Here is a 53,427-nt window from a genome sequence, read left to right as displayed (position 1 = left end):
GTGCCTGGACGAGTTCCTGGTCAACGACATCGGCGACGCGATGATCCTCTCGGGCCTGCTCGACGCGCTGTTCGCGCGCGGCGTGACCCTGGTCACCACCTCGAACACCGCGCCGGCCAACCTGTACAAGGGCGGCCTGCAGCGCGCCCGCTTCCTGCCCGCGATCGCGCTGATCGAGCAGCATTGCCACGTGGTCGAGATGGCCTCCGCGCACGACTGGCGCCTGCGCGCGCTGACCCAGGCGCCGGTCTACCTCACCCCGCCCGGCGCCGAGGCGCATCGCGCGCTGGAGCGCATCTTCGCCAGCCAGGCCCGCGGCGCCGTGCAGGAAAACGGCAACCTGCACGTCAACGGTCGCGACATTCCGTTCGTCAAGCGCGACGACGAGATCGTCTGGTTCGAGTTCGCCGCGCTGTGCGAAGGCCCGCGCGCGGTGGCCGACTACATCGCGCTGGCCAAGGCCGGGCCGACGGTGATCGTCGCCAACGTCCCGCAATTCACCGTCTACAGCGAGGACGCGGCGAAGCGCTTCGTGCAATTGGTCGACGAGTTCTACGACCGCCACGTCAAGCTGGTGCTCACCGCCGCCGCGTCGATCACCGAGCTGTACGACGGCGAACGCCTGCGCGCCGAGTTCGGCCGCACCGAATCGCGCCTGATCGAGATGCAGAGCGAGGCCTACCTGGCGCTGGAGCATCGGCCCGAGTGATCCGCCACCGGCGCATTGCTCCCCCGTCACCGCCGCAGTAGCCTGCAACCGCTGGCAGCACGCTGTCGCGCACGGGAGGGGACGATGAAGATGACGCAGGGATCGCTCGCGGGTTCCCGCGCGGGCGCCGGCATCGCGTGGCCGGCCGGCGACGCCGAACCGCATGCCCTGCCCGGTTTCGACGCCGTGGCGCGGCTGGCAGCCACCACGCTGGGCACGCCGCTGGTGGCGCTGCTGCTGGCCGACGGCAGTGCGTTCTGGTACACCCCGCCCGGCCACGGCGACCCGATCCGCCTGGACGGCATGCTGCTGGCCGCCTGCCGGCAGGCCACGCGCCGCGGCGTCGCCGAGGTGGTGCCCGACGCGCGCGGCGACGCGCGTTTCCTGCCGGCCGACGCCGACCCGGCGCACGCCACCATCGGCTTCTTCGCCTGCGAGCCGGTGTTCGCGCTGGACGGCCAGTTGCTGGGCGCGCTGTTTGCCGTGGACCGGCACCCGCATCCCCCGCTCCACGCCGGCGAACGCAACGCGCTGCGCGACGCCGCCTCGCTGGCCGGCACCGGCGCGGCGCTGCGCCACTACCTGGACCGCACCGACCCGGCGACCGGGCTGCCGCACCGCAATGCGTTCTTCGCCGACCTGCACACGCACCTGCCGGGCGCGGACGACACCGCCTGGCTGCTCGCCGTCGAGGTGGCGCCGGTGGCGCGCTTCAACGCCTTCGTGCGGGCCATGGGGCACAGCTACGCCGACGCGCTGATGCACGCGGTGGCGGCGCGGGTGCAGGCGTGGATGACGCCGGGCATGCAGCTCTACCAGGTCGGCACGGCGCGCCTGGCACTGCTGCCCGCGCACCCGCACGACGAACTGCTGCCGGCGCGCCTGGACGAATTCGTGGCCCTGCTGCGCGAACCGATCGACTGCCTCGGCGTGCCGCTCACCCTGCAGCCCGGCGTGGGCCTGCTCAAGGTCGAGGCGCACGAACTGCGCGGCGGCGACCCGCTGCGGCGCGTGATGAACGCCGCCCACGTCGCGCAGGACAGCGTGCGCGGCTGGGCCGTGTACGACCGCACGCAGGACGAACGGCAGCGACAGGATTTCTTCCTGGTCACCGAGCTGGCCGCCGCGCTGTCCGAGCGCGCCGAGCTGGAACTGCACTACCAGCCGCGCGTGCAGCTGGCCAGCGGCCGCTGCGTGGCGCTGGAGGCGCTGGCGCGCTGGCGCCACCCCACGCTCGGCGCGGTGCCGCCCGGCGTGTTCGTGCCGCTCGCCGAGCAGGCCGGGCTGATGCGTTCGCTGACCGACTGGGTGCTCGACCACGGCCTGGCGCAACTGGCCGCATGGTTGCGCGACGGGCTCGACGTGCAGCTGTCGCTGAACGTGTCCAGCGCCGACCTCGACGCCACCCTGGAGACGCGCCTGACCGCCGCGGCGCGGCGGCATGCGGTGCCGTTGGCGCGGCTGGAGCTGGAGTTCACCGAGAGCACCGCGATGCGCCACAGCGACGCCAACCGCTGCCACCTGGCCGCACTGCGCGAGGCCGGCGTGGGCATCGCCATCGACGATTTCGGCATCGGCTACAGCAACCTCGACGCGCTGCGCCAGATGCCGGCCAGCTGCGTGAAGATCGACAAGTCGCTGGTGTGCGGGCTCGACGCCAGCCGGCACGACGCGGCGGTGGTGCGCTCGATGGTGGCGCTGGCCCACGAACTGGGTTTCCGCGTGGTGATGGAAGGGGTGGAAACCGGGCGCGTACTGGAAGCCGTGCGCGGCATGGCTTGCGACGAAGTGCAGGGCTTCCACATCGCCCACCCGCTGCCGGCGGCGGACGTGGCCGGCTGGCTGCGCGAGCACGCGTCGCCGCCCCCGGCGGATCGCCTGCCCGGCTGAACGGCCGCGTCGCGGCAACCGCTCACGGCACGGCGTGGGCGCGCTGGAACCGGCGGTGATGGATCAGCAAACCGCTGAAGTAGGCGATGTAGTAGCCCACCAGCAGACCGACCACCAGCATGGTCAGCGGCGTGAGCGCATGGCCCATCGGCGGCATCGCGCCGGGGTCGGCTGGCACCTGCTGCATCGACGGCCACGCCACCAGCATCCGCCAGGCCAGCCGGCCCAGCAGCAGCGCGGTCAGCAGCGCGCCGATCCACGGGTTCGGCACGTAGCAGTCGCCCTTGACCGGATCGACCTCGAAGCGGGTCAGGCGCAGCCCGAGCAGGCCGATCGCGCCACCGATCAACACACCGCCGGCGAGGCCTTCGGCGAGTGCAAGCCGGTGCAGCCCGCTGAGCGCGAGCAGGCCGCCGATCAGCGCGAACATCACGATGCGGAACAGCATCCGCTTGCGCCGGATCGGCTGGCGGCCGAACTGCCGGCTGACCCGTCGCCACACCATCCAGGCGAGGATCGGCAACATGACGAGATAGTTGGTCAGATGTGCAGGCATGGCGCGGTCCATGGGAGAGCCGGTCGCCAGCTTAGTGCGGCCGCCCGGCGCGGGCGACTGACGTTTGTCACCCGTTGCCGCAGCGAATACCCGCAAGACAGACACCGTCCGCCGCCTCGGCCGCCACATGGCGGCGAACCGAAGGGCCGGCGCACACCGTCCGCCCCGCGTTGCCCCATGCCGCCCCGCACCGGTCGCTTGCTACTTCGCCTTGCCCTGGTTGGCCACCGCGGCCATCTTCGCCGCGATCGCCTCGGCGTCGCCGAGGTAGTAGTGCCTGAGCGGCTTGAGCTCGTCGTCGAACTCGTACACCAGCGGCACGCCGTTGGGAATGTTCAGCTCGACGATGGCCTGGTCGGAGATGCCGTCCAGGTACTTCACCAGCGCGCGCAGCGAATTGCCATGCGCGGCCACCAGCACGCGCTGGCCGGCCTTGATCGCCGGCGCCAGCACCTCATGCCAGTACGGCAACACGCGGGCCACGGTGTCCTTCAGGCACTCGGTGTCGGGAATGTCCTTCGGGTCGAGCGCCGCGTAGCGCGGGTCGTGCACCGATTCGTTCTTGTCGCGCTCCAGCGGCGGCGGCGGGATGTCGTAGCTGCGCCGCCAGATCTTCACCTGCGCCTCGCCGTATTTCGCCGCGGTCTCGGCCTTGTTCAGGCCGGTGAGGCCGCCGTAGTGGCGCTCGTTGAGGCGCCAGTCGGTGAGCACCGGGATCCACATCAGGTCCATCGCGTCCTGCACGCCCCACAGCGTGCGCACCGCGCGCTTGAGCACCGAGGTGTGCGCCACGTCAAAATGATAGCCGCCCTCGCGCAGCAGGCGGCCGGCCTCGCGCGCCTCGGCCATGCCCTGCTCGGTGAGGTCGACGTCGGCCCAGCCGCTGAAACGGTTGTCGAGGTTCCACTGCGATTGGCCGTGGCGGATCAGGACGAGCTTGTGCATGGGGGCGCCAACAATGAGATGTAAAGGCGAAATGGTGCCGGTCGACCCGGGCAGCGTCAAATGCGGCCCCTGCCACAGGTCATGCCCAACCCTTGGCCCGGTGGCTGCATCCTAGTGCGTATACCCACTCACTGAAGACTCAAGGAGACTGCCATGCGTCGCTTCCCGACGATCCTCATCCTCGCCGCGCTGGCGCTGGGCCTGGGCCTGCCGCCGCTGGCCAGCGCAGGCGACAACGACATCGACAAGGTCAACGGCTCGGTGCAGGTCGCGGCCGGCCAGCAGGTCGGCGACGTCAGCACGGTGAACGGTGCGGTGCACATCGCCGGCGGCGCCAGCGTGCACGAGGCCAGCACCGTCAACGGCGAGGTCGAGCTGGGCGACAAGGCGCAGGCGACCGAACTGGGCACGGTCAACGGCGCGATCAGCCTGGGTCGCGCCAGCCGGGTCAGCGGCAAGGTGAACGCGGTCAACGGCAGCATCCACCTGGCCCCGGGCGCCGAGATCGGCGGCCGGCTGGAGAACGTCAACGGCGCCATCGTGCTGGACGGCGCCCACGTCGCCGGCGGCGTCGGCACGGTCGGCGGCGACGTCACCATCGGCGCCGACTCGCGCGTCGAGGGCGGCATCCTGGTCGACAAGCCGAACAACGGCTGGTTCCACTGGGGCAGCGAGCGCAAGCCGGTGATCGTGATCGGCCCGCACGCGGTGGTGCAGGGCACCCTGGAGTTCCGCCGCGAGGTGGTGCTGAAAGTCAGCGACAGCGCGCAGATCGGCCCGGTGAAGGGCGCCACGCCGGAGCAGTTCAGCGGCGCCACGCCGTAACACCATACGTAGGAGCCCGCTGGCGGGCGATGCTCTTGCTCTGGATGCCCGACGCGAAAGCACAAGAGCATCGCCCGCCAGCGGGCTCCTACAACGGCGCCGCCAGCCAGTCGCGTGGTTGCAGGTACCCGGCCAGCCTCGCCTCGGCCGAACCAGGCTCGGGCTGATACGCGTACTCGAAGCGCACGCGCGGCGGCAGGCTCATCAGGATCGACTCGGTGCGCCCGCCGGACTGCAGGCCGAACAGCGTACCGCGGTCGTAGACCAGGTTGAACTCCACGTAGCGGCCGCGCCGGTACAGCTGGAACTCGCGCTCGCGCTCGCCGTACGGCGCGTCCCTGCGGCGCGCCACGATCGGCAGGTAGGCATCGAGGAAACCCCGGCCGACGTCGCGGGTGAACGCGAAGCAGCGCTCGAAGCCGCCCTCGTTCAGGTCGTCGTAGAACAGGCCGCCGACGCCGCGGGTCTCGTCGCGATGCTTCAGGTAGAAGTACTCGTCGCACCACTGCTTGTAGCGCGGATAGACGTCCGCGCCGTACGGCGCGCACAGCTCGTGCGCCACCGTGTGCCAATGCCGCACGTCATCGTCCACCGGATAGAACGGGGTGAGGTCGAAGCCGCCGCCGAACCACCACACCGGCTCCACGCCTTCCTTGCTGGCCTCGAAGTAGCGCACGTTGGCGTGGGTGGTCGGCACGTGCGGGTTGTTCGGGTGCAGCACCAGCGACACGCCGGTGGCGATGAAGCTGCCGCCGGCCAGCTCCGGCCGGTGCGCGGTGGCGCTGGGCGGCAGTTGATGACCGGACACGCGCGAGAAATTCACCCCGGCCTGCTCGAACACCGCGCCACCGCGCAGCACGCGGGTGCGCCCGCCGCCGCCCGCCTCGCGCGTCCACGCGTCCTCGGCGAAGCGCGCACCGCCGTCGGCCCGCTCGATCGCGCTGCAGATGCGGTCCTGCAGTTCGCGCAGGAAGGTTTCGGCCTGGTTGGCTTGCTCGCTCATCGTCTGGCTCATCGGTTCGGTGCGGCGAGCTTAGCAAGGCGACCGCGGCGGCGGCGCGACGGCGCGCGGAAACGACGACGGCCCCGCACGCAGGGCCGTCGTCGTCGCGGATGGCCGCGGCATCAGCCGCCCGGCGAAGCCATCGGCATCGATTCGGCGCCGGCGGAAATCAGCTGCAGATCCCGGCCGATGTCGCCACTGAGGTAGCGCATCCAGTTCATGTAGTTGGTATGGATCAGGCGCGTGCCGTCCTTCTTCACCTTGTACTTGAGGTTGGTGCTGTCGACGTAGCGGATCCTGACCTGGTGCGTGTCGAAGGCGACGTGGATCTTCGCCTGGTAATCGTTGCCGTTCAGCGCCGCGTCGATGCCGTCGGCATGCTCGGCGGTGACGACCCAGGTACGACCGATCAGCGCGCCCTTGACCGCCTTGCTCACCTGCACCGCGGTCAGGCCGGCGGGCACGTCGATCGGCGGCGGGTCGACCAGCGGCGTCTGGCGGAACGCCATGGTCAGCAACAGCATGGGCAGCAGCAACAGCAACAACAGTCGTGAACGCGACATCGTGTTTCCTCCCTGATAGGCCGGCAAGGCGCACGGCCCGTGCAGTCTGCCGGGCGGCAGCGCGGCGCACAAGGCGGCGCTCAGCTGATCCGCGCGCGCATCCGCCGGTGCCCGATCAGCCCCGCCCAGCGCAGCCCCAGGTCGATCCACATCAGGTAGCTGGCCTCGAGCAGCAGCAGGCCGAGGTAGCGACGCTGCCACGGCAGCGTCGGCTCGGCGGCGACCGGATTGCCGTCGAAACCGAGCCGGCGCGCCAGCAGCAGGCAGCGCGCCAGGTGGTAGCGACTGGTCACCAGCGCCACTGGCGGCAGGCCGGCATCGCCGGCCTCGGCCAACAGCAGGCGGCGCGCGTGGCGCAGGTTTTCCAGCGAGTCGACCGACTCCTGTTCCAGCTGCACCTGCACCTCGCCGGGCAGTCTGTGCAGCCGCAGCCAGGCGTGGCCGGCAGCGGCCTCGCTGCACTGGCCACCGCTGCAGCCGCCGAGCAGCAGCAGGTGACCGGTCTGCTGCTGCTCGGCCAGCGCCAGCGCACGGCGCAGTCGCTGCCGGTAGTCGTGTTCCGGCACATCGCGCTCGAGCCGGCGGCCGAACACCAGCGTCACCATCCGCCGCGGCGGTGCCAGCGGGCTGCGCATGGCGACACGGCAGACGTGGATCAGGTAGCCCAGCCAAACCAGGCCCGCGCTGAGCACCAGCGCCAGCGCGGTCACCAGCGCGGCATGCTGCACGTCGCGGTCGCGCAGGTAGCGCCAGGGGTTGCGTGGTGGGGACGGATTCGGCAACACGGGGAAGTGCGGAGCGGGGGTGCGTCAGCATAGCCGCAGCGCGCCGCCGGCGGCGGTTCGGCGGCTGAACGCCCGCCGCGCGCAGACTAGGCATTCACGGGGGTGCCGGCTACGCTTTCCCGATGCCTTCCCCGATGACACCGCTCGCGGTCACCGCGTACACCGCCACCTCCGCCATGGGCAGCGGCCTCGCGGCGCAGCTCGACGCGCTCGAGCACGCCCGCAGCGGCCTGCGCCCGAACGACATCGGCAGCGCGCCGCTGACCTGCTGGATCGGCCGCGTCGAGGGCGTGGAAGACACCGTGCTGCCCGCCGCGCTCGCCGCCTGGGATTGCCGCAACAATCGCCTGGCCTGGCTGGGGTTGAACCAGGATGGCTTCCTCGAACGCGTGCGGGCGGCGCGTGCACGCTACGGCGCCGACCGCGTCGCGCTGCTGCTGGGCACGTCCACCGCCAGCATCGGCGCCACCGAGGAAGCCTATCGCCGGCTCGATGCCGACGGCGGCTTCGCCGACGACCTGCTGCGCCCGGCGATCCACGCACCGCATTCGCTGGCCGCCTTCGTCGCCGCCGCGCTGGCGCTGGAAGGGCCGTGCCTGACCGTCTCCACCGCCTGCTCGTCCAGCGCCAAGGTGTTCGCCAGCGCCGAGCGGATGCTGCGCCTCGGCCTGGTCGACGCGGCGGTGGTCGGTGGCGTGGACACCCTGTGCGACAGCGTGCTGTTCGGCTTCAACGCGCTGGAGCTGGTGTCGCCCGAGCCGTGCCGCCCGTTCGACGCCACGCGCAGCGGCATCTCGATCGGCGAGGCGGCCGGCTTCGCCCTGCTGGAACGCGCGGAGGTGGCGCCCGCCGCACTGCGATTGCTCGGCTACGGCGAGGCCAGCGACGCGCACCACATGTCCACCCCACACCCGCAGGGCCTCGGTGCCGAGCTGGCCCTGCGCGACGCGCTGGCCCGCAGCGGCCTCGACGCGGCGCGGGTGGATTACATCAACCTGCACGGCACCGCCAGCCTGAAGAACGACGAAGTGGAGGCGGCGCTGGTGGCGCGCGTGTTCCCGGCCAGCACGCGGGCCAGTTCGACCAAGGGCTACACCGGCCACACGCTGGGCGCCGCCGGCATCGTCGAGGCCACCGTCGCGCTGCAGGCGATCGCGCACGGCCTGATCCCGGGCAACCTCGGCGGCAACACTCCCGATCCGATCTGCGGCGCGCAGTTCGCCTGGCGCAACGAGCGCCAGCGCGTCGACGTGGCGCTCAGCAACTCGTTCGGCTTCGGCGGCAACAACGCCTGCCTCGCGTTCGCCCGTGCGGGGTTCGCCGCATGAGCGCGCTGCGCCTTTGCGTGGAAGGCGTCGGCCTGTGGTCGCCGGCGCTGGCCGACTTCGCCGCGCTGCGCGCGCTGCTGGCCGGCACCACGCCACCCGCGACGCCGCCACGCCCGGCCGCCGCCACGCTGCCGCCGAACGAACGCCGGCGCGCGCCGGAGAGCGTGCTGCTGGCGATCGAGGCGGCGGGCCAGGCGCTGGCGATGAGCGGCCGCGACGCCGCCACGCTGGCCTGCGTGTTCGCCTCCTCGCACGGCGACCAGGCGATCACCGACTACATGTGCGCCACCCTGGCGCGCGCACCGGCGGAGTTGTCGCCGACCCGCTTCCACAATTCGGTGCACAACGCCGCGGTCGGCTACTGGACCATCGCCACCGGCTGCCACGCGCCGTCCACCGCGATCTGTGCCCAGCACGCCAGCTTCGGTGCCGGCCTGCTCGAAGCCGCCAGCCAGGTGCTGGCCGAGCAGCGCCCGGTGCTGCTGGTATGCAGCGATACCGCCGGCAGCGGCCCGCTGAACGAAGTCACCGCCTGCCACCAGCCATTCGGCTGCGCGCTGGTGCTGGCGCCGCACGCCGGCCCGGCCACGCTGGCCCGGCTCGACCTCACGCTGCAGTCGGGCACGGCCCCCGACCCGCCGCTGCCCGAGCCGCTGGCAAGCTGGCGCGCCGGCAACCCGTCGGCGGCGAGCCTGCCGCTGCTGGCCCTGCTCGCCGGTGGCGGCGGCCACTGCCAGCTGGCCGCCGCCGCTACACTGGGATTGCGCATCGACATGGAGCACGTCACTTGAACATGGCCACTGCACGCTGGTGCGTGCTGATTCCCTGCCTCAACGAGGAAGCCGCGATCCGCTCGGTGGTCGAGTCCGTGCTGGCGCTCGGCGCGCCGGTGATCGTGATCGACGACGGCTCGGACGACCGCACGCCCGAGATCGCCGCCACGCTGCCGGTGACCCTGCTGCGCCACGACACGCGCCGCGGCAAGGGCGAGGCGCTGCGCCACGGCTTCCGCGAGGCGCTGCGCCAGGGCTACGACGCCGTGCTGACCATGGATGGCGACGGCCAGCACCTGGCCAGCGACATCCCGCGCATCGTGGCCGCCGCGCAACGCCACCCGCAGCACATCGTGATCGGCGCGCGCCTGCTCGACCGCGAGCAGCAGCCGAAGGGTCGCCGCCGCGCCAACGCGGTGGCCGACTGGGGCATCTCCTGGGCCTGCGCGCAGCCGGTGGCCGACACCCAGAGCGGGCAGCGCTGGTACCCGCGCGCGGCGCTGGCGCTGGTCGACCTGCCGGCGGAGAACTTCGTGTTCGAGGCGGCGATCCTGATCGCCGCCTCGCGCGAACAGCGGCTTGGCGTGGTCTCGGTGCCGATCGCCTCGCGCTACCACGGCACGTTCCGCCCCAGCCACCTCAAGCCGGTGCGCGACGTCACCCGCATCACCACCTACACGATCGGCCGGGTGATCCACTACGGCCACGTGATCCGCAGCTATCGTCGCTCGCGTGGTGTGCCGCTCGTGGTCGACGAGTCCGCTGGCTGATCCGGCAGGCGGCCATCGCCCCATGCGGCGATGGCCAGGCCGAACGGTTACTCCAGATCGCCGAGCATGTCGTCCTTGCCGGGCCGGGCCAGCCAGCCGGCAATGTCTTCACCGAGCGCCTTGACCGTTCGCCCGAGCACCGAGCAGTTGCCCTTGAAGCCGCCGAACGCGCCGCCCATCGAATTGCGCCGCCCGATGAAATGGCCGACCTCGGTGCCGTCCTGGTAGAGCCGGCCCTTTACCGTGGTGTAGGTGTGGTGGCCGAGGAACGCGTTGCCGTCGGCCACCGAGTCGGTGATCTCCAGCACCAGCGCGCGGCCCGCCGAACCGGCGCCAACCGACGCCACCTGCGTCACCGCCACGCCCTTCTCCTGCCCGTACTTCTTGATGAAGCCGGACAGCTTCTCGCCGAGCTGGCACTCGCGCTTGACCGCACCCGCGATCACCGCATCCTGCGCGAAAGGAACCACCGCCGGCACGCTCACCGTGGCAGACGGCGCCGCGTTGTTGTCGGCGGCATGGGAAACGGAAAAGACACCGCACAACAAGGCGGCGGAAACAAGAGCGGTCTTGCGCATCGAACATCCTCCGTGATGGAACCCCCCTGGCTCCGTCCGTGCAGTATGCCGGTTCGCCGTCGCTCAGCCCATGCCGCCGTTGACGCCGATCAGCTGGCCGTTGACGTAGCCGGCCGCGTCGGAGCACAGGAACGCCACCAGCGCGGCCACTTCCTCCGGCCGGCCGGCGCGCTGCGCGGGCACCAGCTCACGGATACGTTCGGGCGGGAACGCCGCCTCGGCCATGCGCCCCTCGATCACGCCGGGCGCGACCACGTTGACGGTAATCCCGCGCGAGGCCATCTCGCGCGCCAGCGACTTGCTGGCGCCCACCAGCGCCGCCTTCGCCGCGGCGTAGTTGGTCTGGCCGCGATTGCCCAGCTGTGCCGCCGCCGAGCCGATCGAGACGATGCGGCCGAAGCGCGCGCGCGCCATCGGCAGCAGCAGCGGCCGGGTGACGTGGAAGAAGCCGTGCAGCGAGACGTCGATCACCCGGTGCCACTGCTCGTCACTCATGCCGGCCATCGGCGCGTCGTCGTGGATGCCGGCATTGTTGACCAGCGCGTGGATCGGCCCTTCGGCCAGCAGCGCGTCCAGCGCCGCGCGGGTCACCTCCGCATCGGTGACGTCGAACGCCAGCGCCTGCGCGCTGCCGCCGTCGGCGACGATCGCCACGGCGGTTTCCTCGGCCCGGGTCAGGCTGTGGTGGCCATGCACGATCACGTGCCAGCCGGCCGCGGCGAGCGCGTGGCAGATCGCGCCGCCGAGCTCGCCGCTGCCGCCGGTGACCAGGGCGCGGCGTGCGGGATGGGCTTCGGACATGGCAGGCCTCGCAGGCGGATCAGCGGGAAGGATGGATCACCGCGGCGCGCCCGCTGGCCAGCAGGCGGCCGCGATGCTCGACGCGGAACGCATACTGCGCGCCGCCGTCGTCGGCGTAAAGACACTCGGCGTGGACGTCCAGATGGCCGTCGAGCCGATCGACGTATTCCTCGAACAGCTGCACGTCGCGCAGGCTGACCAGCCTGCCGGGGCGCACCGTCTCGCTGCCGCGCGCACGCGCCAGCAGCGCGCCATGCACAGCCATCGCCTGCGCGCCGTACTCAGCCAGATGCACCGCATGCAGGCCGTGTTCGCCGCGCAGCGGGTTGTCGGTGCGCGCATGGCCCGCGCTGACCGCGTGGATCGTGCGCTCGTCCCACGCGAGCACCGCGTCGAGCAGGCACATCGTGCCCGCATGGGGGATCAGCTGGGCCCAGTCAGTCTTCGGCAGCATGCGGCGCCATCAGGATCGACAGGCAGAAATGGAACGCCACGCCCAGGCTCACGGTGAGCCCGATCGCGCGCAGCACGGGGATCGTCGCCCACGCCAGCATGCCGAACACCAAGAGCGCGGACAGCACACAGACCAAGGTGGCGTGCAGCGTGCGCCGCTGCTCGGCCGGATCGCCGGTGTCGCGCTCGAAGAACAGCGCGTAGTGCAGGCCCAGCCCGCCGGCGAGGATCAGCGCGACCAGGTGGAACAGCGAGATCTCGATGCCGGCCACGCGCTCCACCGCCAGCACCAGGAACGTCGCCAGGGTCATCGGCGCCAGCACGTGCCAGGTGCGGCGCACGCTGCGCAGCGCGAAGGTGATGGTCAACACCAGCAAAACCGCAGCGGCCAGCAAGGCCTGCAGGATGCGCGTGCGGTAGTCGACCACCAGCGACTCGGAAGCCGCTTTCAGATCCAGCAGGCGCACGGTGCCGTTCGTGTTCGTACCAAGCGCCTGCAACGCGGCCACGTCGTGCACGCCGCTGACCGTGCCCAGGCCCAGCCAGTGGCCGTCGCGCTCCACCAGCATCGCGGCGAGGCGCTGACCCAGCGGGGTCTGCGCGTAGCGCTGCGGCGTCAGTGGCGGCAGCGTGCGCGCGGCCTGCACGTCGTCGGCGAACGGCCGGAACAGGTCGGCGCGGAACGGCAGGCCCCGCGACGCCTCGTCCAGTGCGTGCTGCAGGGTGCCGCGATCGGGCAGCTTCGCCTGCCGCGCGCGCTGCACGGCCACGCTGGGCAGGTAACGCGACGGCAGCTCCAGCGCATCGACCGCGTGTCGTGCCAGCAGCGCATCGACGCGCGGCTGCAGTTGCTCCGACAACGCCAGCACGCCCTGTTCGGTCGGCGCCTCGAGCACCAGCAGGTAGCGCACGTCGGGCGCGCCGAGCGCCTCGCGCAGGCGCGCGTCGTGCTGCAGCAGGTCCGCCGGCAGCGGGGTCAGCGCGGCGAGGTTGTCCTGCCAGAACGGGCCGCGCGCCAGCGCCAGCATCGCCACGATCGCCACGGCGACCACGCCGGGAATCCAGCGCGGCCGCGGCAGCCGGTCGACGAAGCTGCGCGCCCTCATCAGCCAGCGCATGCCGGCCACGTCGCGCACGCGCCGTGGCAGCAGCTGCGGCAGCAGGTAGCGCGTGCTGAAGCCGGCCACCAGCAGGCCGACGATGGTGAACACCGCCAGCTGCTTCAGCCCGTTCACGCCCGACGCGTAGAACGCCAGGTAGGCGATGCAGGCCGAGGCGATCGCGGTCAGCAGCAGCGGCCACAGCGCACGCACGCTGGCCAGTGCGTCCTCGCCGGCACGACGGTGGCTGAGCACGCGGATCGGGTATTCCTGCGCCACGCCGAGCAGGGTGAAGCCGAACGCGAGGGTGATCCCGTGCACCGCAGGAAACGCGAGCGTCAACGCGGCGATGCCGGCCAGCGCGGCGCTGGCGATCGGCAGCGCCGACAGCAGCAGCGAACCGACGCTGCGGTACGCCAGCAGCAGCAGCGCGACGAAGCCCACGGTGGAGATGCGCCCGATCCAGTCGGCCTGGTGCCGCGTCTGCGCGCCGACCACCACGCTGAAATAGCCCGGGCCGCTCAACTCGAGCTTCGCGCCGGCGCTGCCGGGCAGCGCGGCGAAGGCGTGGCGGATGCCGTCGATCGCCTGCTGCTGCGCACCCGGATCGAAACCGGCGGCGACCGTCTGCACCAGCAGCAACGCCTCGCCCTGCGGCGAGAACCACACGCCCTCGCGCAGTTCCGGCGACTTCGCCGGCGCCCACAGCTCGGCCAGCTTCAGCACCTCCAGCGTGGGGTCGCGCGGCAGCAGGCCTTTCAGCAGACTGGCCGCCGGCGAGGAAAGATCGTCCAGTCGTTGCTGCAGCTGGTCGGCGAGGTACGCCTCGTCCAGCGGCTGCGTGTCCAGCGTGGGCGACAGCAGGTAGCGGTACGGCAGCAGGCCGCCGTCCAGCGCGCCGAGGTCGAAACTGCCGTTGAGCACCTGGCTGTAGCGTCGGTCGTTCTTCAGCGCCGCGGCGAGGCCCTGGCTCAGCGCGGCCAGTTGCGTGTCGGACTGGCCGCGGATGGAGAGCAGCAGCAAGCGCGAACCCGGCCCTTCGCCGACCTGTTCCATCAGCAGGCGCTGGTCCGGCGTGGTCGGCGCGGGCATGAAGCTGCGCAGGTCGGTGCTGACGTGCAGCCGCTGGCTGACCATCCAGCCGAGCCCGGCCAGGGCCAGCAACCAGGCCAGCAGCAGCGTCGCGCGGGCGCGCATGTTCAGGGTGCGCTCCGGCACAGCGCCTCGAGCGCCTCGCGGGTGGGCGCAGCCGGCATCTGCGCGGCGAGCGGGCCGAGCAGGTCGACCGCGAGGTCACCATCGGCTTCCTGCATGTGCATGCAGCGCGAGGCGTTCGCGTAACCGTCGATGCGGATGCTGGCGACGGTCTTCGCCACGCGGGCGTCGCGCGGCACCAGGGTCAGCGTCCACGCGCCGCCGGTGTCGCCGTGCTGGCGGATCTCGAACGCCTGCTGCAATCGCGCGGCGTCGCCGCTGAGCAGCGCCACGAAACTGTCCAGCAGCACCTGCAGCTGCGGCGCGCGCTTCAGCGAGAAGTGCCGCGGACTCCTGCCGTCGCGCTGCTGGGTCACCTCGCCGTCGGCGATGGTGGCGGTTTCCTTTTGCGGCTGTTCGACGCGCCGCTGCAGCCGGTCGCCGCCCAGCCACGACAGCTCGCCGGAGACCACCAGCGGCCGCTCCAGCACCTGCAGGAAGCGCGCCTCGGCGAAGGCGGTATGCGCGGGCGCCGGCTGGCCCAGCGCGGCCACCAGCGCCGCCGCCGACGCCGCCGGGGCCGGCTCAGACGCCGACGCGCTCGCCCACGGCAGCAGCAGGCTCAGCAGCAGGCTCGCTCGCAGCGGGCGCCTCTTGCCAGAAATCATAGAAGTTGAACCAGTTGTAGGGGGCGACGTGGATGTAGTGTTCCAGCCGTTGCGCATAGCGGGCAATCAGCACGTCCAGCACCGGGCCACGATCATGCCGCGGAATCTCCACCCGGTCGCTGAACGGCTCGAACACCAGCCGGTAGCGGTTGCCGCCCAGGTACAGACCGAAACACAGCACCACCGGCACCCGCAGCGTATGCGCCAGCAGCCACGGACTGACCGGGAACGGCGCCGGGGCACCGAGCAGGCCGGTACGCCGCAGCACCTCGTGGCCGCGACCGCGGTCGGCCAGCATCGCCACCACCGCGCCGTCAGCGCAGGCCTCGGCCATCGCCAGCGCGATCGTGGTGCCATCCTGCGCCGCATCGATCACGCAGGCGCCCACGTCCGGTGCCAGTGCTTCGAGCAGCTCGGTCATCGCCGGCGTCTTCTGCTTGTCCAGCACCACCCGCAGCGCCATCTGCGGACGGCGCGCGCCGATCGCGCGCAGCGCCTCGAAGCTGCCCTGGTGCGAGCCGAGCAAGAGGACGCCGCGGCCCTGCGCGATGCGCTCATCGAGCAGGTCCAGGCCCTCGGTCTCGATCTGGAACGGCCGCTCGCCATGCGCCAGCAGGAAGATCCGGTCGAGGATGGTGGCGGCGAAGCAGTGGATGTGTTTCAGCACCTGCCACGCCGTCGCCGGCCGGCCGAACGCCCGCCGCAGGTACTGCCGCGAGGCCCGCCGTTCCGGCCCGCGGCGCAGGAAGAAGTACAGCGTGATCGGGTACAGGCACAGCCGGCCCACACGGCGCCCGCCATGCAGCGCGATGGTGCGGATCAGCCACAGCGCGAAACGCCCACCGCCCTCGGGCCGGCTCTGCCAGTGTCCATGCATGTTCATGTCGCTCCCTCGACCAGGCCGCGTGCCAGCAGCATGCCGTCACGCCGTATCTCGAAACGGATGCGTGACGCGTCCGTCGCCGCCAGCTGCAGCTGCGCCGTCTCGCCCGGCAACAGCGGCGCGGCGAATTTCGCTTCCAGCACGCGGCCCAGCCGCTGGCCGCGCCAGGCGCGCAGGGCCAGCGCCACCTGCTCCAGCAACACCACCCCGGGCACCAGCGGCGCGCCGGGAAAATGGCCGGGCAACGCGGGATGCCCCGCGTCGACGCGCAGCGCCTGTTCGAAGCCGGTGCTCATGGCGCCACCACGCGCTTGCCGCGCAGCAGCTGCGGCCAATGCAGCGCCAGTTGCAGCAGCATGTCGTGCAGACCGGGGTGCGGCAGATGGCGCAGCCGCCAGCGGCGGCAGCCGTACTCCGCCAGAAACGCCACCCCCAGCAGCAGATAGCCACCCAGATGCAGCCACACCGCGGCCCAGCGTGCGGGCACGACCAGCGGTGCGGCGATGCCGGCGCGCGCCAGCAACCCATCATGGTCGGCGCACAGCAGCAGGACGGCCAGCAGCAGCGCCTGGCCGCCCAGCAGCACGGTCCAGAACCAGGTGACCTGGCGCGCGTAGGCGGCCACGCCCGGCTGGCGCAGCCGCTCGGCGCCCTCGATGGCAACGATGAAACGCTCCACCAGCGGCTCGGGTGTGCCCAACGTGCGGCCGAACCAGGCCGCCAGCAGCGCGTTGATCAGCACCGGCACCGCCTCCAGCAGCGCGCCGGCGAAGCCGCAGCGCCAGCTCAGCAGCAGGCCGAACAGCACGCCCGACCACAGCAGCCACGACGTGCCGCGGCGCGCCAGCAGCTGCGGCAGCATCAGCACGGTCAGCAGCAGGGCCAGCGCCAGCAGCGCGAACACCTGCCGCTGCGTCACGGCGCCGGCGATCGCCAGCAGCGGGTAGGCCGGCAACAGCAGCAGGCCATAGCGCCGCGTGGCGTGTTCGGGCGAAAGAGGAGAGGACGTCATGCCGGGTTCCGCATCGGCTCCACCGGAACCGCGAGCCTGCCACGGGCGAAGCAACGCAGCATGAAGGAAGCGGCGTGGACGGGCTCGGCACGCATCGCCGGCCTCAGCCGGCGCGGTTCTGCTCGACGTGCGTGGACAGCGTGCGCAGGCTGGTGAAGATCTGCCGGTTGTCCGGGTTGTCCGAGCGCAGCTGGAAGCCGTAGCGCCTGGACACGGCCAGGGCGATTTCCAGCGCGTCGATCGAATCCAGCCCCAACTCGCCACCGAACAGCGGTGCGTCGGGATCGATCTGCCCGGGGGTGACGTGCTCGAGGTTCAGGCATTCCACGACCAGGGTGGCCAATTCGTGCTGCGCCGATGTCTGTTCCGCCATGCTCGGTTCCGTACGCTGAATGCATTGCCTCCCCCCGGTGGCAGTGATCGCGGAGTGTAACATAGCGCCCTTGTCGTTCCCGGTTGTACGCCATGATGCAGGGCTGCGAAAACCCCCAGATGGACCCGCTGCCGCGCCGCGCGCCGCAGGTGTGCTATCGCACCAGCGAAGCAGCCGCGCTGCTCGCCGAACCCGGCACGCTGGCGCTGTTCGGCTTCGGTACCGGCACGCCGGCCAGTGCCGACCCGCGCTACCTGCAGGTGGCGCTGGAACCCTTCGATGCGGGCGCGCCGCTGGAGCTGTGGCGGGTCGACGCACCGGTCAGCTGCGGCAGCGACGGTGCCTTGCACTGGTCGGCCGGCGGCGGCTGGCTGTTCGTGGCGCTCGAGCTGGACGAACGCGAACACGGCGGGCCGACCGCCACCGCCCGGCTGGCGTACGAGCGGCTGCACCGCTTCGTCGCCACCCGCGCGGCGCAGCACGTGCTGCGCGTGTGGAACTACCTCGGCGCGATCAACCATGGCGATGGCGACGCCGAGCGCTACAAGCATTTCTGCGATGGCCGCGCCGCCGGCATGGGCGACTTCTTCGCCGAAGGCTTCCCCGCGGCCACCGCGATCGGCCACCACGGCGACGAGCACCGCCTGCAGGTTTATCTGCTGGCTGGCGACCAGGCCGGCCTGCGGGTGGAAAACCCGCGCCAGGTCAGCGCCTGGCGCTACCCGCGCCAGTACGGACGCACGCCGCCCAGCTTCGCCCGCGCGATGGCGTTGCCGGCGCAGGACGTACTGGCCATCTCCGGCACCGCCGCGGTGGTCGGCCACGCCTCGGCGCACCAGGACGACCTCGATGCCCAGCTGGAGGAAACCCTGCTCAACCTCGAGACGCTGCTGGCCAGCGCCGGTATGGCCGCCGGCTTCGACCCTCGCTCGCCGCTGAAGGTCTACGTGCGCCACGCGGCGGACGCTGCACGCGCGCGCGACTTCCTGCAACACCGCCTGCCCGGCGTACCGCTGCTGCTGCTGCACGGCGACATCTGCCGCCGCGAGTTGCTGGTGGAAATCGACGGCTGGCGTTACGCGTGGAGCGGGGAGTGAGCGAAGGCAACGGCGGAGCGCGCTTCGGCTTTTATCTCGCGCCTCACTCCCCTTCGCTCACTCCTGCTTCACCGGCCGCTTCCAGCCGGGAAACGTCTGCTGCTTGCCGCGCGCCACGGTGAGTTCGCCCGCGGGCGCATCGCGGGTGATCACCGAGCCGGCGCCGATGGTGGCCTGGGCGCCGATCGTCACCGGCGCGACCAGCGCACTGTTGGAACCGATGAAGGCGCCGTCGCCGATCTGCGTGGCGAACTTGTTCACGCCGTCGTAGTTGCAGGTGATGGTGCCGGCGCCGATGTTGACGCCGCGGCCCACCACGGTGTCGCCGAGGTAGCTCAGGTGGTTCGCCTTGCTGCCTTCGCCGAGATGCGTCTTCTTGGTTTCCACGAAGTTGCCGACGTGCACACCGGCCTCGAGTTCGGTGCCGGGGCGCAGTCGCGCGAACGGGCCGATCATGCACGGACCGTGGGTGACCACGCCGTCCAGGTCGCAATGCGGCTGCACCATCGTGCCGGCGGCCAGCCGCACGTCCTTCAGCCGGGTGAACGCGCCGATGCTCACGTCGTCGCCGAGCACCACGCGGCCTTCCAGGATCACGTCGACATCCAGCTCGACATCGCGGCCGCTGGCGACCGTGCCGCGCACGTCGACGCGCAGAGGATCGGCCAGGCGCACGCCATTTCGCATCAGCGCACGCGCCGCACGCTGGCGGTACTCGGCTTCCAGCCCGGCGAGCTGCAGCGCATCGTTCGCACCCGAGGCCTCCACCGGATCGGCGCACTCCACCCCGAGCGCCGGGCGCTTCTCCTCGCTCGCCATCGCGAAGATGTCGGTGAGGTAGTACTCGCCCTGCGCATTGTCGCGGTCGAGCCCGGCGATCCAGACGCGCAGCGCGGCGGCAGAGGCGACGAGGATGCCGGTGTTGACCAGGTTGACGGCACGCTGCTCCTGGTCGGCGTCCTTCTCCTCGATCACCGCCCGCACGTGGCCGTTGCCGTCGCACAGCACGCGGCCGTAGCCGCACGGATCGGCCAGGCGCATGGTGAGCAGGCTGAAGCCTCCCTCTGCTGCCGCCAGCTGTCGCAGGGTGTCGGCCCGGGTCAGCGGCACGTCGCCGTACAACACCAGCACGCGCGCGCCATCGGGGATCTCGCCCAGCGCCTGCTCCACCGCATGGCCGGTGCCCAGTCGCTCGGCCTGCAGCACCCAGCGCAGATCGGTCTGGTCGGCGAACGCGGCCCGTACCTGGTCACCACCGTGGCCATAGACGACATGGATGGCCGCCGGCTGCAGCGCCCGCGCGGTGTCGATCACGTGCGCCAACAGCGGTCGCCCCGCCAGCGGCATCAGCACTTTCGGGCGGCTGGATTTCATCCGCGTGCCGGCGCCGGCGGCGAGGATGACGACGTGGAGGGAAGCGTGGTTCATCGGTGTCGGCCCTGACAGGTTTCGATCAAAAAAGCATAGCAGCCGATTCGGCCTTGACGCGGGCAGGTGTGAGTCAACGCTGCGCCGCCGCGGACGAAACCGTGGACTTGCCGGCGTGACAGGCGAAACGGAACACATAGGCCAGACTGAACGGCTTCGCCTCGCTGTCGACCACATGGCTGTTGCCGTCGACGTCGGCAGCCCAGCGATTGATCGTCAGCGGGTTGAACTGCCATTGCAGCGCGGCCACGCGCACCGCGTCGACGAATACGTGCCGGCTCGCATCCGCCTGTGCCTCGCCCGTCACGCGCACCTCGTCGACCTTGCCCTGTTCGTCGACGACCAGCAACGCCGGCACTTCCTGAGGAGGAGGGCAATGGGCCAACACACTCGGTGGATATACCGGCGTCACGCGCTTGAATGGGGTGGCGCCGCTGGACACCTCGCCCAGCGCCAACTGGTAGCGCACCGTATCGGGCGGCACGACCACTCGCCATGACGCATCACCGCTGGCTGGCGGTAGTGACTGATGTGGCGACGTGGCGCAGCCGGCCAGCAGCAACGACAGCATGCAGCCGCATAAACGGAAGGTGGGAATCGCTCCTGCCATCGCAATCTTCCCTGCATTGCCAAAGCTGCATCGTGCCGACACGAAAACGCCGGCACAAGGCCGGCGCTCTTTTCCGTGGAGATCCATCGAAGCAACCGCTTCATCCACGGGTGCGGCCATGGATGGCCGCCTTTTGACTTTTGCTTTGCGCTCACGGACGAGCGCACCAACCTCAGTGCTTGAGGCTCTTGCGCAGGCGCTCCAGCGCCTGCAGCTGGGTAATCGCCTGGGCCAGCTTGACCTGGGCCTCGGCAATTTCCATCGCATCGGTGCGGTTGGCCAGCGCGTCCTCGGCTTCCTTCTTGGCGCGCTGCGCGGAGGCCTCGTCGAGGTCGGCGGCACGCGCGGCGGTGTCGGCCAGCACGGTGACCACCTGCGGCTGCACTTCCAGCATGCCGCCGGAAATCCAGAACTGCTGGCGCTCGCCGCTGGCCAGCAGCACGTCGACGTGGCCCGGCTTGAGGCGGGTGATCAGCGGCGCGTGGCGCGGCGTGATACCGAGCTCGCCGATTTCGCCGGTGGCAACGACCATCGTCGCGTCGCCGGAGAAGATCTCGGCTTCGGCACTGACGATGTCGACGCGAATGGTGTGGGTCATGACTCAGGTTCCAAATGCTTAAAGCGACGGGCGGGCACGCGGTCCGCCCGCGGGATCAGGCGGCCTTCTTGGCGCCCATCTCTTCCGCCTTCTTGATCGCCTCGTCGATGCCGCCGACCATGTAGAACGCCTGCTCCGGCAGATGGTCGACGTCGCCGTCGACGATCATCTTGAAGCCGCGGATGGTTTCCTTCAGCGACACGTACTTGCCCGGCGAGCCGGTGAACACCTCGGCCACGTGGAACGGCTGCGAGAAGAAGCGCTCGCACTTGCGCGCGCGCGCCACGGCCTGCTTGTCCTCTTCGCTCAGCTCGTCCATGCCGAGGATCGCGATGATGTCCTTCAGTTCCTTGTAGCGCTGCAGCGTGCCCTGCACCTTGCGGGCGACGTCGTAGTGCTCCTGGCCGATCACGTTCGGATCGAGCTGGCGGCTGGTCGAGTCGAGCGGATCCACCGCCGGGTAGATACCCAGGCTTGCGATGTTGCGCGAGAGCACCACGGTCGCGTCCAGATGGGCGAAGGTGGTGGCCGGCGACGGATCGGTCAGGTCGTCCGCGGGCACGTACACGGCCTGGATCGAGGTGATCGAGCCGGTCTTGGTCGAGGTGATGCGCTCCTGCAGCACGCCCATTTCCTCGGCCAGGGTCGGCTGGTAGCCCACCGCCGACGGCATGCGGCCGAGCAGCGCGGACACTTCGGTACCGGCCAGCGTGTAGCGGTAGATGTTGTCCACGAACAGCAGCACGTCCTTGCCCTTGCCGTGCTCGTCCTTCTCGTCGCGGAAGTACTCGGCCATGGTCAGGCCGGTCAGCGCCACGCGCAGGCGGTTGCCCGGCGGCTCGTTCATCTGGCCGTACACCATCGCGACCTTGTCCAGCACGTTGGAGTCCTTCATCTCGTGGTAGAAGTCGTTGCCCTCGCGGGTACGCTCGCCCACGCCGGCGAACACGGACAGGCCCGCGTGCGCCTTGGCGATGTTGTTGATCAGCTCCATCATGTTGACGGTCTTGCCCACGCCGGCGCCGCCGAACAGGCCGACCTTGCCGCCCTTGGCGAACGGGCAGACCAGGTCGATCACCTTGATGCCGGTTTCCAGCAGATCGTTCGCGGCGGCCTGGTCGGCGTAGCTCGGCGCTTCGCGGTGGATCACCCAGCGGTCCTGCTCGCCGATCGGACCAGCCTCGTCGATCGGGTTGCCGAGCACGTCCATGATGCGACCGAGCGTCTGCTTGCCGACCGGCACCTTGATGCCTTCGCCGGTATTGCGCGCCGCGAGGCCGCGCTTCAGGCCCTCGGTCGAACCGAGCGCGATGGTGCGCACGATGCCGTCGCCCAGCACCTGCTGCACTTCCAGCGTGATCTCGGTGCCGTCGATCTTCAGCGCGTCATACACCTGCGGCACCTGGTCACGCGGGAACTCCACGTCGATGACCGCGCCGATGATCTGAACAACTTTGCCCTGGCTCATGCTGATAGCTCCGGATGAATCTCTTTAAGATTTCGATTTGTACAAAGCGCCAATGAAACGTCGCTCTTACTAGGAGTGCGGCCATGGATGGCCGCCTTTTGATCTTGCTCTGCGATCAGGGACGATCGCATTCATACCCACTTACACCGCCGCTGCGCCGCCGACGATCTCGCTGATTTCCTGGGTGATCGCGGCCTGGCGGGCCTTGTTGTAGACCAGGGTCAGCTCGCCGATCACCTTGTTCGCGTTGTCCGACGCGCTCTTCATCGCGACCATGCGCGCGGCGTGCTCGCTGGCCAGATTCTCCAGCGCCGCCTGGTACACCACCGACTCGATGTAGCGGGTCAGCACGTGCTCCAGCACGGTCTGCGCGTCCGGCTCGTAGATGTAGTCCCAGTCGTGGCTCGCTTCCAGCTTCACGCCGGCATAGGCCGACTCGCCCGCTTCCTGGTGCGCTTCCATCTCCGCGGCCACCAGCGGCAGCGGCAGCAGCGCATCGATGGTCGGCTTCTGCGTCATGGTGTTGACGAAGTCGTTGTAGGCGAGGAACACCCGGTCCAGGCCGTTGGCCTGGTAGGCATCCATCATCACCTTGATCACGCCGACCAGTTGTTCGAGCTTGGGCTTCTCGCCGAGGTGGCTGACGCTGCCGACCAGGTTGACACCCTTGAGGCGGCGGAAGAACGCCACTGCCTTCTGCCCGATCGCGACCACGTCGACCTGCACGCCCTGCCGCTGCCATTCGGCGATCGCCGGCAGCAGGCGGCGGAACAGGTTGGAGTTGAGGCCGCCGCACAGGCCGCGGTCGGTCGACACCACGATGTAGCCGACCCGCGCCACGTTGTCGCGCTGGACCAGGAACGGATGGCTGAAATCGGTGCTGGCCTGGGCCACGTGCGCGATCACCTTGCGCATCGAGCGTGCGTACGGACGCGAGGCCTTCATCAGGTCCTGCGCCTTGCGGATCTTCGAGGCCGAGACCATCTCGAGCGCGCGCGTCACCTTGCGCATGTTCTGCGTGCTCTTGATCTTGGTTTTGATTTCGCGTCCGCTGGCCATGCTCTATTCCGCTCGTTGTGCTCGCTGGTGGGAAGGGGTCCCGTTACCGCCGAACCCTTCCGATTCGCTCTTGCCAGGTCTTACCAGCTACCGGTCTTCTTGTACTCGTCCAGCGAAGCTTTGAAGACGGCCTCGATGTCCTTGTCCCAGTTGCCGGTGGCGACGATGGTCTTCATCAGGTCGGCGTGGTTCTGGTGCATGAACGCGTGCAGGCCCTTCTCGAACGCCAGCACCTGGTTCACCGGCAGGTCGTCGAGGTAGCCCTGCTCGGCGGCGTACACCGACAGCGCCAGCTCGGCGATCGACAGCGGCGAATACTGCTTCTGCTTCATCAGCTCGGTGACGCGCTGGCCACGGTCCAACTGGGCGCGCGTGGCCGGGTCCAGGTCCGAGGCGAACTGCGCGAACGCGGCCAGCTCGCGGAACTGCGCCAGGGCCAGCTTCACGCCGCCGGACAGTTTCTTGACGATCTTGGTCTGCGCGGCGCCGCCGACGCGGGACACCGAGATGCCGGCGTTCACGGCCGGGCGGATGCCGGCGTTGAACAGATCGGTTTCCAGGAAGATCTGGCCGTCGGTGATCGAGATCACGTTGGTCGGCACGAACGCCGAAACGTCGCCGCCCTGGGTCTCGATGATCGGCAACGCGGTCAGCGAACCGGTCTTGCCCTTCACTTCACCGTTGGTGAACTTCTCGACGTATTCCTCGGACACGCGCGAGGCGCGCTCGAGCAGACGCGAGTGGAGATAGAACACGTCGCCCGGATACGCCTCGCGGCCCGGCGGGCGCTTCAGCAGCAGCGAGATCTGGCGGTAGGCCACGGCCTGCTTGGACAGGTCGTCGTACACGATCAGCGCGTCCTGGCCGCGGTCGCGGAAGTATTCGCCCATCGCGCAACCGGAGTACGGCGCGACGTACTGCAGCGCAGCCGACTCGGACGCCGAGGCGACCACGATGATGGTATTGGCCAGCGCGCCGTTCTCGTCGAGCTTGCGCACAACGTTGGCGATCGACGAGCGCTTCTGGCCGATCGCGACGTAGATGCACTTAATGCCGGAATCCTTCTGCGCGATGATCGCGTCGATCGCCAGCGCGGTCTTGCCGGTCTGGCGGTCGCCGATGATCAGCTCGCGCTGGCCGCGGCCGACCGGGATCATCGCGTCGACCGACTTGTAGCCGGTCTGCAGCGGCTGGTCGACCGACTTGCGCCAGATCACGCCCGGCGCGACCTTCTCGATCGGCGCGTTGAGCTTGGCATTGAGCGGGCCCTTGCCGTCGATCGGGTTGCCCAGCGCGTCGACGACGCGGCCGAGCAGCTCGGGGCCGACCGGCACTTCCAGGATGCGGCCGGTGGTCTTGGCGGTGTCGCCTTCGCGCAGGTGCTGGTATTCACCGAGCACCACCGCGCCGACCGAGTCGCGCTCGAGGTTCAGCGCCAGCGCATACGCGTTGCCCGGCAGCTCGATCATTTCGCCCTGCATCACATCGGCCAGGCCGTGGATGCGCACGATGCCGTCGGACACGCTGATGATCGTGCCCTCGTTGCGCGCTTCCGCGCCGAGCTTGAACTGCTCGATGCGGCTCTTGATCAGTTCGCTGATCTCGGACGGATTCAAAGTGGTGCTGGACATGGCAAGTTTTCCTGGGATTCGCGCCGCGTCAGCGGCACCCGATAGGTTTTGATTCTTTGGATCAGTGCGAAAGGGCGCTGGCCATCTGCGCCAGACGTCCGCGGGCGGAGCCGTCGATCACCTGTTCGCCGGTATCGATCACCACGCCGGCCAGCAGCGAGGCATCGACCCGGGTTTCCAGTTCGATCTCGCGCTTGAAGCGGCGCTTCAGCGATGCCTTGAGCTGCTCGGCCTGCGCGGCGTCCAGCGCCATCGCGCTGGCCACCTTGACCAGCAGCTGCGACTCGGACTCGCGCTTGAACGCCTCGAACAGTTCGGCCACTTCCGGCAGCAGGACCAGCCGGCGCTGCTCGGCCATCTCGCCGAGGAAGTGCCCGAACGGGCCGTCGGCGGCCGTGCTGGCGGGCAGATGCAGCGCCACCAGCTGTGCCGGCAGCACCCGCGGATCGTTGGCGAGGTCCGCCACGCGCGGGTCCTTCGCCACCGCGGCGGCGAACGCCAGCGCCTGCGACCATGCCTGCAGCGTACCGGCCGCGTGCGCCACTTCGAAGGCGGCGCGAGCGTACGGGCGGGCGAGGGTGATTGCCTGGGCCATGGATCAGATCTCGGCCGCGAGCTGGTCGAGCAAGGCCTTGTGCGTCGAGGCGTCGACCTCGCGCTGCACGATCTTGCTGGCGCCCTGCACGGCCAATGCACCGACCTGCTCGCGCAGCTGGTCGCGGGCGCGCTGCGCCATCGAGGCGATGTCGTCCTGCGCCGCGGCCTTCAACCGGTTGATCTCGGCGATCGCTTCGCCGCGGGCCTTCTCGATGATCTGGTTGGCCTGCTGCTGGGCCTTGTCGATGATCTCGGAGGCCTGCTGGCGGGCCTGCTTGATCTCGCCGGCAACCTTCACGTCGGCGCTCTTCAGCTCGGCGTGGGCGCGCTCGGCCGCATTCAGGCCTTCGGCGATCTTGACCTGGCGATCTTCGATGGCCTTGTTGATGTGCGGCCAGATGAAGTGGACGCTGAACCAGATGAGGATGGCGAAAGCAATCATTTCGCCGATCAAAGTGCCGTTGGGAAGCATCGCTGCGTTACCTGTAACGTGGATTTACGAGCACGGGGCCGAAGCTCCCGCACGAGGCAACGGCGCCGCCGGAACGGCGCCGTGAACCAAGGCGATCAGTGACCGGTCGCAACCGTCAAGTTCGCCAGCAACGGGTTCGCCACGGCGAAGTACATAGCCAGCGCCACGCCGATCAGGAACGCCGCGTCGATCAGACCGGCCAGCAGGAACATGCGGCCCTGCAGCAGCGGCACCAGCTCCGGCTGGCGAGCAGCGGCCTCAAGGAACTTCGAACCCATGACGCCGATGCCGATACAGGCACCCAGCGCACCGAGGCCGATGATCAGGCCGAGCGCGATGGCGGTGAAGGACTGGACTTGAGCAATGTGAGCGATGAGTTCCACGACGGTCTCCTGAGAAATTCAAACTGAAATAGATAAAACGGTTGAAACAGATGATTCGAAAACGTCGATCAGTGGTGATCGTGTGCCATCGAGATGTACACGATGGTCAGCACCATGAAGATGAAGGCCTGGATCGAGATGATCAGGATGTGGAAGATGCCCCACACCGTGTAACCGATGATGCCCGCGCCGTACAACGCCCAGCCAGCCAGGCCGGCCCCGGCGCTGAACAGGCCGGCGATCAGCATGAAGACCAGCTCGCCCGCATACATGTTGCCGAACAGTCGCATCGCCAGGCTCACCGGCTTGGACAGCAGCTCGACCAGATTCAACGCGAAATTGGGAATCCACAGCAGCGGGTGCTTGCCGAACGGCGCAGTGAACAGCTCGTGCATGAAGCCGTTAAAGCCCTTGGCCTTGAAGCTGTAGAAGATGATCAGCAGGAACACCGTGATCGACATGGCGAACGTCATGCTGGTGTCGGCGGTGGGCACGGCACGGAAGTGCTTGATACCGAACATCTCGGTGATCCAGGGCAGCAGATCAACCGGCAGCAGATCCATCGCATTCATCAGGAACACCCAGACGAACACGGTCAGCGCCAGCGGCCCGAGCACGCGGCGATCGCCGTGGAACACGTCCTTGACCTGGCCATCGACGAACTCGAGGATGATCTCGACGAAGGCCTGGCCCTTGCCCGGCACGCCGGCGGTGGCCTTGCGCGCCTTCAGCCAGAACCACAGGCAGAACAGCACGCCCAGCACCAGTGACACAGTGATCGAATCGATGTGCACCGCCCAGAACCCGCCTTTGCTGGCATGCGGAACCAGGTGCGTGAGGTGGTGCTGAATGTATTCGGTAAGACCGCCAGTCGGCTCGCTTGCCATGGATCAACCCTTGAATCTGAACGCCACCAGATAAACCGCGTAAGCCGCCGCCAACCCCGTGATGGCGGCCGGCGGTGGCAACTTGAATTGGAACAGGATCACGACCAGCCCCCCGACGATCACGCTCCACTTCAGGAGCATGCCCGTCAGCAGGCGACCCAGTGCCTGGCCTGCCCCGCCGACGTCGCCGAAAAACCGCACCGACATCAGCGCGGTACCCAGCGCCACCGTCGTCGCCCCTGCCGCCGCCGCCACCGCTTCGCGATGACCCAGCGCCAGGAAAACCAGGCCAGCCAGCAACGCCACAGCAAGCTGCAGCAGGATGATGCGCAAGGCGAGGCGTCGACCCGAGGCTAAACTGTTGAGCACGTAGCGTCTCCGCGCGGCCTGCACCAGGCGGCACCGATACAGCTGCGGGCCACGATCCAATCCATAAAAGTATATCAGCGCGGCAATTGCAGCGACAAGCCATGCGGCCTGCGGCATCGCGTCCGGCCGCCGGATTCCGTGACCCAATCGTCCCACCCGACTCACCGCCATGCATTGGCCGACGGCACACACAAACAGGGCCGAACACGAGGTTCGGCCCTGTTTCATCGCATGGAGGCGCGACGGTGCTGCGGGATTACTTCGCGGCAGCCTTCTTGGCGGCGGCGACCGGCGCGGCAACGGCATCGTTGGCGGCCTGGCGCTGCTCCTGCACGAGCGCATTCAGCGACTCGGCGGTCTTCTGGGTGACCGCGAGCACTTCCTGCGAAACCGCCACCGTGCGCTCGGCGTTGTCGCGGCTCAGGCTGGCACCCTTCTCCCACAGGCTGCGCAGGCCGTTGATGTCGCGGGCCTCCAGGGCCTCGGCGACGAATTCCGCGGAAGCCTTGGCCTGCTCCTCGAGGGCCTTGAGCTGCAGCTCGGCGACTGTCTCCAGACCCTTCAGGGCCAGCGACTGCGCCTTGAACGCGCTGTCGGTGAACTGCTTGGTGTAGGCGAAAAGCTGGTTGTTGAGCTGCTGCGTCATGGCGTAGTCCTCGTGGAGGATGGGGTAGTGGCAGGTACTCTAGCAGCGCTTTTTGTGCATTGCAATATATTTTTTGTAGATCGTTCGCGATGTCAGCAAATATTCATTTGAAAACGCCAATTTATGACGGAACCATGAAACATTGCGACGCGTCAAAAGCTGTCACGACTACAACTCGCCCCGGAGGTGCAGGTTTCGTGCACCACCACCTTGTCCAGCCCCGAAAGGCGCGGCTGCAATCGTTGCCAGATCCAGCGCGCCAGCATCTCGCTGGTCGGGTTCTCCAGCCCTTCGATCTCGTTGAGGTAGTGATGGTCGAGCTGGTCGAACAGCGGCGCGAAGGCCGCCTTCACGTCGGCAAAGTCCATCACCCAGCCCAGTTGCGGGTCCGGTTCACCCGCCAGATGGATCTCGATGCGGAACGAATGCCCGTGCAGCCGCGCGCACTTGTGCCCGGCCGGCACGTTCGGCAGCCGATGCGCCGCCTCGATCTGGAATACCTTGAAGATATGCATGGCGGACGCCCGCGTGTCGTGACGAGAGGGACCGACGGAAAGACACACGCCCGGTTCTTGGTGGCTATGGGGGGAGGGGTAGCATAGCCACCAGTCGAACCGAGAACCTAGTGTTTCTGCGGCTTCCCGCCGACGCGGATTGGTCGATTGTAACAGTTGGTGTAGCAGTTGCTGTAGCACTTTACGTAGCCACCCATCTAGGTAGCCGAGGTCCGCGGGCGGCTGTCTGACTTGCGCTCAAGGCGGAACATACCCGCCGCCCACCCTTATTCGGGGGTTAACAGCGGACTCGAACCATCGTCCATCGTGGTGCAGTTCGGGCAAGTCGTTCGTGCTTCCTCACAGCGCGCGGTCGGTTGCCCCACCTGACCTTCCCTTAGCGGCACCCCAAGAACCCCTTGTGAAACTCCTGCAGCAGCGTCAAGGCGCGCACAGGGTCTGCGCGGTCCATCTCGGCTGCCAGTCGAAGAGTGCCGGCCGGATCGACCTGCGGCTCCAGGATGCTGGTGATGGTGATGGTGATGGTGGTGATGGACCGCTCGTTACCGGGCTGGTCAAGGACAGATCTTGCATCTGCACCTAGCAACCACGCGCCGGTGTTGATGCACAGCCGATGCGTAGCTGCGCCGGGTGTTTTCGCGCTGCGCCGCTTGCGGATAGGTTCCAAGCGAGTGGCATGGCATGGTCGGAACCATTCGTCAGTGGCATGGACGGAGGCAGTGGAGAAACATTGACGTCAACCGCCGTGCAACGAGGCAATAAGGGGGCAGCTGATCGCGCCGCGATGCGAACCACACTGAGTCACCAGTCGGGACAGGGCGGTCTCCATGCGCTTGAGGTCTTTCAGGCGCGCGCGTACATCGGCCAGGTGCCGCGCGGCGAATTCCGCCGCCTCGCTGCAATGAGTGCCGTCCTCCAACGTGAGCAGTTGCGCGACTTCGTCGAGGCTAAAACCCAGTCGCTGCGCCGATTTGACGAACTTCACTCGGGCCACGTCCGCATGGCTATAGCGACGAATACCGCCAAGAGGGCGCTCTGGTTCGGGTAACAACCCTCTGCGCTGGTAGAAGCGGATCGTCTCGACACCAACTCCTGATGCCTTGGCGAAGGTGCCGATGGACAGGTTGTCTTGTGCCGAATTCATGGACTTGACTCCGTACTTGACTACGGAAATACATTACTGCCGCGACGACAAATTTGGAAGGAACATACACATGTCTGAACCCACCCACGGCAAGGGCGCTTTGGCCATCGGCGGCCTCGCGGCAATTCTTGCGTCCACTTGCTGCCTTGGTCCGTTAGTGCTGGTCATGCTGGGCTTTTCGGGAGCATGGATCGGCAATCTGACGATCTTGGAACCATATCGGCCGATCTTCATCGCGGCAGCCATAGTGCTGCTGTTCTTCGCTTACCGCCGCATCTTTCGTCCCGCCGCTGCCTGCCGGCCGGGCGAGGTGTGTGCCATCCCGCAAGTACGGGCAACCTACAAGATCGTCTTCTGGGTCGTCGTCGCGCTGGTGCTGGTCGCGCTGGCGTTTCCCTATGTTCTGCCACTGTTCTATTGAAGGAGACATTTCATGAAAATACTTTCTATGCTCATCGCCCTTGCCGCGGCCTTCAGTGCGCCTGCATGGGCGGCCACGCAGACCGCCACCCTGTCGGTGCCGGGCATGACGTGCTCCGCCTGTCCGGTCACAGTCAAGAAGGCGCTGTCCAAGGTGCCCGGTGTCGAAAAGACCCAGATCCTTCTCGAACAGCGCCAGGCCATCGTTACCTATGACGATGCCAAGACCAGCCTCGCCGATTTGACCAAGGCGACCACGGATGCCGGCTACCCATCGACGCAGGTGCGCTGATGGCCTTGGCGTGCGCGTGGCCGACAAGGCTGGCCTGGGCGGCAGCGTCGTTTTGGCGGCATCCTGCGTGAGCTGCTTTCCCGGTATTGGCAAGCTTGGGGGTGGCGGTGGGACTCGGTTCGCTGAGTCCGCACAAGGGGCTGTTCGTGCGCATCCTGCTACCGCTGTTCGCCGGCATCGCGCTGATAGCCGACGCTCGGCCGGCTCAGCCATCGCCAGTGTCGGCGCACCGCGGCGTGCCTGCTGGGTCCGGTCGCCGTGCCGGTCGCGATATTGCTGATGCGGGCGTCGGGCTACCGCTCCGGCTGGTTGCTGTATCCGGGGCTGGCGCTGATGGTGGCGTATCGATCTTCGTCCTCCTCGCGGCCAGGAAGAGTTTGCGTGGTACCCCTGGCCGGCAAGTGCTGATTTCCATGTGTGGCTCCCAAGTACGGGAGCGACTCACCAGGGCTGAATTTGCATGACTGAAACATACGGTTTGAACAAACAGGCGCTCGAGGTCACTGGCATGACCTGCCAGGCATGCGCTCGCCACGTGCAGGAGGCGCTGTCCAGCGTGGATGGCGTGACTAGCGCCAGCGTGGACTATCCGACGGCTACCGCCCAGGTGGTGGCCGGTGCGGCGCTGTCCGTCGCCGCGCTCAATGCCGCACTGCCGCCGCCCTATCGCGTACGAGCGCTGGCGCGGCCGCCGGCCGCGGATCACGCGGCAAGGCATGGCGGGCCCGTGGCCGGCCATGACGCCCGTCTGCGTGTGGCGGTGATCGGCACCGGCGGCGCAGCAATGGCTGCGGCGCTCCGGGCCGCCGAGCGCGGTGCGCAGGTGACGGTGATCGAACGCGGCATCGTCGGCGGCACCTGCGTCAACATCGGCTGTGTGCCTTCCAAGATCATGATCCGCGCTGCTCACGTCGCTCATACCCGCCGTCACAGCGCGTTTGACGGCGGCATCGACGCCCACGCACCGGCGATCCGTCGCGACGTGCTGCTGGCCCAGCAGCAGGCGCGGGTGGAGGAGCTGCGCCACGCCAAGTACGAGCGCATCCTCGATGGCAATCCGGACATCACGCTGCTGCGCGGCGAAGCGCGCTTCGTCGACGGCCACACGCTGCGCGTGCGCCTGGCCGAAGGCGGCGAGCGCACGGTGGCTTTCGACCGCTGCCTGATCGCGGTGGGCGCCCGGCCGGCGGTGCCGCCGATCCCCGGCTTGGCCGACACACCGTACTGGACGTCCACCGACGCGCTGGCCGCCGACCGCATTCCGAAGCGTCTGCTGGTACTCGGCTCGGCCGTGGTGGCCTGCGAGCTTGGCCAGGCCTATGCGCGGCTGGGCAGCCGGGTGACGATGATCGCCCGCAGCGAGTTGTTCTTCCACGAGGACCCGGCCATCGGCGAAGCCATCGGCCAGATCTTTGCCGACGAGGGCATCACCGTGCTGCGTCAGACCCAGACCCGCGCGGTGCGCCATGAAAACGGCGAGTTCATCCTCGACACCAGCGCCGGCCAGCTGCGCGGCGATGCGCTGCTGGTAGCCACCGGCCGCACCCCCAACGGTGACACGCTGGAGCTGGCCCAAGCCGGCGTGCGCACGGGCAAGGGCGGCGCCATCGAAGTCGATGCGCAGCTGCGTACCTCGGCCAGCCACATCTACGCCGCCGGCGACTGCACCGACCAGCCGCAGTTCGTCTATGTCGCCGCCGCCGGCGGCACCCGCGCCGCGATCAACATGACCGGCGGCGACGCCCAGCTCGATCTGTCGGCCATGCCGGCGGTAGTGTTCACCGAACCGCAGATCGCCACGGTGGGGCTGAGCGAGGCCGAGGCGCATCTGAAGGGTATCGAGACCGACAGCCGCACGCTCACCCTGGACAACGTGCCGCGCGCGCTCGCCAACTTCGACACGCGCGGCTTCATCAAGCTGGTGGTGGAGGCGGCCAGCGGCCGGCTGATCGGCGTGCAGGCGGTGGCCGACGGGGCCGGCGAGCTGATCCAGACCGCGGCCATCGCGCTACGCGCCGGGATGACCGCTGCCGAACTGGCCGACCAGCTGTTTCCGTACCTGACCATGGTCGAGGGGTTGAAGCTGGCCGCGCAGACGTTCAGCAAGGACGTCAAGCAACTTTCCTGCTGTGCAGGTTGAGGGAGACCATCGCATGAAAGATCTTCTCAAACAGCTGGGCAGCCTGCTCGGCGCGCTGTTGGCGGCGGCCTGCTGCCTGGGCCTGCCGCTGCTGCTCAGCGCGCTGTCGGCGGCCGGTCTGGGCTTTCTCATCCATGACGCGATCTTGATCCCGCTGCTGGCAGCCTTCGTGGCACTGAACCTGTGGCTGCTATGGCGGGCCACCGGCCGTCATGCCAGGCGGCAGCCGTTCGTGCTCGGTGTATTCGGCGGCGTACTGGCCGTGGTCGGCCTGTACATCCACCCGCTGGCGGCGACGCTGGGCCTGCTGCTGTTGGTGGCCGCCAGTTTTTGGGATTTTGCCAACGGCCGCCGCGCGAGGACCTGCGCGCACTGAATGCGCTTTGCCGCCGCTGCCCTCACCGCCAGGAGTCCTGCGTGAGCCAACAAAACTACGACCTCGTCGTCATCGGCAGCGGCACCGCCGCCAACGTCATCGCCTTCAATTGCCGCAAAGCCGGCTGGTCGGTGGCGATCATCGATCACCGGCCGTTCGGCGGTACTTGCGCGCTGCGCGGTTGCGACCCGAAGAAAATGCTGATCGCCGCCACCGAAGTGATCGACGGCTTTACGCGCATGGGCGCCATCGGCACCGTGCAAGGCGAGTTGCACATCGACTGGGCTGCACTACAGCGGCACAAGCGTTCGTTCACCGATCCGGTGCCGGGTCATCGCGAACAGGCCTACGCCAAACAGGGCATTGATGCGTATCACGGCCGCGCCCGTTTCAGTGGACGCAACACCATCACAGTGGGCGATCGGACGCTCCATGCCAAGCACATCGCCATCGCTGCTGGCGCGGAACCGGTTTGGCTGCCGATCGAGGGCGCCGAGCACCTGGTCTTGAGCGATGACTTTCTGAATCTTGAATCGCTGCCCAGGCGCATCGTGCTGGTCGGCGGCGGCTACATCGGTTTCGAGTTTGCCCATATCGCCGCGCGCGCCGGCGCCGAAGTTTCGATCTTCAACCGGGGCGCGCAGCCGCTGGCCGGCTTCGATCCGGATCTGGTCGGCCTGCTGGTCGAACGCACCCGCGCGCTCGGCGTGGCGGTACATCTCGGCTATGAAGTGAAAGCGCTGTGCAAGCGCGGTGACGGTTTCGAAGTCGAGGCGCAAGGCCCGGACGGGCGTTTGGTCGTGGACGCCGACATGGTGATCCACAGTGGCGGGCGCGCGCCCGCACTGGAAGCACTGGATCTGGATGCGGCCGGTATCGCGCACGACCACGGCCGGCTGACGCTGGACAAGACCTTCCGCAGCACCTCCCATCCTGCGGTCTATGCCGCAGGCGATGCGTCCGGCGGGCCGTTGCCGCTGACCCCGGTGGCCGCACTGGAGGCCCACGCGGTGGTCGACAACCTCTTGCACGACAAGCACGTCACGGTCGACTACACCGGTATTCCCAGTGCCGTGTTCACCCTGCCGGTGCTGGCCCGCGTCGGTCTGCTCGAAGCCGAAGCCAGGGCGCAGGGTCTGCGCTTCAAGCTCAGCCACGCCAACGTGCCGGGCTGGTTCACTGCACGCCGTGTCAACGAATCATGCTACGGCTACAAGGTGTTGGTGGAGGAGGGCAGCGATCGTATCCTTGGCGCCCATCTGATCGGTCCGGAGGCGGCCGAGGTGATCAACCTGTTCGGTTTCGCCATGCGCAGCGGACTCGGCGCCGCCGCGATCCGCCGCGCCACCTTTGCCTACCCCACCGCAGCGTCGGATATTGAATCCATGCTGCCGTGACTCAGGAGCCTCAGCGCCGGTCACCGTCCAGTGATTCGAGAATCGGACAACCGTCTTCGCTGCCGGCGCACAGGTTCAACAGGGTAGAACCCGTATCTGGCGGACGCAATCAGATCTGCTGAGTCGGGTATGGAACGCCGTGCCGACGTCGACTACGGCTTATACATACCGTCGGTGCGCTCTGGCCGGGCATTGATCGGATAGCTATGCACCGGCCCGCGGAATGGCTGCCAAAGCATGCGGTCCAACCGCAACTCGCACGGGTCGCGGAATTGATTGATGCCTATCGTCATGCCGATCTGGCCGTCCTGCGGCTGGGCGCAATAGGTGCCGAAGAGGCGATCCCACCAGGGCAGGTTGAAGCCGAAGTTGGAGTTGGTCTCGTGCGGATGCCAGGAATGGTGCACGCGGTGCATGTCCGGCGTGACGAGAAGCCAGCGCAGCACGCCGTCCAGCCGCTGCGGCAGGCGAACGTTGCCGTGGTTGAACATGGAGGTGGCATTGAGCAGCACTTCAAATGCCAGCACGGCTACTGCCGGCGCGCCCAGCGCCGCGATCACGCCTAGCTTGATGACCAAGGAAAGCACGATCTCGAACGGGTGGAAACGTGCGCCGGTGGTCAGGTCGAATTCGAGGTCGGTGTGGTGCACCCGGTGCAGTCGCCACAAGAGCGGCACTGCGTGAAACATCACGTGCTGCAGATAGACGGCCAGATCCAGCAGCAGTACGGACGAGACCAGAGCCAGCCCGTCGGATACTCCGATCGCCTGAAGCAACCCTCCGCCATGGGCGGCGGCGAACAAGGCGACACCGACCGCCGCGGTGGGGAAAATCAGCCGCACGAACACGCTGTCGAGCACGACGATGCCCAGATTGCCGGGCCAGCGCTTCCATCGGCCGATGGCTTGGCGTCGCCTTGGCGCCAGCGCTTCCCACAGCGCCATCACGGCGAAGATGCCGAAAAAGGCGCCGAGCCGGATCGCGGGTTCGTGGATGAGCAGAAATCGGGTCATGGTGGGGAGCTCCGATCAGAAGGTCCGGCGAATCGGTTTCGCCCCGATTGGCCCCGGCGTCTCGCCTGCCGGCTGGGCAGGGTGGATGGCATGTGCCGTGCGGCCAGCCCCGTGCATGTGGATCCCGATTTTCGCGACGAGGTCACCCGGCATCGTCGGATTCTGATCCGACCTGTCGAGAGACCAGACCGAGGTTGGCCACGGTAAACGGAGTCAATACATTCATGGCGATCTTGATCGCCAGCGGCAGATCCCAAGGCCCGGCCAGCAGCTGCCCACCGACATTGAAAGCGCTCAGCCAGATCCCCACGAGCAGAGCCACCATGCAGGTTCGTTTCAGATGGGGCGGATGCCGCACGATTGCCCGGGTTCGGCGCAGGGTGACCATGATCCTGTTCATCCGGCGGTCCGGCACGGAACGATGCGCGATGGCACGACGTGGCCGAGCGGCCATGGCGGCGGCGGAACCGGAAGGCGGTCGGACATCATGCAGTATTCCTCCGGATCGACATGTCGTTGGCGGAACATTTTCCGTGTTCCGGGCCACAGCCGCCAGCTCGGGGCGGGGCGTGCCGATCGGGGAACGGTGCGCCCTGCGGGGCATCAGGGGTCCGTACGCCGGCGGCGGGCGATGCTCTCATCTGGCGTAACCTGCAACCTCTTGCGCGTCGGCTTCGACACCCAGCCCCAACGCGATCCGGTTGACGAAATTGAAATAGGCGGTGACCAGGTTGATACGCAGTATTTCCGCGTCGGTCAGACCTTCGGCGCGCAACGCGCCTACCTGTTCCTCGTCCATCGTCGAGGGAGAGACGGTGAGCCTGCGCGCGTAAAGCAGCATCGCGCGCAGCCGCGGCGCAGCGAGCCGATCCGGCGCGTCGCGCACCGTAGCCAGCATCCCTTCGTCCTTCTCGTAGCATCGAAGCGCCTCCAGATGGTGCGCCACGCAGTAGGCGCAGCCGTTGGCGGCCGAAACCGTGACCGCGATGGCCTCACGCTCGCGCCGGCTCAACGGACCGGCCGAGAACATCAGGTGCATGTAGAGATCGAGATGGTGCTGCAGCCCACCCGGGTCGAGGCTGTGCACGCCGAGGATACGTGCCACCTTGCCGCGCCGCGCCTTCACGGCATCATAGGTCTGCCGCAGCGGGCCTTGCGCTTCGCTGTCGGGGATTTCGCTGATCCAGCCCATTCAGGCGTCCTTTTGTCCGGTGTTGCGGATGGCATCGACGGCGGTCGAGGCCTCGATACGTGCCAATGCCTGACCAAGGCCGGACACCGCCGGCACATCCATCCAGGGGTATTCCCGCGGCAGTCCGGCGCGGTTGATCCAGAGTGCGCGCCATCCGCACGATGCGGCACCGGCCGCATCCCAGCCGTTGGACGAATGGAATGCGATGGATGACGGGACTGCCCCGAACGCCTTCGCGGCTGCGGCGTAGGCCCGCGCATCGGGCTTGAACATCTCCAGTGCATGCACCGAGTAAACGATGTCGACCAGATCATCGAGACCGGCCGCAGTCAGCGCCGTGTTCAGCATGGCCGTGGTGGCATTGGAAAATACCGCCACGGGCAACCCCAGGCGACGACAGGCGCCGAGCGCCTCGCGCACGTCCGGATAAGCATCCAGCTTCCGGTAGGCGTCGAGCAAAGCTTGCCGAACCACGCTGTCGCGGCGACCGAACGAGGCCAATGCATAGTCGAGCGCCTCCTCGGTGACCTGCCAGAAATCGGCGTACCGCCCCATCAGGCTACGCGTCCAGCTGTATTCAAGCTGCCTCTGTCGCCACAACGTTGATATGCGTTCGGCGTCCGGGCCAACGATCCCGGCCAGGCGGGCCATGGCCGAATGCACGTCGAACAGGGTTCCGTAGGCGTCGAAGACCGCGATGGCCGGAGGTGCCGTGTCCACCCTCTGTACGTCAGGAATATCGTGGTCATGGATGGGCATGGCGGGCACCGTCGACGGTAAACCCATCGCTGTCGCGCAGCAGGTACAGCGCCACGCACGCTGCCAGCATGGGCCACGCCGTGAAGAACAGCAGGTTGGCGCCTTCGTGGGGATGCAGGTACTGGTGCCACGACGACAGCGTGGAGCCCGCGTGCAAGAGCATTACGGCGCCATAGGAGAAACGGCGCAAAACCCCGATGACGAAGGCCAGCAGGAGCAACAGTTCAAGCGCACCCAGGATGGTGAACGCCGAGGCGCCTGGTCCCGCCATGGCGTAGAAGCGCTCGAATACACCGGCGGCGTGCTCGGGGCGGATGAACTTGTCCAGGGCCCACATCAGCATCACCAGGAACACTGTCAGCCGCAACCCAAGCAGCGACAAGCTCAGACGATTCGTGGAGTTCACGGAATGGCTCCTCGGCAGGTGGATGTATCGGTGGAGTGCGGCGGAGCACGGCTTCGTTGCCGGGCACCTCGAATAGCCGCTTTTTGCGCGTCATGCCTGGTTCCATCGGGTGGAACGGCCCTCCTAGCCCCGCTCCACCAGGACTTCGCTGATCTGGATCACCGGAGCAATATCGGTGAAGTTGCGCAGGTCTTCCAGGAGTTCGGCGGCGTGCGGCCCGAAGCCGTTCTGGAACGCCTCCACCGAGTCGCAGAAGATGTGGCTCATGCCGAGATAGGTCGGTGCCGTATCGGGCGATCCGCCGGCCAGCCCCTTGTCGATCGAGTAGTACCTGCAGCTCTCGCCCATGCGGCGCTTCACGAGGGGCATGTGTGTCTCGCGGTAGTACGCATGGTCGAACCTGGCTCCAGGGGCGTACGGGTACATCACGCTTGCTTTGATCATTCGTGCTTCCCAGGAAGGGCGGGCAGTGCGGCACGTGTGGATGGCACTGCCCTGATCGGAGTGGTGGCGATCGGGTTGACCGACCCGTCCACATAACGTCGTTCGGGTACCGCGCTTACGCTGGGCGATGCCAGGCTTCGCCGGAGAATTCCTTGTTGGTCAAGGTCCCGGTCAGGTGGTTGGCGTAGTTGCTCAGCGTCTTCATGCTGACGCCCAGCACGACTTCGAGCGCCTGCTGATGGGTGAACCCGGCCTTGAGAAAGGCTTCCAGCGGCGCCCCCGCGACCCAGCCGCGCTCCTTCACCATGCTGCGGGTGAACGAGGACAGCGCCTGCAGCCGCGCGTCCGGCACCGTGGTGCGGTTTCGCAACGCATCGACGACGTCATCGGGAGCCTTGGCCATCTTGCGCGCGATCATCGAGTGGGCGGCGACGCAGAATTCACAGCCGTTCTCCACGCTGGCGGTCAGCAGCACCACCTGGCGTTCCACCGGGTTGAATGACGTCTTGTCGAACTGCGAAGACAGGCCGAAATAGGCCTCCAGCGCCGCTGGCGCATTGGCGAGGTTGGCATACAGGTTGGGCACGAAGCCCATCTGCTTTTGCGCGCCCTGCAGCAGCGCGCGCGCCGCCCCGGGAGCCGTGTCGGGAGTTTGCAAGGTGAATTCGCTCATGGGTCATACTCCTTGGTGGTTGGATGTGCGGCCGATCGGATGTCGCGTCGGCCCCGGGCATACTTTGACAACCGGCCGAGGCGGCAGCCATGCCCGCAGCGCGCGCATGCTTGTCCCTGCGTCTTGATCTGGAGCTGCCGTGGACGAACTGAGCGAATTGATGCGCCATCTGCGTTTGCAGACACGCGTGTTTCATCGGACTGCCCATTGTGGGCAGTGGACCCTCGACGCTGAGTACGAGCGCAAGGCGATGTTCCATCTGGTGGCTGGTGGCTCCTGTGTGCTGCGCACGGACGATGGCACGGCCGACGTGGCGCTGCAGGCCGGCGACGCGGTGTTGTTCATCCGCCCGCAGGACCACTGCCTGATCGCTCCGCGTGACGCTGACGACACCGTCGCCACGCTGCTGTTGTGCGGTTACTTCGAGTTTGACTCGCCACTGGCCGAAGTGTTGCTGGCTTCATTGCCGGCGCAGATGCTGCTTCGACACCACCCGACGCCGGAGGATATGGCGTCCGGAGCGCCGGCGGCGCTGCTGCAGTTGATCATCGCCGAGGCCGAGCAGAACGGCCCCGGCGCCATGCTGCTGATGGACAAGCTGTCCGATGCGCTGTTCATGTACGCACTGCGACAGTGCGTGGCCTCGGGCACCGTGGAACGGGGGTTGTTGAGCGCGATGTCCGATCCTTGCCTGGGTGCGTCGCTGCTGGCCGTGCATCATGATCCGCAGCACCCCTGGACGGTTGCTGCCCTCGCCGACACCGCACATCTGTCGCGGGCCGCGTTCGCGCGACGGTTTGTCCAGGCGGTCGGGGTCACCCCCATGGACTACGTCACCGGCCTGCGCATGCAGCAGGCACAGTCGGCGCTGGCCGAGCGTGGCGTCAGCGTGGCCGAGGCGGCGGTGATCGCCGGCTATGCGACGGAGGCCGCGTTCAGTCGCGCCTTCAAGCGCATCCACGGGCGTTCGCCGGGCGCCTCGCGGTCGTCGTGAGACGCCAATGAATCCGATGGGCGGTTTGCCTGCTCTATGCGGGTGAGGGCGTTGCACAGCGGCAGAGGGAGTTCACCGCCATCCCCCGTGCTCACGGGCAGTGAATTCCGAGCCTACCGGACCCGCCGTGCACGCCCTCGCCCATCGTGGGTCGTCTGATCGTGCTGGCAGGGCCGGATGCTCGATGCACGATGGACTGGGTGCCACGCGCTCATGGAAAGGCCTCGAAGTGCAGCCCGACATGGGGCTCTCCTACGTGGCGGCCCGCCGGTACCAAGGGGGAGATTTCGACCGCAGTGTCTGGGTTGCTGCGGCAGGCATTCGTCTGCCGGAGCTCTGGCACCACATGTTTTTCAGCTTTCAGCTGGGGGCAGCGACGCCACGGACGAAAGCCTTGAGCAGCACTCAGCAATTTGTGAGCTCGTTGGGCTGGTCCCGGCACGGCTTCGCCATCCTGATAAGGCATGTCTCCAACGGCGGCACGCGGAAGCCGAATCTCGGCGAGACGATGCTGCTGGTCGGCGTGGACATGAAGACGCCGTGACGAAACGCATGAACCGTCGCGGCGTCGATACGTGAAGATTCTTCGTGATCTGTCCGCCGTGGTGAATCCTTTTGCTTGCCCGTTGCCTCTACGAAGCAGGCTTCGCCTGGCGGTCGGGTGGCGAGGGCCATCCTTCGGATTACTCGCCTGCCGGCCGGTATGCTGCCGGCGCAGGAATCTTCCGATCTGATTTTGAGGGTGGTTGCGTTCGTCGGAAGTACGGGTGCGCCTGGCGTTGCCGGGAAGGATCAAGGTGCATATGCCATCCAGCAGTGGACCGTGGGCGCCGAATGGTGCGCCGTCAACGAGGAGAAGCGTCATGCGTGCAGTGTGGAAAAACACCGTCATTGCAGAAAGCGCCCATACGATCGTGGTCGAGGGCAACCACTACTTCCCGCGCGAATCGCTCAAGCGGGAGAACTTTCGCGAAAGCGACCACCATTCGGTGTGCCACTGGAAAGGCACGGCCAGTTACCTGGATGTCATCGTCGAGGGTGACATCAACTCCGACGCGGCCTGGTACTACCCGGCCCCGAAACCGGCGGCTGCCGAAATCCGCGGTCACGTCGCGTTCTGGCGAGGGGTCAAGGTGCAGTCCTGAAAGGGGACATGCGCAAGGGGGCATCATGGCGGATTCAGGTGAAGGGCCTGCCACGAGGGACGCGACGCATGACTTGTTGCGCGGCCTGTCCAGACTCTTGTTGCTCGGCTTGCTCCTGGCCGGGCCGACGGGTTGCGCGACGCGCACGTGGAATACCCGGATCAAGCCGGTCGGAGTGGAGGATCGCTACGAGTTCGGGACGCGCTTTCCGCACGCCATCCGCGATACCTTCGTCGTACTCGCCTTTTCCGGCGGCGGTACCCGTGCGGCCGCCTTCAGCTATGGCGTGCTGGAAAAATTGCGCGATACCGAGGTGATGGCAGGAGGGCAGCGGACGCCCCTGCTGAATCTGGTGGACGTGATCACGTCGGTTTCCGGCGGGAGCTATACGGCGGCTTACTACGGACTGTTCGGCGACCGCATCTTCCGCGACTTCCGGTTCCGGTTTCTGTACCGCGACTGGCAGGGCGAGCTGCTGGGCCTGCTGTGGCGCCCCGATCACCTGCTATCGATCGCCGGTCGCCATTACAGTCGCAGCGACCTGGTGGCCGCCTACCTCGATCGCACTTTGCTCGAAGGGAAGACCTTCGCCGATATGTCGCCGGCCGGATTGCCGATGATCATCCTCAACGCGAGCGACCTGAACAACGCCACGACGTTTTCCTTCATCCAGCAGCAGTTCGATTTCCTGTGCTCGGATCTGTCCACCTATCCGGTGGCCAACGCGGTGATGGCGTCGGCCGCCGTACCGGGGCTGTTTGCGCCGATCGCCCTGCGCAATTACCCCGATTGCCCGCAACGCCACCAGTCGTGGGTGACCCAGTCACTGGCGCATGACGACATGCTGGACCGTCGCTATGCCGTAGCCCGCGCGCTTTTGCGCTACGGCGATCCGCAGCAGATGCCGATCCTGCGCCTCGCCGATGGCGGCGTGACCGACAACCTCGGCGTGCGTGGTTCGATGATGAGCCCTGTCGCGCAATATGGTGATGTGCCGAACATGGCGGGTGCGTTCACGCCGGAACAACTTCGCCGCGTGCGACACGTCCTGGTCATCGTCGCCAACGCGCAGGTCTACGCGCCCTATGCGTGGTCAGTGGAGGGTCGCGCACCGGGTCTGATCAATACGATGCGTGCCTCATTCGATGCGTCACTGGGCATTCTCAACACCGAAACCGTCTCCCTCGCCAAGAATGGCTTCCTGATGTGGGCCCGGCACGTCAGTGCCACGCGCCCACCGGGCGAACCCGGGGTCAAGGTCGATTTCGCCGTACTGACGTTCAACCAGATCGCCGACCCCGCCGAGCGGCAGCGCTTCAATGCGATGCCGACTGCCTTTCATCTGCGCTCCACCCAGGTTGATGCCCTGCGCGCCCTGGCGGGGCAGTTGCTCGGAGAGTCACCGGAGTTCCAGTCGTTCCTGCGGGATATGCGGCGCGACGAGCATTGACGTTCGTTCGAGGTTTGAATCTTTTCGTCGCAAGGCCGCCTCTCTCCTTCGAGACCCAAAAGTCTCTGCCTTGTTCCGATACCTCAACCTGGAGATTCCTATGAAAAATTCCTTGAAGCTGGCTTCGCTGGCCGCCTTGACCGCCGCCATCGTCGCCCTTCCTGTTGCGGCGACCAGCATGGGCGGCGCCCAGGAAACCTGCCATCCCGCGTCTGGCATGGCCGCGTGCGGCGCGAAGTGCGCAGGCAAGTGTGCTCCGAACAAGCACCACGCCTTGAAGAAGCATGCCTCCATGCACGCGAAGTGCGGTGCCCAAAAGTGTGCACCGAAATGTGCACCGAAATGTGCACCGAAGTGTGCGGCCCAGCACTGATGGCCTCCGCGCCTGGCCGGCGATCGCCGAACCCGGCCGCGCGCCGGACAGGGCTCGCCGGCCGGCGCTTGCTCGACACGTACGCGGTACTCGCGACTCGCGGCGAACACCTGCTGCACGATCTGCTCGGGGGCCAGGTGCCTCGCCAGTGGCAGCATTATCCCGAGGACGATTCGATCGACCCGGACGGCGGCTACCAGTGGTTCTACCACTCGCATTCGCCGGAGGATCGGCCGGAGGCTGCCGAGCACGGCCATTTCCACCTTTTTGCCCGCCGCCCACTCTGGTCCCGGCGCATGCAGTCAAAGGCGGAGCGGGCCTTTGCGGCCTTGACAGGCAACCCCGGCAGGCAGGTCGCCACGCGGCACCTGCTGGCCGTCGGGATGGATGCCAAGGGGCTTCCGGTCAGCCTGTTCACGGTCAATAGCTGGGTCACCGGCGACCTGATGCTCAGCGCCTCCGGCACCGCGCGGATCCTCGCCGACATGCACCTGCGCACCGGCCATGATGCGATCGACACCGTGCTGGAGTGCGTCGTCGCGCTCTGCATGGACGAGATCCGCATGCTCCTCGGCGCGCGTGACACGATGCTGTCCGCCTGGAAAGGGCGCGCGGTACTCGAGGATACCCGGCTGGAAATCCTCTCTCACCAGGCCATCGCGCTTGACGCGAAGCTCAACGCGTAGCGCCGTCGGACCGAGGCGACGAGGGGCGGGTCGCCGCGGGCGGCGGAATCGCTTCGATCGTTTGCGGCGTCCGCGGGGACCGTCGCGATGGGCCCCCATGGGTCGACTTGCGGCTCCCGCAAAGTGCGCGGCATTCGAACCGATGCATCCGATTCGCGAGTGCACGGCGAACCGGGTTCCGGGCGAATGAATCCTTTCGCCTGATCAGGTGCTCTATGGGTTGCCGGAAAGATCCGGTTCACTCTACGGAGATGCGCATCATGAACAGCCAGAACCTGCTGAAAACGGCCCTGGTCGGCGCCCTGACGCTCGGCGTCGCCGCGATGGCCACTGCTGCGCCGGCACCTGCCGGTGCCGGCGGCGCGAAAGCCGGCGACATGGGCATGACCAAGTGCTACGGCATCAATGCGGCCCACAAGAACGACTGCAAGTCGCCGGGGCATTCCTGCGCCGGCCAGGACAGCAAGGCGCGCGACCCGAACGCGTTCGTCGCGGTGCCGGCCGGTCTGTGCGAGAAGATCGACGGCGGCTCGACCAGTCCGGCCGACAAGGGCTGAGCAACGCGATGAACCCTGTGCTGCCCTTCGTGCAGCGACCGGTCCCGGCGGCTGCCGGGATCGGGTTGCGCGCCCCGCACATTGAACGCGTGCTGGCCGAGCGGCCGCCCGTACCCTGGTTCGAGGTGCACAGCGAGAACTATTTCGGCGCAGGTGGCGCCATGCACGCCGCGTTGGAGCGCATTCGTGCCGACTATCCGCTGAGCCTGCACGGCGTCGGCTTGTCATTGGGCTCGGCCGATGCCCTCGACCAGGCGCATCTCGCCACCTTGCGCAGACTGGTTGATCGCTACGAACCGGCGCTGGTTTCCGACCATATTTGCTGGGGGGCGTTCGGCGGCGCGCACATGAACGAATTGCTGCCATTGCCCTTCACCGAGGAAGCGCTGGCGCTGATGGTTTCGCGGGTGTCGCAGGTGCAGGAGGCGCTGGGGCGCGAGTTCCTGGTAGAGAACGTGTCGAGCTATCTGGGCTTTCGCGACGCGGACATGCCGGAGTCCGCGTTTGTGGCGGAATTGGTTCGTCGCAGCGGTTGCGGGCTGCTGCTGGACGTGAACAACATCTACGTCAACAGTATCAACCACGGGTTCGACCCGCACGACTACCTGCGTGCGATGCCGCATGCATCAGTGCGCGAAATGCACCTGGCCGGTTTCATCCGGAAGGGACATCTGCCCGTTCCTTTGCTGATCGACAGCCATAGCCGGCCGGTGGCCGACGAAGTCTGGGCCCTTTACGGCGAGGCGCTGGAGCTGTGCGGTGCGCAGCCTACGTTGATCGAATGGGATCAGGACATTCCCGAGCTGGAAGTTCTGCTGGCCGAAGCCGGCCGGGCCGAGGAGAGGCTGCATGCCTGCCGCACCGCGATTGCATGAGCTGCAGCGAGGTTTCGTCGACGCCCTGCTGGGGCGAGGCGACGCTGCGGCAGCGTGGGTCGATGGTGGCGGACTCGAGCCTTCGGCGCGATTGCGTATCTACCGGCACGCGGTGGCCGGAACCCTGACGGCGGCCTTGCGCGACAGTTATCCCACCGTGCTGGCCCTGGTCGGCGAGGCGTTTTTCGAGGCCATGGCAGAGCGCTATCGACTGCAGCACCCTTCGACCTGCGGCAACCTGCAGCAGTTCGGCGGTTCGCTGGCCGGGTTCATCGCCACCATGCCGGAGGTGCGGGCGCTGGGCTATCTGGCGGATGTGGCGCGCCTGGACTGGTTGCGCCAGGTCGCTGCCCTGGCACCCGATGCCGTGCCCGTCAGTGCTGCCATGAGTGCCGACGCGGCCGCGGTGGCGCCGGACCGGCTGCGCGTCCGCCTGCATCCGAGCCTGCAGAGGCTGCGCAGCGATCACGCCGTATTGACGATCTGGCACTGGTGCCGGATGCCGGATGGACCAGCACTGAAACTCGAGGGCAACGGCGAACATGTGCTGCTGTGGCGCGACGGCGGCGACGTGGCGATGACGACCGTCGATCCGGCCACCTTCCGCTGCATCGAGGCGTTGGCCGATGGGCGTGATATGGCGTCGGCTTGTCGGGTGGCATCCGGGGTGGACGACGACTTCGACCTGGAACCCTGCCTGCGGGATCTGCTTGCGCAGGGGTTGATCGTGGCATTTATCGACGAGGAGAGCGGGACATGAACAAGTTTCTTGCCTGGACAGGGGATCACTATGGGCGACTCGTCCACGTGTTTTCGGGGCTGGGGCCGCTGGCCCTGCTGTTGTTCCGGGTCTGGGTGGCGTTGGCGTTCTGGCGGGCCGGTGTGGTGAAGTTCGAAGATCCCTCCGGCACGTCCTACCTGTTCAACAACGAGTATCACGTGCCGCTGCTGTCCGGCGACGCTGCAGCATTCCTCGGCACCTGGATCGAGTTGATCCTGCCCTGGTTCCTCCTGTTGGGGCTGGGCGGGCGACTCACCGCCGCGTTCTTGTTCATCTACAACATCATGGCGGTGACTTCCTATCCCGATCTGTGGCCGCACGGTTTCTGGACCGGGCTGATGGGTAGCGATTTCAACGACCACAAGATATGGGCCCTGATGCTGCTGGCCCTCGTGGCATGGGGGCCGGGTACCCTGTCGTTCGACCGGTGGCTGGTGAGGTTCTGGCCCATCGGTCGCCGCCCGGCCCTTTAGGCCAGGCCCGGATGTGTTTCACCGCGGCGTGGCGGCTCGACGCCGATTTTGAATCCTTTCGGGTATTGGTTCCCTCTAATAGGGTGAATGTGGTAGGACCATTCCTGCACCACATCATCGAGCTGCCATCGCGAGGTGCCCCATGCAACATGACCCCATACTGCTGGAATCCGCACGTCAGGGCGACCTCGCTGCCGTGGAGAAGCTGTTGACTTTGTGCCGTCCCGGCCTGCGCCGTATCGCCCAGTCGCAATGCGCGAGCAGCGTGGATCCGGACGATGCGGTGCAGGAATCACTGCTGTTGATCTACCGACGCATTGGCGCGTTGCGCACGATCGCTGCGTTCCCGGCGTGGACGTTTTCGATCGTACGACGGGAATGCCAGCGGTTGCTGCGTTCGATGCGCGGGCAGGTCGAACTGCCGGAGTCGGATCACCCCATTTTCACTTACACCGACCGCTTCGATCTGCGCCGCGATCTGGCGGCCGCCATCCAGTCGTTGCCGGACAAGTATCGCGAGGCGATCATCCTGCGCGATTTCGAGGAATTTTCGATTAGCGAGATCGCCGACCGGCTGCTGCTGACGCGCCAGGCAGTGAAGAGCCGCATTCACCGCGGTCGCCAGATGGTCCAGGAGTATCTGAAGGATTGAGTTGCCCTGCGTCGGCCCCAGCGCATGGCGGAGAGCTCCATGAGCGTCGGTCGGTCGTGTTGACGCCATTCGGTTTCCCTCGGTCATTCGACGCATGAAGAACAAGACCACGCTCATCCGGTCACTGATTTTCGTCGGGCTGCTTGGCGTGGTGGCCGCGTTCTTCGTGCTGGGCCTGCAGCATCAGTTCAGTCTGGAGGCGTTGAAGGTCCGGCAGCACGCGCTGGATGGCTATCGCCAGGCCCATCCGGTATCCCTCGCGGCGGCCTTCTTTCTTGTGTACGTGGCGTTTGCGGCCTTTTCGCTCCCCGCCGCGACGTTGCTGACGCTCGCGGGCGGCGCCTTGTTTGGGCTGCTGGAGGGCACGTTGCTCGTATCTTTTGCCTCCAGCATCGGAGCGACACTGGCGTTCCTGGCCAGCCGCCTCGTGTTCCGCGACGCCGTGCAGCGGCACTTCGGCAAACGCCTGCACGCGATCAACGAAGGCATCCGGCGCGAAGGCGGGTTGTACCTGTTCACGCTGCGGCTGGTTCCGGCGATTCCCTTCTTCGCGGTCAACCTGCTGATGGGGCTGACCATGCTGCCAACGCGCACGTTCTACCTGGTCAGCCAGGTCGGCATGCTGGCGGCGACGGTGGTCTTCGTCAATGCGGGTACGCAGTTGGCCGCGCTGCAATCCATGTCGGGTGTCCTGTCGCCCCGGATGCTCGGATCGCTTGCGCTGCTTGGTGTATTTCCGCTGCTGTCACGATGGATCGTCGCCCGCATGAAAGCCCGCCTGGCCTATGGGCGCTGGCCGAAACCGAAGCGATTCGACCGCAACCTGGTAGTGATCGGCGCGGGTTCGGCGGGGCTGGTCAGTGCTTACGTTGCCGCGACGGTACGCGCGAAGGTCACGCTGGTCGAAAAGCAGGCGATGGGGGGCGATTGCCTCAACACCGGCTGCGTGCCGTCCAAAGCGCTGATCCATGCCGCCCGGATGGCGGCGCAGGCACGTGATGCCGCGCGGGCCGGTGTGGAGACGGGCCAGGTGCGGATCGATTTCCGGGCGGTCATGGAGCGCGTGCGGAAGGCGGTGGCCACGGTGGCGCCGCACGATTCGATCGAGCGGTACCGTGCACTGGGTGTCGACGTGCGGCGCGGCCACGCGCGCATCGTGTCGCCCTGGGTGGTGGAAATCGACGGCGAGCCGATCAGCACGCGCGCCATCGTGATCGCTTCCGGTGCCGAGCCGCTGGTGCCTCCGATTCCAGGCCTGGCCGCTTCGGGCTACCTGACCTCGGAGACGCTGTGGCAGTTGCGTGAACTGCCCCGGCATCTGCTGGTACTCGGTGGCGGGCCCATCGGTTGCGAGCTGGCACAGGCCTTTGCGCGGCTGGGTTCGGCCGTGATCCAGGTCGAGGCCTTCGACCGTCTGCTGCTGCGCGAAGACGACGAAGTCTCCGCCTTCGTGCAGGCCCGACTGAACGCCGATGGGGTGGACGTGCGCATCGGCCACAAGGCGGTAGCCGTCGAGCCCCTCGACGAGGGGCATGTGCTGGTGTGTGAGGCCGGAGGCCAGCGCGTACAACTGTATTTCGACACGTTGCTGGTGGCGGTGGGTCGCAAGCCACGCACGGCTGGCCTCGGCCTGGAGGCACTGGGCATCGCTGCCGCGCCCACGGTGCCGACCGACGCGTATCTGGCCACGCTGTATCCCAACATCCATGCCTGCGGCGATGTCGCCGGCCCGTACCAGTTCACGCACACCGCCGCACATCAGGCCTGGTATGCCACCGTCAACGCGCTATTTGGCCAGTTTCGCCGCTTCCGCGCCGACTACTCGGTCATTCCGGCCGTCACCTTCGTCGATCCCGAGGTGGCGCGCGTCGGCATCAACGAGCGCGAGGCGCGGGAACAGGCGATCGCTTACGAAGTCACCCGCTACGAACTGGACGAGCTGGATCGCGCCATTACCGAGGATCAGGCGCAGGGTTTCGTGAAAATCCTGACCCTGCCAGGCAAGGACCGCATCCTCGGCGCGACCATCGTCGGCCAGCATGCCGGCGAGATGCTGGCCGAGTTCGTGCTGGCCATGCGCCACGGGCTCGGCCTGAACAAGATTCTGGGCACCATCCACGCCTATCCGACCTGGGCGGAGGCGAACAAGTACGTCGCCGGCAACTGGAAGAAGGCGCATGCACCCGAGCGGGTACTGGGCTGGCTGGCGCGCTATCACGCCTGGCGGCTGAAGTGAGCCTGCAGTGATGTATCGAAGGGTCCACCTCCACATGTTCGCCGTTCCGATGCTGCCTGGCGTAGTGGTGGTGAGTGAGCCGAGGCCACCGAGCGCGGCGACATCGTTGCTCCTGCGTCTTGTGGCGTCGTCGACGGGACTCGTGCAGGACACCATCGACCCGGATCGTTGGCGATTGGCCCAGGCATAACCAGTGAGGCATATCTAACGTGAACGCTGTTCTTTCTTTGTCACTGCCGTCGTTTTCCCGCACCCTGCGGGAGCATGGGCTGGTGTTGCCGCGCCTGCCGCTGGAAATCCTGCAGGTCAACGTCGGCAAGCTGTGCGACCTGGCCTGTCAGCACTGCCACGTCGAGGCAGGCCCAAAACGCACTGAAATCATGCAGGCAGCAACCGTTGATCGCATCCTCGAACTGCTGGCTCATGCGCCCGCGGTGCACACGCTGGATCTGACTGGCGGCGCACCCGAGCTCAACCCGCATTTCCGCACCCTGGTGCGCGAGGCGCGCGCGCTGGGCAGGACCGTGATCGACCGTTGCAACCTGACCGTGCTGTTTCGCCCGGGACAGGAGGACACCGCGGAATTCCTGGCCGCGCAGGGCGTCAAGGTGGTCGCTTCGCTGCCGTGCTACAGCAAGGCCAACGTTGAAAGGCAGCGCGGCCAGCATGTGTTCGATCCCAGCCTGCGCGCCCTGCGTCAGCTCAATGCGCTCGGCTACGGCCACGCCGGCTCCGGGCTGGAACTGGGTCTGGTCTACAACCCGTTGGGCGCCAGCTTGCCCCCGGCGCAAGCGGCGCTGGAGACGACCTACCGGCGCGAGCTGGCCGAGCACTTCGGCATCGTGTTCAACCGCCTGTTCACCATCACCAATATGCCGATCAAGCGTTTCCTGCATCTGCTGGAACGCGAGGGCCGTTACGAAACCTACATGCATACCCTGCTCGATGCGTTCAACCCCCAGGCCGCGCTGGGCGTGATGTGCCGCAACCTGCTGTCGGTGAGCTGGGACGGCCTGCTGTACGACTGCGATTTCAACCAGGCGCTGGACCTGCCGCAGGGTGGCCGGCGGCGCAGCATCTGGGACATCGCGGGGCTGGCGGACATGGAACGCGAGCCGATCGCTTTCGCCAATCATTGTTATGGCTGCACCGCCGGTGCGGGCAGCTCCTGTGGAGGATCGTTGACATGAACATGGACCTGGAACACGAAATCGGCGGCGCTGCCGAAGAACAGCAATCGGCGGTGCGCAGCTATTACGGCGAAACCCTGCAGTCCAGCAACGACTTGCGCACCACGGCGTGCTGCAGCATCGATGCGATACCCGTACACCTGCGCGCGATCCTGGCCCAGTTGCACCCGGAAGTGCGCGACCGTTTCTACGGTTGCGGCTCGCCNCTGCCGCCGGCGCTGGACGGCATGACGGTGCTGGATCTGGGCTGCGGCAGTGGCCGCGATGCCTACCTGATGTCGAAGCTTGTCGGCGAGCGGGGTCATGTCATCGGCGTCGACATGACGGCGCAGCAGCTGGCCGTCGCCGAGCGGCATCGCGACTTTCACGCACAGGCCTTTGGACATGCCCGTTCCAATGTCACGTTTCATCTGGGCGATCTGGCCGACCTCGCGGCAATCGGCGTTGCTGATGCGTCGGTCGATGTGGTGGTATCCAATTGCGTGCTGAACCTGGTGCCGGACAAGCGCCGCGCATTTGCCGAGATCCTGCGTGTGCTCAAACCCGGCGGCGAGCTGTATTTCTCCGACGTCTACAGCGACCGCCGGCTGCCGCGCGAGCTGCTGGCCGATCCGGTATTGCTCGGTGAATGCCTGGCCGGCGCGCTGTACGTGGAGGATTTTCGCCGCCTGCTGGGCGAACTCGGCGTGGCCGACGCACGGGTGTGCGCGCGCGGCCCGATCGCACTGACCGACGAGGCGATCGAGCAAAAGATCGGTTTTGCCCATTTCGAGTCGATCACCTGGCGCGCTTTCAAGCTGCCGCTGGAGGATCGCTGCGAGGACTACGGCCAGTCTGCGACCTACCTCGGCACAATACCGGCGCATCCGCACCGGTTCGTGCTGGACGACCATCACCTTTTCGAGAACGGCAAGCCGTTGCGGGTCTGCGGCAACAGTGCCGACATGCTGGCCGGCAGTCGTTACGCGGCGCATTTCCTTTTCCACGGCGACAGGCAGCGGCACTTTGGCCTGTTCGATTGCGCCCCGGCCGCAGCGGCGACGACCACATCGGCAAGCTGCTGCTGAGATGCTCATGGACAGTTGTCATCCCGCTGCCCCGCACGCGTCGATGCGCTCTCTGTCGGTTATCGTGCCGTTGGCACCCGGGGAAACCGAATGGCATGGGTTGCTGCAACAGCTGACCTCGCTGCCGGTGGACAGCGAAGTGATTGTGGTGCGTGCCGATGATGAATCGTGGCCGGCCCCGGCAGCGTGGCCGATGCACCTGCGCTATCGGGAGTGCCACTGTAAGCCGGGGCGTGCCCGGCAACAGAACCTCGGTGCCCGGCTCGCCACTGGCCACTGGCTGTGGTTCCTGCATGCCGATTCGCGTCTGCGGGAAGACAGCCTGCGTGAACTGCAACGGTTTCTGGCGGAAGGGGGCGATGCGCTGGGATGGTTCAAGCTCGCGTTTCGCCGCGATGGACCTCGCTGGACCGCGCTGAACGCAGCAGGCGCCAATTTGCGCGCCCGCTGGCTGGGGCTACCGTTTGGTGATCAGGGGTTTGTGTTGCCCAGGCACTGTTTCGAGACCTTGCACGGCTTTGATGAACAGGCACGTTACGGCGAAGATCACCTGCTGGTATGGGCCGCGCGCCATGCCGGACTGCCACTTCGCTGCCTCCCTGCGTCGCTGGAAACCAGTGCGCGCAAATATGCGCAGCACGGTTGGCTAACCACCACACTCAGGCATTGGTGGTTGACCGTGGCGCAAGCATGGCCGGCATGGCGCGCGACGCACGGGGCAAGGACATGACGGCGGCACTGGCCATCTTCGTCAAGACGCCGGGGTTGTCGCCGGTGAAGACACGGCTGGCGGTTACGCTGGGTACGGATGACGCCACCCGCTTTTATCGGCTTGCCGCCGCAGCCACGGCCGCCGTGGCGCAAAGCTGCCAGCCGCCACTCACACCGTATTGGGCGATTGCCGAGGCCGGCCCGGTGGCCTCGGCCGCATGGCATGACTTTGCGCAGCTGGAGCAGGGTGAAGGCGATCTTGGTGAACGGCTGGCTCGCATCTACGCCGCACTGCAGGCACGTCATGGCCGGGTGTTGCTGATCGGCGCCGATGCCCCTCAGCTGACGCCAGCCATGCTGCTGGCCGCATTGGCAGCGCTGCACGACACGGACAAGCCTTTCGTGCTCGGCGAAGCCAGCGATGGCGGCTTCTGGTTGTTCGGCGGTCGGGTGCCCATTCCAAGTGCCGTCTGGCTCGGTGTGCGCTATTCACAACCCGATACCGCCATGCAGTTGCGCAGCGCCTTGGCGGCGTACGGTCATCTTGCCACTTTGCCCATGCTCACGGATGCCGACAGCGCAGCGGATTTGCCTGTGCTCATCCAGGCACTGGCGTCATTGCCCAACATCATGCCGGCGCAGCGCACGCTGTACGACTGGCTACTCGCCGTCACCGATCACGCCTTGTTGGAAAGAACCTCGGCATGACTCTAGTTCTGTTCATCTCCGTACCTGATTAGCGACGACGCTCAGCCATGAAAATTGTCGACGGCGCGCAATTTCGTCTCTGGCCAAGGCTTGCACAGGGTCATGGCGCGCGCCAGTCGCGGCAGCAGCTCGGCAAGTCGGAAACGGCGGTTGAAGCGGTAGGCGGCTTCGGCCAGATAGCGCCGCGCGTACTTGGCCTGGCGCATGGCGTGGTAGCAACCGCTGATCGCTCGTTTGACGTTGCCGAGCACCACGTTCACCCAGCGCGCTCCCTTGACCTCGGTCGCGGCGCGACCGCCCCCTG

Annotated in this window: 64 protein-coding genes (1 of these 64 only partly in view); 27 read left to right on the top strand and 37 right to left on the bottom strand. The window is 67.4% G+C overall.

All coding sequences use genetic code 11. From position 1 onward, the window contains the following. Together zapE and RHOOR87_RS0102040 are read left to right on the top strand one after the other, a co-directional pair. Positions 1 to 709 carry the 3' portion of a cell division protein ZapE gene (gene zapE, locus RHOOR87_RS0102045; protein ID WP_027484070.1) on the top strand. Its footprint begins 407 nt before the window's first position, so 709 of the gene's 1,116 nt are visible here — the last part of the coding sequence; its start codon lies off the left edge, out of view; it ends in the stop codon at positions 707 to 709. Between the two features lie 84 nt (positions 710 to 793). Further along, a complete protein-coding gene (locus RHOOR87_RS0102040; RefSeq protein ID WP_027484069.1) occupies positions 794 to 2,599 on the top strand; it encodes a sensor domain-containing phosphodiesterase in 1,806 nt (601 codons plus the stop codon). A gap of 22 nt (positions 2,600 to 2,621) precedes the next feature. On the opposite strand, the gene RHOOR87_RS0102035 is transcribed toward RHOOR87_RS0102040, so the two are convergent. Then, positions 2,622 to 3,155, bottom strand: coding sequence for a hypothetical protein (locus RHOOR87_RS0102035; protein WP_015449064.1), 534 nt, complete (start codon positions 3,153 to 3,155; stop codon positions 2,622 to 2,624). A gap of 201 nt (positions 3,156 to 3,356) precedes the next feature. Further along, complete coding sequence (gene gpmA, locus RHOOR87_RS0102030; protein WP_027484068.1) at positions 3,357 to 4,100, bottom strand: 2,3-diphosphoglycerate-dependent phosphoglycerate mutase; 744 nt, start codon at positions 4,098 to 4,100, stop codon at positions 3,357 to 3,359. Between the two features lie 153 nt (positions 4,101 to 4,253). Between gpmA and RHOOR87_RS0102025 the strand changes: the two genes are divergently transcribed. Beyond that, entirely contained in the window at positions 4,254 to 4,925 is a 672-nt protein-coding gene (locus RHOOR87_RS0102025) for a hypothetical protein (RefSeq protein ID WP_007512351.1), read from the top strand. Positions 4,926 to 5,013: 88 nt separating this feature from the next. Here RHOOR87_RS0102025 and hemF read toward each other — a convergent pair whose 3' ends face one another. From hemF to RHOOR87_RS0102010, 3 genes are all read right to left on the bottom strand, one after another. Beyond that, positions 5,014 to 5,928 carry an oxygen-dependent coproporphyrinogen oxidase gene (hemF, locus tag RHOOR87_RS0102020; RefSeq protein WP_027484067.1) on the bottom strand — a complete coding sequence of 305 codons (915 nt, stop codon included), beginning with the start codon at positions 5,926 to 5,928 and terminating at the stop codon, positions 5,014 to 5,016. Positions 5,929 to 6,050: 122 nt separating this feature from the next. Beyond that, a complete protein-coding gene (locus tag RHOOR87_RS0102015; protein ID WP_015449068.1) occupies positions 6,051 to 6,491 on the bottom strand; it encodes a hypothetical protein in 441 nt (146 codons plus the stop codon). 80 nt (positions 6,492 to 6,571) lie between these two features. Then, on the bottom strand, positions 6,572 to 7,276 hold the full coding sequence (locus tag RHOOR87_RS0102010) for a YdcF family protein (protein WP_007512358.1): 705 nt from the start codon (positions 7,274 to 7,276) through the stop codon (positions 6,572 to 6,574). Between the two features lie 134 nt (positions 7,277 to 7,410). On the opposite strand from RHOOR87_RS0102010, the gene RHOOR87_RS0102005 reads away from it, so the two are divergent. Genes RHOOR87_RS0102005 through RHOOR87_RS0101995 form a run of 3 tightly spaced genes read left to right on the top strand, consistent with a single transcriptional unit; the run spans position 7,411 to position 10,147 of the window. Further along, a complete protein-coding gene (locus RHOOR87_RS0102005) occupies positions 7,411 to 8,604 on the top strand; it encodes a beta-ketoacyl-[acyl-carrier-protein] synthase family protein (protein ID WP_043795262.1) in 1,194 nt (397 codons plus the stop codon). Further along, a complete protein-coding gene (locus tag RHOOR87_RS0102000; RefSeq protein ID WP_027484065.1) occupies positions 8,601 to 9,395 on the top strand; it encodes a beta-ketoacyl synthase chain length factor in 795 nt (264 codons plus the stop codon). The genes RHOOR87_RS0102005 and RHOOR87_RS0102000 overlap by 4 nt, the downstream gene beginning before the upstream one ends. 2 nt (positions 9,396 to 9,397) lie before the next feature. After that, positions 9,398 to 10,147 (top strand): glycosyltransferase family 2 protein, encoded by a 750-nt coding sequence (locus RHOOR87_RS0101995; RefSeq protein WP_037115410.1) that lies wholly within the window; start codon positions 9,398 to 9,400, stop codon positions 10,145 to 10,147. Positions 10,148 to 10,194: 47 nt separating this feature from the next. Here RHOOR87_RS0101995 and RHOOR87_RS0101990 read toward each other — a convergent pair whose 3' ends face one another. From RHOOR87_RS0101990 to RHOOR87_RS0101950, 9 genes are all read right to left on the bottom strand, one after another. Then, on the bottom strand, positions 10,195 to 10,725 hold the full coding sequence (locus RHOOR87_RS0101990; RefSeq protein ID WP_015449072.1) for a hypothetical protein: 531 nt from the start codon (positions 10,723 to 10,725) through the stop codon (positions 10,195 to 10,197). Between the two features lie 63 nt (positions 10,726 to 10,788). Then, positions 10,789 to 11,526, bottom strand: coding sequence for a 3-oxoacyl-ACP reductase FabG (gene fabG / locus RHOOR87_RS0101985; protein ID WP_007512371.1), 738 nt, complete (start codon positions 11,524 to 11,526; stop codon positions 10,789 to 10,791). Positions 11,527 to 11,545: 19 nt separating this feature from the next. Then, positions 11,546 to 11,980: a 3-oxoacyl-ACP reductase gene (locus tag RHOOR87_RS0101980; RefSeq protein WP_015449073.1), complete on the bottom strand. Its 435-nt coding sequence runs from the start codon at positions 11,978 to 11,980 to the stop codon at positions 11,546 to 11,548. Then, positions 11,964 to 14,276, bottom strand: a complete 2,313-nt coding sequence (locus RHOOR87_RS0101975; protein ID WP_174315860.1) for an MMPL family transporter — start codon at positions 14,274 to 14,276, stop codon at positions 11,964 to 11,966. Before RHOOR87_RS0101975 ends, RHOOR87_RS0101980 begins: the two co-directional genes overlap by 17 nt. 2 nt (positions 14,277 to 14,278) lie before the next feature. Next, complete coding sequence (locus RHOOR87_RS0101970) at positions 14,279 to 14,941, bottom strand: LolA-related protein (RefSeq protein ID WP_027484063.1); 663 nt, start codon at positions 14,939 to 14,941, stop codon at positions 14,279 to 14,281. After that, positions 14,859 to 15,824, bottom strand: a complete 966-nt coding sequence (locus tag RHOOR87_RS0101965) for an acyltransferase (protein WP_015449076.1) — start codon at positions 15,822 to 15,824, stop codon at positions 14,859 to 14,861. The genes RHOOR87_RS0101970 and RHOOR87_RS0101965 overlap by 83 nt, the downstream gene beginning before the upstream one ends. Next, on the bottom strand, positions 15,821 to 16,120 hold the full coding sequence (locus tag RHOOR87_RS0101960; RefSeq protein ID WP_007512382.1) for a hydroxymyristoyl-ACP dehydratase: 300 nt from the start codon (positions 16,118 to 16,120) through the stop codon (positions 15,821 to 15,823). Before RHOOR87_RS0101960 ends, RHOOR87_RS0101965 begins: the two co-directional genes overlap by 4 nt. Continuing rightward, positions 16,117 to 16,836, bottom strand: coding sequence for a hypothetical protein (locus tag RHOOR87_RS0101955; RefSeq protein ID WP_007512384.1), 720 nt, complete (start codon positions 16,834 to 16,836; stop codon positions 16,117 to 16,119). Before RHOOR87_RS0101955 ends, RHOOR87_RS0101960 begins: the two co-directional genes overlap by 4 nt. A gap of 103 nt (positions 16,837 to 16,939) precedes the next feature. After that, a complete protein-coding gene (locus RHOOR87_RS0101950) occupies positions 16,940 to 17,209 on the bottom strand; it encodes a phosphopantetheine-binding protein (RefSeq protein WP_007512386.1) in 270 nt (89 codons plus the stop codon). Positions 17,210 to 17,301: 92 nt separating this feature from the next. Here RHOOR87_RS0101950 and RHOOR87_RS0101945 point away from each other — a divergent pair, with 92 nt between their 5' ends. Next, positions 17,302 to 18,306, top strand: coding sequence for a hypothetical protein (locus RHOOR87_RS0101945; protein WP_007512388.1), 1,005 nt, complete (start codon positions 17,302 to 17,304; stop codon positions 18,304 to 18,306). Positions 18,307 to 18,363: 57 nt separating this feature from the next. Here RHOOR87_RS0101945 and glmU read toward each other — a convergent pair whose 3' ends face one another. The 15 genes from glmU to merR all read right to left on the bottom strand — a co-directional run bounded on the left by glmU (position 18,364) and on the right by merR (position 30,113). Continuing rightward, positions 18,364 to 19,734, bottom strand: a complete 1,371-nt coding sequence (gene glmU / locus RHOOR87_RS0101940) for a bifunctional UDP-N-acetylglucosamine diphosphorylase/glucosamine-1-phosphate N-acetyltransferase GlmU (RefSeq protein ID WP_007512390.1) — start codon at positions 19,732 to 19,734, stop codon at positions 18,364 to 18,366. Positions 19,735 to 19,807: 73 nt separating this feature from the next. Beyond that, positions 19,808 to 20,464 carry a hypothetical protein gene (locus RHOOR87_RS0101935; protein ID WP_231381700.1) on the bottom strand — a complete coding sequence of 219 codons (657 nt, stop codon included), beginning with the start codon at positions 20,462 to 20,464 and terminating at the stop codon, positions 19,808 to 19,810. Positions 20,465 to 20,516: 52 nt separating this feature from the next. Then, complete coding sequence (locus RHOOR87_RS0101930; protein ID WP_027484060.1) at positions 20,517 to 20,942, bottom strand: F0F1 ATP synthase subunit epsilon; 426 nt, start codon at positions 20,940 to 20,942, stop codon at positions 20,517 to 20,519. A gap of 55 nt (positions 20,943 to 20,997) precedes the next feature. Then, positions 20,998 to 22,410, bottom strand: coding sequence for a F0F1 ATP synthase subunit beta (gene atpD, locus RHOOR87_RS0101925; RefSeq protein ID WP_007512397.1), 1,413 nt, complete (start codon positions 22,408 to 22,410; stop codon positions 20,998 to 21,000). A gap of 141 nt (positions 22,411 to 22,551) precedes the next feature. Further along, complete coding sequence (gene atpG / locus RHOOR87_RS0101920; RefSeq protein WP_027484059.1) at positions 22,552 to 23,469, bottom strand: F0F1 ATP synthase subunit gamma; 918 nt, start codon at positions 23,467 to 23,469, stop codon at positions 22,552 to 22,554. Positions 23,470 to 23,549: 80 nt separating this feature from the next. Continuing rightward, on the bottom strand, positions 23,550 to 25,100 hold the full coding sequence (gene atpA / locus RHOOR87_RS0101915; protein ID WP_027484058.1) for a F0F1 ATP synthase subunit alpha: 1,551 nt from the start codon (positions 25,098 to 25,100) through the stop codon (positions 23,550 to 23,552). Between the two features lie 61 nt (positions 25,101 to 25,161). Beyond that, positions 25,162 to 25,695, bottom strand: a complete 534-nt coding sequence (locus RHOOR87_RS0101910; RefSeq protein ID WP_027484057.1) for a F0F1 ATP synthase subunit delta — start codon at positions 25,693 to 25,695, stop codon at positions 25,162 to 25,164. A gap of 3 nt (positions 25,696 to 25,698) precedes the next feature. Then, a complete protein-coding gene (locus RHOOR87_RS0101905) occupies positions 25,699 to 26,169 on the bottom strand; it encodes a F0F1 ATP synthase subunit B (protein ID WP_027484056.1) in 471 nt (156 codons plus the stop codon). A 95-nt stretch (positions 26,170 to 26,264) separates the two neighbouring features. Next, on the bottom strand, positions 26,265 to 26,552 hold the full coding sequence (atpE, locus tag RHOOR87_RS0101900) for a F0F1 ATP synthase subunit C (protein ID WP_027484055.1): 288 nt from the start codon (positions 26,550 to 26,552) through the stop codon (positions 26,265 to 26,267). A gap of 68 nt (positions 26,553 to 26,620) precedes the next feature. After that, positions 26,621 to 27,439 carry a F0F1 ATP synthase subunit A gene (atpB, locus tag RHOOR87_RS0101895; protein WP_027484054.1) on the bottom strand — a complete coding sequence of 273 codons (819 nt, stop codon included), beginning with the start codon at positions 27,437 to 27,439 and terminating at the stop codon, positions 26,621 to 26,623. A 3-nt stretch (positions 27,440 to 27,442) separates the two neighbouring features. Continuing rightward, positions 27,443 to 27,925 (bottom strand): ATP synthase I, encoded by a 483-nt coding sequence (locus RHOOR87_RS18920; protein ID WP_081699977.1) that lies wholly within the window; start codon positions 27,923 to 27,925, stop codon positions 27,443 to 27,445. Between the two features lie 139 nt (positions 27,926 to 28,064). Further along, positions 28,065 to 28,454 (bottom strand): phasin family protein, encoded by a 390-nt coding sequence (locus RHOOR87_RS0101885; protein ID WP_027484052.1) that lies wholly within the window; start codon positions 28,452 to 28,454, stop codon positions 28,065 to 28,067. Positions 28,455 to 28,606: 152 nt separating this feature from the next. Continuing rightward, on the bottom strand, positions 28,607 to 28,969 hold the full coding sequence (gene queD, locus RHOOR87_RS0101880; protein WP_007512421.1) for a 6-carboxytetrahydropterin synthase QueD: 363 nt from the start codon (positions 28,967 to 28,969) through the stop codon (positions 28,607 to 28,609). A gap of 376 nt (positions 28,970 to 29,345) precedes the next feature. Further along, positions 29,346 to 29,636 (bottom strand): hypothetical protein, encoded by a 291-nt coding sequence (locus RHOOR87_RS0101875; RefSeq protein WP_155950899.1) that lies wholly within the window; start codon positions 29,634 to 29,636, stop codon positions 29,346 to 29,348. Between the two features lie 69 nt (positions 29,637 to 29,705). Further along, complete coding sequence (merR, locus tag RHOOR87_RS19705) at positions 29,706 to 30,113, bottom strand: Hg(II)-responsive transcriptional regulator (RefSeq protein WP_007512423.1); 408 nt, start codon at positions 30,111 to 30,113, stop codon at positions 29,706 to 29,708. A gap of 70 nt (positions 30,114 to 30,183) precedes the next feature. Here merR and merT point away from each other — a divergent pair, with 70 nt between their 5' ends. From merT to RHOOR87_RS0101845, 5 genes are all read left to right on the top strand, one after another. Further along, positions 30,184 to 30,534, top strand: a complete 351-nt coding sequence (gene merT / locus RHOOR87_RS0101865; protein WP_007512424.1) for a mercuric ion transporter MerT — start codon at positions 30,184 to 30,186, stop codon at positions 30,532 to 30,534. 12 nt (positions 30,535 to 30,546) lie between these two features. Then, entirely contained in the window at positions 30,547 to 30,825 is a 279-nt protein-coding gene (gene merP, locus RHOOR87_RS0101860) for a mercury resistance system periplasmic binding protein MerP (RefSeq protein WP_027484050.1), read from the top strand. 460 nt (positions 30,826 to 31,285) lie between these two features. Continuing rightward, positions 31,286 to 32,965, top strand: a complete 1,680-nt coding sequence (gene merA, locus RHOOR87_RS0101855) for a mercury(II) reductase (RefSeq protein ID WP_081699976.1) — start codon at positions 31,286 to 31,288, stop codon at positions 32,963 to 32,965. 13 nt (positions 32,966 to 32,978) lie between these two features. Beyond that, a complete protein-coding gene (locus RHOOR87_RS0101850) occupies positions 32,979 to 33,341 on the top strand; it encodes a MerC family mercury resistance protein (RefSeq protein ID WP_027484048.1) in 363 nt (120 codons plus the stop codon). 41 nt (positions 33,342 to 33,382) lie between these two features. Beyond that, a complete protein-coding gene (locus RHOOR87_RS0101845; protein ID WP_027484047.1) occupies positions 33,383 to 34,738 on the top strand; it encodes an NAD(P)/FAD-dependent oxidoreductase in 1,356 nt (451 codons plus the stop codon). A 152-nt stretch (positions 34,739 to 34,890) separates the two neighbouring features. Here RHOOR87_RS0101845 and RHOOR87_RS0101840 read toward each other — a convergent pair whose 3' ends face one another. The 7 genes from RHOOR87_RS0101840 to RHOOR87_RS0101810 form a co-directional block, all read right to left on the bottom strand. Beyond that, positions 34,891 to 35,751: a sterol desaturase family protein gene (locus tag RHOOR87_RS0101840; RefSeq protein WP_007512434.1), complete on the bottom strand. Its 861-nt coding sequence runs from the start codon at positions 35,749 to 35,751 to the stop codon at positions 34,891 to 34,893. Between the two features lie 142 nt (positions 35,752 to 35,893). Next, positions 35,894 to 36,151: a hypothetical protein gene (locus RHOOR87_RS0101835; protein ID WP_027484046.1), complete on the bottom strand. Its 258-nt coding sequence runs from the start codon at positions 36,149 to 36,151 to the stop codon at positions 35,894 to 35,896. A 237-nt stretch (positions 36,152 to 36,388) separates the two neighbouring features. Then, the gene (locus RHOOR87_RS0101830; RefSeq protein WP_027484045.1) at positions 36,389 to 36,943 is read right to left on the bottom strand and encodes a peroxidase-related enzyme; all 555 of its coding nucleotides are present in this window, start codon (positions 36,941 to 36,943) and stop codon (positions 36,389 to 36,391) included. Next, positions 36,944 to 37,702 carry a haloacid dehalogenase type II gene (locus RHOOR87_RS0101825; RefSeq protein ID WP_027484044.1) on the bottom strand — a complete coding sequence of 253 codons (759 nt, stop codon included), beginning with the start codon at positions 37,700 to 37,702 and terminating at the stop codon, positions 36,944 to 36,946. It abuts the gene before it with no gap. After that, positions 37,689 to 38,108 carry a hypothetical protein gene (locus RHOOR87_RS0101820; protein WP_027484043.1) on the bottom strand — a complete coding sequence of 140 codons (420 nt, stop codon included), beginning with the start codon at positions 38,106 to 38,108 and terminating at the stop codon, positions 37,689 to 37,691. Before RHOOR87_RS0101820 ends, RHOOR87_RS0101825 begins: the two co-directional genes overlap by 14 nt. A gap of 123 nt (positions 38,109 to 38,231) precedes the next feature. Then, on the bottom strand, positions 38,232 to 38,552 hold the full coding sequence (locus RHOOR87_RS0101815) for an EthD family reductase (RefSeq protein ID WP_007512443.1): 321 nt from the start codon (positions 38,550 to 38,552) through the stop codon (positions 38,232 to 38,234). Positions 38,553 to 38,667: 115 nt separating this feature from the next. Further along, complete coding sequence (locus tag RHOOR87_RS0101810) at positions 38,668 to 39,225, bottom strand: carboxymuconolactone decarboxylase family protein (protein ID WP_015449096.1); 558 nt, start codon at positions 39,223 to 39,225, stop codon at positions 38,668 to 38,670. Positions 39,226 to 39,364: 139 nt separating this feature from the next. Between RHOOR87_RS0101810 and RHOOR87_RS0101805 the strand changes: the two genes are divergently transcribed. From RHOOR87_RS0101805 to RHOOR87_RS0101740, 15 genes are all read left to right on the top strand, one after another. Then, a complete protein-coding gene (locus tag RHOOR87_RS0101805; RefSeq protein WP_027484042.1) occupies positions 39,365 to 40,219 on the top strand; it encodes an AraC family transcriptional regulator in 855 nt (284 codons plus the stop codon). A gap of 184 nt (positions 40,220 to 40,403) precedes the next feature. Continuing rightward, positions 40,404 to 40,763, top strand: coding sequence for an acyloxyacyl hydrolase (locus RHOOR87_RS18915; RefSeq protein WP_051357917.1), 360 nt, complete (start codon positions 40,404 to 40,406; stop codon positions 40,761 to 40,763). A gap of 319 nt (positions 40,764 to 41,082) precedes the next feature. Then, positions 41,083 to 41,364, top strand: a complete 282-nt coding sequence (locus tag RHOOR87_RS0101795) for a DUF427 domain-containing protein (RefSeq protein WP_015449099.1) — start codon at positions 41,083 to 41,085, stop codon at positions 41,362 to 41,364. Between the two features lie 76 nt (positions 41,365 to 41,440). Further along, positions 41,441 to 42,814, top strand: coding sequence for a patatin-like phospholipase family protein (locus RHOOR87_RS0101790; protein ID WP_231378385.1), 1,374 nt, complete (start codon positions 41,441 to 41,443; stop codon positions 42,812 to 42,814). A gap of 342 nt (positions 42,815 to 43,156) precedes the next feature. Continuing rightward, positions 43,157 to 43,873: a hypothetical protein gene (locus RHOOR87_RS0101785; RefSeq protein WP_041677124.1), complete on the top strand. Its 717-nt coding sequence runs from the start codon at positions 43,157 to 43,159 to the stop codon at positions 43,871 to 43,873. A gap of 260 nt (positions 43,874 to 44,133) precedes the next feature. Beyond that, the gene (locus tag RHOOR87_RS0101780) at positions 44,134 to 44,430 is read left to right on the top strand and encodes a DUF2282 domain-containing protein (RefSeq protein WP_015449103.1); all 297 of its coding nucleotides are present in this window, start codon (positions 44,134 to 44,136) and stop codon (positions 44,428 to 44,430) included. Between the two features lie 8 nt (positions 44,431 to 44,438). After that, complete coding sequence (locus RHOOR87_RS0101775; RefSeq protein WP_027484041.1) at positions 44,439 to 45,305, top strand: DUF692 domain-containing protein; 867 nt, start codon at positions 44,439 to 44,441, stop codon at positions 45,303 to 45,305. Then, positions 45,280 to 46,065, top strand: coding sequence for a putative DNA-binding domain-containing protein (locus tag RHOOR87_RS0101770; protein ID WP_027484040.1), 786 nt, complete (start codon positions 45,280 to 45,282; stop codon positions 46,063 to 46,065). The genes RHOOR87_RS0101775 and RHOOR87_RS0101770 overlap by 26 nt, the downstream gene beginning before the upstream one ends. Then, positions 46,062 to 46,559 carry a DoxX family protein gene (locus tag RHOOR87_RS0101765; protein ID WP_027484039.1) on the top strand — a complete coding sequence of 166 codons (498 nt, stop codon included), beginning with the start codon at positions 46,062 to 46,064 and terminating at the stop codon, positions 46,557 to 46,559. The genes RHOOR87_RS0101770 and RHOOR87_RS0101765 overlap by 4 nt, the downstream gene beginning before the upstream one ends. A 142-nt stretch (positions 46,560 to 46,701) precedes the next feature. Further along, positions 46,702 to 47,211: an RNA polymerase sigma factor gene (locus RHOOR87_RS0101760; protein WP_015449107.1), complete on the top strand. Its 510-nt coding sequence runs from the start codon at positions 46,702 to 46,704 to the stop codon at positions 47,209 to 47,211. 94 nt (positions 47,212 to 47,305) lie between these two features. Continuing rightward, complete coding sequence (locus RHOOR87_RS0101755) at positions 47,306 to 49,447, top strand: bifunctional TVP38/TMEM64 family protein/FAD-dependent oxidoreductase (RefSeq protein WP_027484038.1); 2,142 nt, start codon at positions 47,306 to 47,308, stop codon at positions 49,445 to 49,447. A 272-nt stretch (positions 49,448 to 49,719) separates the two neighbouring features. Continuing rightward, a complete protein-coding gene (gene arsS / locus RHOOR87_RS0101750; protein WP_231381699.1) occupies positions 49,720 to 50,637 on the top strand; it encodes an arsenosugar biosynthesis radical SAM (seleno)protein ArsS in 918 nt (305 codons plus the stop codon). After that, a complete protein-coding gene (locus RHOOR87_RS0101745) occupies positions 50,634 to 51,704 on the top strand; it encodes a methyltransferase domain-containing protein (protein ID WP_043795258.1) in 1,071 nt (356 codons plus the stop codon). The genes arsS and RHOOR87_RS0101745 overlap by 4 nt, the downstream gene beginning before the upstream one ends. Before the next feature lie 43 nt (positions 51,705 to 51,747). After that, positions 51,748 to 52,434, top strand: a complete 687-nt coding sequence (locus RHOOR87_RS19690; RefSeq protein ID WP_231381698.1) for a TIGR04283 family arsenosugar biosynthesis glycosyltransferase — start codon at positions 51,748 to 51,750, stop codon at positions 52,432 to 52,434. Next, on the top strand, positions 52,404 to 53,123 hold the full coding sequence (locus tag RHOOR87_RS0101740; RefSeq protein WP_043795288.1) for a TIGR04282 family arsenosugar biosynthesis glycosyltransferase: 720 nt from the start codon (positions 52,404 to 52,406) through the stop codon (positions 53,121 to 53,123). The genes RHOOR87_RS19690 and RHOOR87_RS0101740 overlap by 31 nt, the downstream gene beginning before the upstream one ends. A 41-nt stretch (positions 53,124 to 53,164) precedes the next feature. Here the strand turns inward: RHOOR87_RS0101740 and RHOOR87_RS18910 are convergent. After that, positions 53,165 to 53,427 (bottom strand): transposase (locus tag RHOOR87_RS18910; RefSeq protein ID WP_043795257.1); only part of this gene is annotated, 263 nt, incomplete at its 5' end.

The organism is Rhodanobacter sp. OR87, from assembly GCF_000473345.1.
Lineage (GTDB): Bacteria > Pseudomonadota > Gammaproteobacteria > Xanthomonadales > Rhodanobacteraceae > Rhodanobacter > Rhodanobacter denitrificans.
This window is presented reverse-complemented; position numbering and strand designations above follow the sequence as displayed.

What these genes read in the sequence shown, in the direction of transcription:
- RHOOR87_RS0102040 (WP_027484069.1), top strand. Translation starts at nt 794, where the DNA reads ATGAAGATGACGCAGGGATCGCTCGCGGGTTCCCGCGCGGGCGCCGGC.
- RHOOR87_RS0102035 (WP_015449064.1), bottom strand. Translation starts at nt 3,155, where the DNA reads ATGCCTGCACATCTGACCAACTATCTCGTCATGTTGCCGATCCTCGCC.
- gpmA (WP_027484068.1), bottom strand. Translation starts at nt 4,100, where the DNA reads ATGCACAAGCTCGTCCTGATCCGCCACGGCCAATCGCAGTGGAACCTC.
- RHOOR87_RS0102025 (WP_007512351.1), top strand. Translation starts at nt 4,254, where the DNA reads ATGCGTCGCTTCCCGACGATCCTCATCCTCGCCGCGCTGGCGCTGGGC.
- hemF (WP_027484067.1), bottom strand. Translation starts at nt 5,928, where the DNA reads ATGAGCGAGCAAGCCAACCAGGCCGAAACCTTCCTGCGCGAACTGCAG.
- RHOOR87_RS0102015 (WP_015449068.1), bottom strand. Translation starts at nt 6,491, where the DNA reads ATGTCGCGTTCACGACTGTTGTTGCTGTTGCTGCTGCCCATGCTGTTG.
- RHOOR87_RS0102005 (WP_043795262.1), top strand. Translation starts at nt 7,411, where the DNA reads ATGACACCGCTCGCGGTCACCGCGTACACCGCCACCTCCGCCATGGGC.
- RHOOR87_RS0102000 (WP_027484065.1), top strand. Translation starts at nt 8,601, where the DNA reads ATGAGCGCGCTGCGCCTTTGCGTGGAAGGCGTCGGCCTGTGGTCGCCG.
- RHOOR87_RS0101995 (WP_037115410.1), top strand. Translation starts at nt 9,398, where the DNA reads ATGGCCACTGCACGCTGGTGCGTGCTGATTCCCTGCCTCAACGAGGAA.
- RHOOR87_RS0101990 (WP_015449072.1), bottom strand. Translation starts at nt 10,725, where the DNA reads ATGCGCAAGACCGCTCTTGTTTCCGCCGCCTTGTTGTGCGGTGTCTTT.
- fabG (WP_007512371.1), bottom strand. Translation starts at nt 11,526, where the DNA reads ATGTCCGAAGCCCATCCCGCACGCCGCGCCCTGGTCACCGGCGGCAGC.
- RHOOR87_RS0101980 (WP_015449073.1), bottom strand. Translation starts at nt 11,980, where the DNA reads ATGCTGCCGAAGACTGACTGGGCCCAGCTGATCCCCCATGCGGGCACG.
- RHOOR87_RS0101975 (WP_174315860.1), bottom strand. Translation starts at nt 14,276, where the DNA reads ATGCGCGCCCGCGCGACGCTGCTGCTGGCCTGGTTGCTGGCCCTGGCC.
- RHOOR87_RS0101970 (WP_027484063.1), bottom strand. Translation starts at nt 14,941, where the DNA reads ATGATTTCTGGCAAGAGGCGCCCGCTGCGAGCGAGCCTGCTGCTGAGC.
- RHOOR87_RS0101965 (WP_015449076.1), bottom strand. Translation starts at nt 15,824, where the DNA reads ATGAACATGCATGGACACTGGCAGAGCCGGCCCGAGGGCGGTGGGCGT.
- RHOOR87_RS0101960 (WP_007512382.1), bottom strand. Translation starts at nt 16,120, where the DNA reads ATGAGCACCGGCTTCGAACAGGCGCTGCGCGTCGACGCGGGGCATCCC.
- RHOOR87_RS0101955 (WP_007512384.1), bottom strand. Translation starts at nt 16,836, where the DNA reads ATGACGTCCTCTCCTCTTTCGCCCGAACACGCCACGCGGCGCTATGGC.
- RHOOR87_RS0101950 (WP_007512386.1), bottom strand. Translation starts at nt 17,209, where the DNA reads ATGGCGGAACAGACATCGGCGCAGCACGAATTGGCCACCCTGGTCGTG.
- RHOOR87_RS0101945 (WP_007512388.1), top strand. Translation starts at nt 17,302, where the DNA reads ATGATGCAGGGCTGCGAAAACCCCCAGATGGACCCGCTGCCGCGCCGC.
- glmU (WP_007512390.1), bottom strand. Translation starts at nt 19,734, where the DNA reads ATGAACCACGCTTCCCTCCACGTCGTCATCCTCGCCGCCGGCGCCGGC.
- RHOOR87_RS0101935 (WP_231381700.1), bottom strand. Translation starts at nt 20,464, where the DNA reads ATGGCCGCACCCGTGGATGAAGCGGTTGCTTCGATGGATCTCCACGGA.
- RHOOR87_RS0101930 (WP_027484060.1), bottom strand. Translation starts at nt 20,942, where the DNA reads ATGACCCACACCATTCGCGTCGACATCGTCAGTGCCGAAGCCGAGATC.
- atpD (WP_007512397.1), bottom strand. Translation starts at nt 22,410, where the DNA reads ATGAGCCAGGGCAAAGTTGTTCAGATCATCGGCGCGGTCATCGACGTG.
- atpG (WP_027484059.1), bottom strand. Translation starts at nt 23,469, where the DNA reads ATGGCCAGCGGACGCGAAATCAAAACCAAGATCAAGAGCACGCAGAAC.
- atpA (WP_027484058.1), bottom strand. Translation starts at nt 25,100, where the DNA reads ATGTCCAGCACCACTTTGAATCCGTCCGAGATCAGCGAACTGATCAAG.
- RHOOR87_RS0101910 (WP_027484057.1), bottom strand. Translation starts at nt 25,695, where the DNA reads ATGGCCCAGGCAATCACCCTCGCCCGCCCGTACGCTCGCGCCGCCTTC.
- RHOOR87_RS0101905 (WP_027484056.1), bottom strand. Translation starts at nt 26,169, where the DNA reads ATGCTTCCCAACGGCACTTTGATCGGCGAAATGATTGCTTTCGCCATC.
- atpB (WP_027484054.1), bottom strand. Translation starts at nt 27,439, where the DNA reads ATGGCAAGCGAGCCGACTGGCGGTCTTACCGAATACATTCAGCACCAC.
- RHOOR87_RS18920 (WP_081699977.1), bottom strand. Translation starts at nt 27,925, where the DNA reads ATGCCGCAGGCCGCATGGCTTGTCGCTGCAATTGCCGCGCTGATATAC.
- RHOOR87_RS0101885 (WP_027484052.1), bottom strand. Translation starts at nt 28,454, where the DNA reads ATGACGCAGCAGCTCAACAACCAGCTTTTCGCCTACACCAAGCAGTTC.
- queD (WP_007512421.1), bottom strand. Translation starts at nt 28,969, where the DNA reads ATGCATATCTTCAAGGTATTCCAGATCGAGGCGGCGCATCGGCTGCCG.
- merR (WP_007512423.1), bottom strand. Translation starts at nt 30,113, where the DNA reads ATGAATTCGGCACAAGACAACCTGTCCATCGGCACCTTCGCCAAGGCA.
- merT (WP_007512424.1), top strand. Translation starts at nt 30,184, where the DNA reads ATGTCTGAACCCACCCACGGCAAGGGCGCTTTGGCCATCGGCGGCCTC.
- merP (WP_027484050.1), top strand. Translation starts at nt 30,547, where the DNA reads ATGAAAATACTTTCTATGCTCATCGCCCTTGCCGCGGCCTTCAGTGCG.
- merA (WP_081699976.1), top strand. Translation starts at nt 31,286, where the DNA reads ATGACTGAAACATACGGTTTGAACAAACAGGCGCTCGAGGTCACTGGC.
- RHOOR87_RS0101850 (WP_027484048.1), top strand. Translation starts at nt 32,979, where the DNA reads ATGAAAGATCTTCTCAAACAGCTGGGCAGCCTGCTCGGCGCGCTGTTG.
- RHOOR87_RS0101840 (WP_007512434.1), bottom strand. Translation starts at nt 35,751, where the DNA reads ATGACCCGATTTCTGCTCATCCACGAACCCGCGATCCGGCTCGGCGCC.
- RHOOR87_RS0101835 (WP_027484046.1), bottom strand. Translation starts at nt 36,151, where the DNA reads ATGAACAGGATCATGGTCACCCTGCGCCGAACCCGGGCAATCGTGCGG.
- RHOOR87_RS0101830 (WP_027484045.1), bottom strand. Translation starts at nt 36,943, where the DNA reads ATGGGCTGGATCAGCGAAATCCCCGACAGCGAAGCGCAAGGCCCGCTG.
- RHOOR87_RS0101825 (WP_027484044.1), bottom strand. Translation starts at nt 37,702, where the DNA reads ATGCCCATCCATGACCACGATATTCCTGACGTACAGAGGGTGGACACG.
- RHOOR87_RS0101815 (WP_007512443.1), bottom strand. Translation starts at nt 38,552, where the DNA reads ATGATCAAAGCAAGCGTGATGTACCCGTACGCCCCTGGAGCCAGGTTC.
- RHOOR87_RS0101810 (WP_015449096.1), bottom strand. Translation starts at nt 39,225, where the DNA reads ATGAGCGAATTCACCTTGCAAACTCCCGACACGGCTCCCGGGGCGGCG.
- RHOOR87_RS18915 (WP_051357917.1), top strand. Translation starts at nt 40,404, where the DNA reads ATGCACGATGGACTGGGTGCCACGCGCTCATGGAAAGGCCTCGAAGTG.
- RHOOR87_RS0101795 (WP_015449099.1), top strand. Translation starts at nt 41,083, where the DNA reads ATGCGTGCAGTGTGGAAAAACACCGTCATTGCAGAAAGCGCCCATACG.
- RHOOR87_RS0101785 (WP_041677124.1), top strand. Translation starts at nt 43,157, where the DNA reads ATGTGCACCGAAGTGTGCGGCCCAGCACTGATGGCCTCCGCGCCTGGC.
- RHOOR87_RS0101780 (WP_015449103.1), top strand. Translation starts at nt 44,134, where the DNA reads ATGAACAGCCAGAACCTGCTGAAAACGGCCCTGGTCGGCGCCCTGACG.
- RHOOR87_RS0101775 (WP_027484041.1), top strand. Translation starts at nt 44,439, where the DNA reads ATGAACCCTGTGCTGCCCTTCGTGCAGCGACCGGTCCCGGCGGCTGCC.
- RHOOR87_RS0101770 (WP_027484040.1), top strand. Translation starts at nt 45,280, where the DNA reads ATGCCTGCCGCACCGCGATTGCATGAGCTGCAGCGAGGTTTCGTCGAC.
- RHOOR87_RS0101765 (WP_027484039.1), top strand. Translation starts at nt 46,062, where the DNA reads ATGAACAAGTTTCTTGCCTGGACAGGGGATCACTATGGGCGACTCGTC.
- RHOOR87_RS0101760 (WP_015449107.1), top strand. Translation starts at nt 46,702, where the DNA reads ATGCAACATGACCCCATACTGCTGGAATCCGCACGTCAGGGCGACCTC.
- RHOOR87_RS0101755 (WP_027484038.1), top strand. Translation starts at nt 47,306, where the DNA reads ATGAAGAACAAGACCACGCTCATCCGGTCACTGATTTTCGTCGGGCTG.
- RHOOR87_RS19690 (WP_231381698.1), top strand. Translation starts at nt 51,748, where the DNA reads ATGCGCTCTCTGTCGGTTATCGTGCCGTTGGCACCCGGGGAAACCGAA.
- RHOOR87_RS0101740 (WP_043795288.1), top strand. Translation starts at nt 52,404, where the DNA reads ATGGCGCGCGACGCACGGGGCAAGGACATGACGGCGGCACTGGCCATC.